We start from the raw sequence: 47,566 nt of genomic DNA, 5'->3' as shown, positions 1-47,566 counted from the left end.
TCCCGGATCCGCGCCCGCGGCGGCCGCACCCGGCACCTGGAACGCGCCCACTCGCTTCGGCACCTCCCTCCAGCCGCTGCCCGCCGCGTTCACCGACGGCCGCGGCCTCCTCCCGCTCCTCCTCGCGCTCGGCGCCGTGCTCCTCGTGACCCTCCCGGCCCTCCTCCTCCGCGGCGCGCTCGTCGCGCGCTTCGGCGGCCGGCACCGCGCGGCCGAGGACGTGACGCCGCTGCGGATCATCGCGCGCGGCGACGCCGCCGCCCTCACGACCCGGTCGGCGGCCGCCGCGTTCAGCGACTCGACCGCGACCACGGGGCAGATGCGCATCGTGCACGGCCGGCTCGACTCCGCGCCGATCCCCGTACCGGCCCGCCGCGAGCCCGAGCCGACGCTGCTCGGGGCCCGTCCCGCTCGCGAGCCGGGACGCGCCGGCCGCTGGGGTGCCGCCGCCGCAGCCCTCGCCCTGGCAGCGGCGCTGGCCGCGCTGTCGCTGCCCGTGGGATCCGACCCCAACGCCGTCCGCCTCTTCCTCGCCGCGCTGGTGGGCCTCGCCGTCGTCAACGGCGTCGGCGTGGTCGCGGTCGCCTCCGTGGCCGGTCGCGTCGGCGCCGGCCCCGCCCGCGTGCGCGCCGTCCCCGCCCTCCTCGTCCTGTCGGCGACCGCCGTCCTCGTGTCGCGCGCCGTCGGGCTCGCCCCGCCCATCGTCATCGGCCAGATCCTCGGCCTCGTGGCCGACGACCGCGACGACCGGTCCCGTGCCCGGCTCGCGCTCGTGCAGTCGGGGTCGCTCGCGGCGCTGGGCCTCGTGGCCTGGATCCTCTACGGCTTCGTCCCCGCCGACGGGACGATGTGGCCCCAGCTCGCGAACGAGCTGCTCAGCGTCGTGACCCTCGCCTCCCTCAGCTCCGCGGCGCTCGCGCTCGCGCCGGTCTCCCTCGTGCTCGGACGCTCCCTCCTGCTGCGCTCCCTGCCGCTCTGGGCTGTCGTGAGCGTCGCCGTCCTCACGCTGGCCTTCGCCGCGGTGGCGACGACCGCGAGCGGCGTGCCGACCGAGGTCTGGATCACGGCCCTCGTCGTCGCCGGCGCGTTCGCCGCGGTGAGCGTCGCCGTGTGGCTCTGGATCCGCGTCGTCGAGCCCTCGCTGCAGCGCCTGTAGCCGCGGTCCCCCGCGCCTGTCCCCCTGCCACGCCGCGTCTGGTGCGGATCGTCGGCCGAGGCCACACTGGGGGCGTCGCCGGCTCCGGCGGCCTCGACCCGGCCCGCGCGGCCCCGACGGCAGGAGTCCTGCATGAGCACATCGAGCACATCCCTCTGGGCGGCGCTCACGAGGCGGAAGCCCGTGGAGACGATCGAGGCGGAGCCCGGCGCGGCGACGGAGGAGGGCGGCCTCACCCGCTCGCTCGGCCTGTGGCAGCTCACCGCGATCGGCGTGGGCGGCATCATCGGCACCGGCATCTTCACGCTCGCGGGCACCGTCGCCAACCAGACCGCCGGACCCGCCGTCCTCATCTCGTTCCTCATCGCCGGCATCGCGAGCGCCGCGGCCGCCCTCTCCTACGCGGAGTTCGCGGGCATGATCCCCAAGGCCGGATCCGCGTACACCTACGGCTACGCGGCCCTCGGCGAGATCGTCGGCTGGTTCATCGGCTGGGACCTGCTGCTGGAGTACACCGCCATCGTCGGCGTGGTCGCCATCGGCGTCTCCGGGTACGCGGGCTTCCTCCTCGACCAGTTCGGCGTCGACCTGCCCGCGTGGATGCTCGGCGCGGCCGGCACGGGCGACGGCCACGTGGTCGACCTGTTCGCCGTGATCCTCTGCCTCGGCACCGCGTTCGTCCTCACCCGCGGCATGAAGAGCGTCGGCCGGTTCGAGCTCTACCTCGTGGGCCTCAAGGTGACGCTCGTGCTCGTGATCGTCGTCATCGGCTTCACGCAGATCACCGGCGCCAACTACCAGCCGTACTTCCCGTTCGGCGCGGCCGGGGTCTTCACGGGCGCCGCCACGGTCTTCTTCGCGGTGTTCGGCTACGACGCCATGAGCGCCGCGGCCGAGGAGTCGAAGGACGCGACCAAGCACATGCCGAAGGCGATCCTGCTGTCGCTCGCGATCGCGATGGTGCTCTACGTGCTCGCGACCATCGTGCTCACGGGCATGCAGAAGTACTCGGACATCAACCCGGAGAGCGGCTTCGCGACGGCGTTCGAGTCGGTCGGACTGCCCGCCGTGGCGAACGTCGTGGCGGTCGGCGCGATCGTCAGCGTCGTCACCGTGATGCTCACGTTCATGCTCGGGGCGTCGCGCGTGTGGTTCTCGATGAGCCGCGACGGACTGCTGCCGAAGTGGTTCGCGGTCACCGACCGGAAGCGGAACGTGCCCACGCGCGTGACGTGGATCATCGGCATCGGCTCGGCCCTGTTCGCGGGCTTCCTGCCCATCACCGTGGTGGCGGAGCTGACGAACATCGGGATCCTGCTGGCGTTCGTGGTGGTCTGCGCGGCCGTGATCGTGCTGCGCTACAAGCGGCCGGAGATCCCGCGGGCGTTCCGGCTGCCGCTCATGCCCGTCGTGCCGATCATCGGCATCGGCTTCTCGCTCTGGCTCGTCTCATCGCTGCCGTGGGAGACGTGGGTGCGGTTCGCGGTGTGGCTCGTCATCGGCCTCGTGATCTACCTCACGTACTCGCGCCGCAACTCGGTGCTCAGCCCGGACAGCCCGCGCAACCGGCGCTGACCGACCGCAGCACGACGCGGCGCCCGCATGACGACAGGGGCGCCGCCCACCTCGCGAGGTGGGCGGCGCCCCTGCTGCATGTCGCCTGCTGGCTAGTTCGCGCCGCTGGTGTTGATGCCGCCGTTGACGCCGTTGGGGTAGAACCCGCCCTTCGTCACGGCCTTGTTGTTCAGGTACACGATGTTGAGGACCTGACCCGTGGTGCGGCTGAACGCGATGCCGTTCGCGTCGGTCGGCACGAGGTTCGCGCCGCCCGAGATCGTGATGCCCTGGTCGAGGTCCGTGGACCCGTCGAGGGAGTCGCGCGCGTTGGAGATCGCGTTGGTCGGGGCCGCGAGGCCCTTCGCGAACAGCGAGGTGCGGATGATGCCCGCGTGGTACGCCTCGACCGCGAGGATGCCGGCGGCCGCCTCGAGGTACGTCTTGTTCGTGATGAGCGGGGCGGCGCCCTTGTAGGCGGTCACTCCGACGTCCTCGAACACGAACGACGCGAGCAGGAAGTTCTCGTCGCTCGCGAACGCGTCGAACTTCTCGCCCGCCTTGATGAGGCCGGCGGCCTGGGCCGCCGCGGAGAAGGCCGCGTCGAGGTCGATCGCGGGACGCGCCACCTTCGCCGAACCGAGCGCCGACCGCAGGAACTTGACGTGGGCCTTCTCGTCCTGGGCGATCTCGCGGGCGTACTCGCGGATGGCGCGGTCCTTGAACTGCACCTGCCGACCGCCCGTGACGCCGCCGGGCGTGCCGACGCCGGAGATGTCGTTCGGCACGAGGCCGTTGCCGGTCGAGGCGCGGAGGTAGAACTCGGCCTCGAGGTACTCGAGGTTGAGCGCGAAGTTGAGGACCGCGAGGTCGGTCGCCTGTCCGGCGTCGGCCTCGGCCTGGGCGTCGGCGGCCTGGGCGCCGGTCGCGGGGATGAGGGCCGCGGCGCCGACGCCGAGTCCCGCGATGCCCGCTGCGCTGAAGAAGCGGCGACGGTCGAGGGGCGACTGCGCGCTCTTGTGGATGGCCTGGGTGATGAACTTCTTGTCGAACATGGATGGAGCTCCCTTGATCGTCGCGTCCGTATCCCAGATACCGAGCGCGTGGTGGTTCGAACGCTAAACGGGTGATTGGCATCTGGATAGGGGCGCGATGCACTGTCTCGCCGGATGTCACGAACCCTTCGGAACGGGGATCGTCGCGGATTGGCCCGGGAGGGAGCGGCTCTCGGAGACGCGGATCAGGTCGGGATGACCTTGAAGAGCACCTTCCGCGTGACCATGAACCAGATCGCCGCCAGCACGAGGGTGTGGACAGCTACCCCCTGCCAGGGATTCGACCTGTCGATGAACGGCAGGCTGCCGACCAGGAGCACGAAGAACACGTGGACGATGAAGACGTAGAGGCTCGCGGATCCGAGCGGCGTGTAGAACCACCCGAACGCGCGGTCGACCGGCTTCCACACCCGCGTGAGGAACGTGTAGGCGACGACGAGCATCAGCCCGAGGTCGAGCAGACGGCCGGGCTGCAGGAAGGTGCGCTGGTACATCGACTCGTACAGCGACGAGTAGAGGCCCTCGGACACGCCCGGCAGCTGCACGCCGTACGTGTGGCCGGCCCAGAGCACGGCGAGCGATCCGACGTACGCGACGAGCAGGATCGTCACGAGCACGCGGCCGAGCCGCCCGGTCAGCGCCCGGGTGATCTGCCGGCGGTAGTAGCCGATCACCATGCCGTTGAGGAACGCGACCTGCCAGGTGAGCAGCGGGAACACGTCCTCGAACATCGACGGCAGCACGCGGATGTCGTACATCGCGTTGAGCACGTACGCGGTCCAGCTGACGATGAGGACGACCCACCACATGCGGCGGCGGAGCAGCCACACGACCGCGGGCACGAGCAGGGTCAGCACCACGAACAGGCCCATGATGTTGAACACCCACGGGCCCATGCGGAGCAGCAGCAGGTCGCGGATCGCGTACCAGGGCGGCGGGTAGTCGAGCAGGCGCGCGCCGTTCGGGTAGAGGTCGTAGACCTGGCCGGTGGTGACCTTGCCGTCGGCGCCGGTGCCGCGGTCGGTGAACGTGGTGATCACGTCCGTGTCCAGGAACGGCACGAACGAGAGCGCGAAGACGATGACGACCACGGCGATCGCCACGATGTACTGCTTGAACGCGCGCCGGAGGATGGAGACGAGGGCCTTCATCTCGCCGAACTTCTTCACGGCCATCGGGTAGACCATGCCGAGAACGAGGCCGGAGAGCAGCACGAACATCTCGGCGCCCGTGATGGCGCCGATCGCGTTGATGGTCACGTACGAGTACGGGCTCGCCACCTCGATGTGGGTGATGACCACGGCGACGATGGTCCAGCCGCGGAAGAGGTCGAGGCGGCGGTCGCGGGGCGAGTTCTCGTCCGGGTAGCGCCAGCCGGGCTTGAGGTGGCCGATGGGGCCGGAGATCACGAACAGCGCGAGGAGCACGACCGCGCAGAGCACGATCCACCCCATCTGCTCGTCCTCGGGGGATCCCGGGTCGCGGTACTGCGCGGTCGCGACGTTGGCGCGCTCCTGGTCGAAGACCTGCGTGACGGGGCCGAGCGTCGCGGTCGCGGGATCCAGGTGCGCGCGCAGGGCGGACGCGATGGCCGGCTCGCCCGTGGCGCGCCAGTCGATGACGGCGTCGTCGGCCTCCGCCTCCTTCCGCTCGAGCTCGCGCCAGACGACCATGCCGATGCCCGGGTGCGCGGCCCGGATGTCGGCGGAGAGCACCTGGTCCCACCACGCGCTCTTGATGTCGAGCTCGCTCGCGCCGTCGGTGCGCGCCGGGTCGTAGAGCGCGCCGGTCTCGATCACGGTCGGCTTGCCGGTGCCCTCGATCCACTCGGCCGCGAAGTCCCGCCCCGCGCCGCCCTGGTCGGCGTAGCCGTACTGCCCGGTGAGCTCGCGGGCGAACTTGCCGTCCTCGGGCACCACGTTCTCGCCGAACTCCTGCTGCGGGATCACCTCGCCGCCCAGGTAGTCCTCCGTGGGCTCCCCGACGGTGAAGTCCTGCTCGGTGCCGAAGTGGGACGCCGACAGGCCGATCCAGTCGACGGCGTCGTCGCCCGGGTAGTACGGCCGGTACGCGTCGTCGTCCACGTCGACGCGGCCGTTGCCGTCGGTGTCGAGCTCGGCGATGGAGCGGGTGCCGGAGGCGTCCGTGAGGCCGTCGGCGGATCCGAACGGGTAGCCGACCGCGTAGGCGGGCGACCACACGGTGACGGCGCCCGCGTCGGAGGCGTGTACGGCGTCCGCGACCTGGCGGAAGGCGGTGACGTACGCGGTCGGCTGCTGGCCCCACGGGGTCCACGAGCCGTTCATCTCGGGCGCGAACCGCACGAGCGCGCGGGAGTCGTAGCGCTCGCGGAGCGCCTCGAGCCGACCGGTGAGCGCGGTCGCGTCCGCCGCCGTCAGCTCGCCGAGCGGCTTCGTCGGCTCGAGGGTGAGGAGGAGGAGCGATCCCTGCTGCGCGGCCTGCTGCGCGAACTGGTCGAGGTAGGTGACGTCGTCGGATCCGAGCGGGTAGCGCACCGACTGGCCGAGCACCGCGGGGGTCGCCCCGAGGCGGTCGGCGTAGCTCTGCGCGTCGTCGGCGGTCCAGTCGATGATGCCGCCGAACCAGGGCACGGCGGGTGCGCGGGTGAGGTCGACCTCGTCGGCGGGTGCTGCGGGCGCTGCGGCCTGCGGCGCTGCCGCCTTCGGCGAGGAGGGCACGGCGAGCGCCGCGGTCGCCGGGACGACCGCGAGCGCGAGCGCCACCGCAGCGGCAGCCCAGCCGCCGATCCGTCTCCGCGTGCGCCCGCCCCCGCGTGCACGCATCCCCCGGCTGCGCATCAGCCGCGCAGCCTGACCAGCCGCCAGCGGTTGCTCCCGTCGGTGCGCTCGTAGGTGAGGTCGTCGAGGACCGCCTGCGCGAGCGCCAGCCCGCGCCCGCTCTCGCTGAGGTCGTCGGGCATGGAGACGCGCGTGAGGTCGACGACGGCGGGCTGGCCGTCGTCCTCGAACAGCGCCACGATGCGGTCGTGCTGGCAGATCACGGTCATGGTGAACGTCACGGGGTAGCCCGCGCGCTCCCCCACCGCGACGCCGTGCTCGACCACGTTGCCGGCGATCTCCACCACGGCCGTCTCGAACAGCATCCGCTCGTCGTCGCCCACGTCGCACGCCTGGTCCCACACGGCTGCGATCACGGCGTGCACGGCGGCGAGGCTCTCGTCCACGGCGGGGAGCGTGACGTTGGCCCGCACCGGAGGCGCGTGGTGCGTCATCCCCTCATCGGTCACGGAACACGCCCTCGGGCGACTCGTGCACCGTGAGCACGCGGTTGAGGTTCGTGAGCTCGAGCACCGCCTTCACCTGCGCGTTCGGGCGGGCGAGCCGGAGGTCGCCGCCCGCCTGACGGGCGCGCTTGAGGCCGGAGACGAGGGCGCCGAGGCCCGAGCTGTCCATGAAGTCGGTGCTGCCGAGGTCCACCACGACGAACGGCCGGCCGCCGTCGATGACCTCCGTGACGATGGTCGTGAGCTGCCGGGCGGAGACCATGTTGAGGCGGCCGGTCGGCGTGACGACGCTCACGTGCGTCCCCTGCTCGTTGACTGCGATGTCGATCATGCGTCCTCCTTGGCCGGCGTGAAGCCCCGATAGCGGGCCGCACGGATGATGATGCTGAAGATCGCCAGGTCGAAGACGACCCAGGCGAGGTTGGTGAACGTGCCGAGCGGCGTCGCCTGCCCGACCCCGAGGCGCAGCAGGCCGATCGCCGACGCGACGATGAGCGCGCCCATCACGTAGAGCTGGGGCTTCACGAGGTCCCACCGCGGCTTCCCGCTCGCGGCGCGGACCTTCGGGGTGACCGCGAAGTCGAGGGGCTTGCGGAAGAACACGTTGGCGACGGCGGTGGTGACCGACGAGATCCACACCGGGAAGAGCGCGAGGGAGTACTGCTGGCCGCGCCAGGTGCGCTTGCCCCGGCCGACGACCGCGAACAGGAGCTGGTTCACGAGGAGGAACGGGATCAGCCGGATGAAGAAGTCCGTCGAGATCGCCTGCACGGGGAGCACGCCGAACGTCAGGTAGATGATGGGCGCCGCCACGTAGACGACGGCCGTGAAGCCGGAGAAGTAGCTCCACATCGTGGCGAAGTACATGAGGCGCTGCGGGATCGAGAGCGCCTTCTGCAGCAGCGGGTTCTCGCGGAAGAACACCTGGATGGTGCCCTGCGCCCAGCGGAGGCGCTGGGTGAGCATGGTCGGCAGGTCCTCCGGCGCGAGACCGTAGGCGAGGACCTCGTCGTGGTACGCCGACTTCCAGCCGAGCCCGTGCAGGCGCATGCAGGTGGCCATGTCCTCGGTGACCGAGATGGTGGCCAGCGGCATGATCGACTGCGCGTCGTCGTCGCGGTGCACGTCGATGTCGCGGACGATCGCGCGCACGGCGTCGAGCGCCCCGAGCGGCGACCAGTTGCGCTCGGACAGGCGGGCCATGGCCGTGTCGTCGACGAGCGACACCGCGTCGCGCGCGGCGGAGTGCCGTCCGGCCAGCGCGGCGATCTCGGCGAGGTCGGCGTTCAGCGCCGCCATGTCGTCCTGCACCATGCGCGCGGCGATGGAGTCGACGCGCTTCTGGAAGCGGTAGGTCACGTCCGCCAGGCGCTGGCCGCGGCGGAGCCCGGCGCGGGCCCGGCGCACGTCGTAGGCGACGTCGTCGAGCGCCTTGCGCAGCTCCAGCTGGTCGGGCTCGAGCTCCTCGCGGGCCTTGTCGATCACGTCGCCCGCCGTGCGGAGCGCCCGGAACACGGTGATCTCGATGTCGGTCACGTAGCGCGAGACGCCGAGGAGCATGAGGGCCTCGCGACGCAGGATCGCGTTGGACCCGCAGAAGAACGCCGCATTCCAGCCGTCCTTGCCCTGCTGAATGGGGCCGTAGAACAGCGGCGCCTGGCTGCCGAGCGGATCCGAGTCCGGCACGTTCACGAACACCTGCGGCGTCTGCACGATCGCCATGCGCCGGTCGTCGAAGTAGCCGAGCGTCTTGTCGAGGATCTCGGGGACGGGCACCTGGTCGGCGTCGAGGATGAGCATGAACTCGCCCTCGGTCGTGAGCAGCGCGTTGTTGAGGTTCCCGGCCTTGGCATGGCGGGCGCGGCCCGACCAGTCGGCCGAGCGGGTGATCCAGCCGATGCGCTCGGCCTCGGCCAGGTCGCGGAGCTCGGTGCGGTTGCCGTCGTCGAGCACCCACGTCTTGTGCGGGTAGGTGATGCGCTGGGCGGCCCGCGCCGTCTCCATCACGAGGTCGAGCGGCTCGTTGTACGTCGCGATGAAGACGTCGACCGTGAGGCCCGGCTGCGGCGCGGGCGGCTTCGGCCGGTCGCGGGCCCGCCACATCGTGAGCCCGAACAGGAGCGAGTCGATGAGGCTGTACGTCTCCGCGAGCACGAGCGGGATCGCGATCCAGAGCGCCTCGGTGTTCACCGAGAACAGCAGCCGCCAGATGATGTAGTTGAGGCCCAGGATCGCCGTCACCACGGCCAGGAGCCGGATGAACGCGAACCGCAGCGGCGACCTCCCCGTGGTCGGTGCGCGGTGCGCGTTGCGGCTCATCCGCGCCTCACGGCGAGGACGGTCACGTCGTCGAGCGGCGTGCCTGCGGAGGCGAGGATGCGGACCCGCTCGACGAGCGCGTGCACGCCCCCGGCATCGGACACCAGGCGGCCGATCGACGCGAACGCGGGCGCGCTGCCGCCGAACATGTCGAACAGGCCGTCGCTGAAGGTCACGAAGGTGTCGCCGTGCGCGAGCACCACGTGGCGCTCCTCCCAGCGGTGGTCGACGTCGATGCCGACGGGCAGGTCGCTCGTGTCGAGGTGGGTGACGCGGCCGTCGTCGTGGACGACGATCGTCAGCCCGTGCCCCGCGTCGGCGTAGCGGAGGAGGCCGGACGCCTGGTCGAGGTGCCCGTGCTGCAGCGTGACGAAGGACCCGGTGCGGTCGAGGTCGGCGTCGAGGGTGCGCGCGGCGTCGGTGACCATGAGGCCCGTGTCCTCGAGGACGCCCGCACCGTAGCGGTCGGCGGTGCTCGCGATGCCACGGAGGACGGCGCGGACGGTGGCGGTGAGGATCGCGGCGCCCGTGCCCTTGCCCATCACGTCGGCGAGGGAGAAGCGGAGGCCGGACGCGGTGCGCTCGTAGTCGTAGAAGTCGCCGCCCACGACCTGCGCGGGCACGCACACGGCGGCGATGTCGTAGCCGGGGATCTCGACCTCGGCGGCCGGGAGCAGGGCGGCCTGCACCGCCTGGGCGCGCTCCATCTCCGCGTTCGCGACGAGCTCGCGCTGCGCCCACTGCGCGAGCTCGGCGAAGAGCGCGAGCTGGCCGCCGTCGAGGGAGCGCGGCTCGACGTCGTACAGGCAGAACGTGCCGATGACGAGGCCCTCGGGATCCCGCAGCGGGTGCCCGGCGTAGAAGCGGATGTGCGGCTCCTCCGCCACCGAGGGCAGGTGCCGGTAGAACGGATGCGCCTGCGCGTCCTCGACGACGAGCACGCGCTCCTCGCGGACGGTGGTGTCGCAGAAGACGCTGCTGATCGGCGTCTCGGACAGCTCGGCGCCGGCGCAGGACGCGAACCACATGCGGTCGTGGTCCGCGAGGCCGATGGTCGACAGCGGCACGGAGAACGCCGTGCGGGCGAGGCTCGTGACCCGGTCGAAGCGCTCCTGGGGCGGTCCGTCGAGCAGCCCCAGGGCCTCGACGGCACGCTGCATCGCGCTCGATCGCGCGTCCTCGATCAGACTCATCCCCGCCCCCTCGCCGACATGGACCCCCGTCCACGGCACCCGAATCGACGGGCGCGCTCAGCTTACGTGCCCGGATACATAGGGGACGTACTAAGTAGCGTTACGCGGATGACCTCGGTGGTCGTCCCAGTGTTCGCGGACGGGCTGCTAGCGTCGGGAGCGGATCGGGGGGTCTCATGGCATCAGCACGGAGACCGGAGCTCCCCTACCTCGACGGCATGCGCGGCGCGGCCGCCCTCGCCGTCGTGGCGTTCCACGCGTTCCTCTACACCGGGCTCAGCGGGCAGGCGTGGCAGGATCTGCCGCTCCTCGGCTGGATCACCGGCTACGGCTACCTCGGCGTGCCCGTCTTCATCGTCCTGTCCGGCTACGTGCTGATGCTGCCCGTCGCCGGCCGCCCGGGGCTCGACCTCCGGCACGGCACCGCGACCTTCCTCCGGCGGCGGGCCCGCCGGATCCTCCCGCCCTACTTCGCGGCCATCGCGCTCAGCCTGCTGATGGCGCTCGCGATCCCCGTGATGCGCGACGGCGCCGGCACCGCGTGGCAGAGCGCGGCGCCCGCCACCCCCGCGGGCATCGCATCCCACGTCCTCCTGCTCCAGGACCTCTCCCCCTCCTGGGTCAGCCAGGTGAACGCACCGCTCTGGAGCGTCGCCGTGGAGTGGCAGATCTACTTCCTCATGCCGCTGGTGCTGCTGCCGCTCTGGCGGCGGTGGGGTGGGCTGCCCGTCGTCGCCGTGACCACGGTCGTCATGACCGGCGCGTCGCTCGCCGGCTTCGCCCCGTGGGCCTGCCCGTGGCTGCTGGGCCTCTTCGCCGCCGGGATGCTCGCCGCCGAGATCACCGTCGGCGCGCGCCCGCGCTGGGCATCCGACCGGCTGCTGCTCGGGGTGGCCGTGGGCGCCGCGGCCGTGCTGCTCGTCGGGATCACGGTGCTGCAGGGCAGCGTGTGGGCCGCGGAGCTCGTGGCCGGCGCGGGCTTCGCGTCGCTCCTCGCGTGGGCGGGCGCGCGCACCATGGCCGGGTCCCGCCCCCGTGCGCTCGGCGCCTTCGTCACCCGTCCGGCGCAGCGGCTCGGCCTCGTCTCCTACAGCGTGTACCTCGTGCACAGCCCGTTCCTCGCGCTCGGCAACCTCCTGCTGCTGCCGCTCGGCCTGCCGACGGGCGCGCACGCCGCGCTGATGCTCCTGGTCGTCGCGCCGCTCGCGGTGGCGGCCGGCTTCGGCTTCTTCCACCTCGTCGAGCGGCACTTCCTCAACACGCGCCAGGTGCACGTGACGGCGTCGGCGGATCCCGGTGCGGCGTCCGTCGCGCCCAAGCCCGCGGCCTGAGCGGCTCGCCTCGGCGGTGCCCCCCCAGGACTCGAACTTCACTTCACCCCGAGAGGTACGCACGTCCACCTATGCGACAGCGCTACTAGGGCAAAGCACGGTCATACGTTGCAGCCAGCATCGGCAACTGTGTGCGGCGAGTGTGGGTAAACCGAGGGCAGAAATGAGCGCATTGATCCAGAACTCTCACGGGGGTGTCAGACGCCGACGGCACCTATCGGCTGCTCTGGATCCCGTGAATATTGGGTCGATTTCTGACGACCGGATAGAGTCAGTGAGAGTCTGCTGACGAACGCCACAGCCGGGTGTTGGCCCGTCACGTGCCGCCGATCACGTGCAGCGGCGGGGCTCTCGAAGCTAGACGGAGAGGGGCCCAACGCCTTCTGGCGCCGGGGCCTGTGTGTTGGTGAGGGTTCTAACCGACGAAAAAGTCGGGCTCCTCATCGTCCGGGATTCCATTCCTGATGTCGACCCACTCGAGATCGTCCGCGAGCTGCCTCACCCGCTCGTTGATCATCGTGACGACATCGACGACGAGGAAGTCGAAACCGACTGACCAGCTCACTGCCTCGACCTCGCCTTCGGGCTCCGCTGTGCTCGACATGTCAAAGCGCACGCGGTCCCCCACCTTCGGAGGAGTGTCCTTTGGTCCGACGTTGTAGAGGTACTCGGCCTTAGTGCGGTCGATGTTGCCCGGGTAGACCCGAATCTGGATGCGCATGCTCATGAGTCCGAGCGTATGGGAGGGCTCTCCACGGCGTCTGCCTCCCGTTCGGGGCCGCCCACGTAGGAGCGCCCCGGCGCCGGGAGGCGGGCGCGCTCGCCGGCGAATCAGATGAACTGCACCTGGTCGCCGGTGTAGCGAGCGACGTTCTGCGCGGCCTCCTAGCAGGTCTTCGTAGGTGGGAACCTGTGGTCCCGCGGAATGCCAGCGTTCGCCTCGATGACGGTGTTCCAGAGGCCGGACGTGTCCTTCTTGAAGCCTGCGGCCGACCTCCGGAACCTGCGGAAGACGAGGCTGACCGTCGCGTCCTCGCCGAGCCTGGCGGTGTACATGGTGCGCGTGGTGTTCATGGTTCTCCTTCTGGGCAACGAAGATGCCCTCACGAGTACCATCGGCCGAACCACGAACCAGTTCGGCGGGGTCCATCTCGGAGTATCACTCCGCGTTCAGCTACCGTGGTTGTAGAGATCCCCGTACTGACGCTCAATCGCCAAAATGTGGAACGTCGCACCAGCGCGTACGCCGGCCATCGGCAGCTTGCCGGAGTACCGGAAGACGAACACTTCGGAGGACTCGGAGAACGCGTCAGGCATAGTCATGCGCAGCTTCGTAGTGGGCAACTTTTCAAAGCCGAGACCGTGCTTTGGGGCTCTGCGGAGGTCCTTCCACGTAAGGCCCGACAGCGACTGCAGGCTTTCAGCGAACGCCGCCTTCGCCTCCTTCGTCATCGCGGACTCCTTGAGGTCGAAGTCACGGTGAAGATGCTTGAGGCAGAACACCGGGTGGCTACCGTCCGTGTTCTTCGGTTCGTCGTATGGAAGCTCCGTGGCGGAAGCCTGCGGTCGTGAACGATTCCGCCTGCGGTCGTTCACTCCGCCAACGCGGAGAGCCCGCGGAAGTAGCGGTAGATCACCGATCGCGGGATGGTGATGAAGTGCTCTCCGTCGCGGTAGCTGCTCGTCCACGGCGCCTCGGAGTGCGTCATCTCGCGCAACTTCCAAGCGCTCTTGGAGCCGAACGTCTCCCAGACGGAGGCCAGAAGGTCGGTCGTCTCCGTGTCGACCTGGAAGAAGTCGAAGTCTTCCGTGAAGGGGATCGCGTTCGAACCGTGGTCCTTGTACTGGCGGTAGACAACAGGGACGACCGGACCGTGAGTCCACGCCTGGATCTCATCTGCGAAGAGCGGAGCACCGAAGCGCGCAAGGTGATGCCCCTGCGCGTAGTACAGGAGCTTCTGCAACTTCAGATTCGACAGAGCGCCCTCTTCCTCGCTGTCGGCCCACGCAAGGAACCAACGTGCGATCGTGGAGGCGTCGTAGGCGGCGATGGGCTCGGGCGCAGAGGGAAAAGTCATGTCATTCACCGGGACTGGATGCGGACGTACATTGACGCGTTGGTTTTGCACGCAACTCCTACAGTATGCGCGCGGACCGTGCACGCGGGGAGGTCCCCCGTTCAGGTCTCGCCACGTCTACCTCGGTCACGGCCGAGTCGAGTGGCTGGACCTGCAGTCAGGGGAGCACGCCACCCTCATGTGCACGCACGCTTGCACGAGGCTGCAGTGGGGCGAATCGATCGGGCTTCGCGTGAAGTCCTTCGACTTCCTGCGCCGGCGCGCCCTCGTGGAGGAGAACGCCGGGCCTGTCGGAGGCGGGTGCTCCGAGCGGCTTCATGGGCCCCCTACTCCCCCTCAATATCGGGATCGCAGGCGCCCAGCCAGCGGTGCCCCCGCAGGGACTCGAACCCTGACCTGTAGCGATTTTAAGTCGCCCGTCTCTGCCAATTGGACTACGGGGGCGTGGCGCCTCGGCGCTCCCGACAGCCTACGGTCGGCCGGCGGATCCGGTGCGCCCGGGCATGACGACGGCCCGCAGGCTCGAGCCTGCGGGCCGTCGTCGGTGGTGCGGGTGGATCAGGCCGAGGGCTTCTCGTCCGCGTTCTCCACGCTGGGCGACGAGCTGTAGCTGCCCGCGAGCGCCGGGGACTTCTCGCCCTCGGTGGGCGCGTCGGCCGTGTCGTCGGCGGCCTTCTTGGCGGGTGCCGCCTCCTTCTTCGCGGGAGCGGCCGGCGCGGCGTCCGCGGCGGGACGCGGGCGCGACGCGAACGTCTCGAACGCGGTGCGCGGGGTCTCGCGCGCCTCGAGCGAGACGATGTCGCGACCCCAGACCAGGTTGTTCACCCAGCCGGTGACGACGCGCGCCTTGCGCTCGAAGGACGGGATCGCGAGGCCGTGGTAGCCGCGGTGCATGACCCAGGCGGGGAAGCCCGTGATGCCGATCTTGCCGGACTGGAACGCGCCCTGGTACAGGCCGAGGCCCGCGACGGCGCCGAGGTTCTTGTGGAAGTAGTCGGTGACGCCCTCGCCGCGGAGGCTCGCGGTGAGGTTCTTCGCCATGAGCTTGCCCTGGCGCACGGCGTGCTGCGCGTTGGGCACGCAGAAGCCGCCGACGCCGCCGCCCGTGAGGTCGGGGGTGGCCGCCACGTCGCCGGCGCCCCAGGCGTCCGCCACGATGCCGTCGTCGCCCTCGACGCGACCGTCGGCGCGCACGCGCAGGCGCCCGCGCTCCTCGATCGGCAGGTCGGTGTTCTTGAGCATGGGGCTGGCCATGACGCCCGCGGTCCAGACGATGACGTCGGACTCGAACGACTCGCCGGTCGACAGCTCGACGACGCCGCCGACGGCGGACTTGAGCTGCGTGTCGAGGTGCACGTTCGCGCCGCGCTCGGCGAGGTTCTTCAGCACCCAGTGGCTGGTCTCGAGCGACACCTCGGGCATGATGCGGCCCATCGCCTCGATGAGGTGGAAGTGCGTGTCCTCGAAGTCGATCTCGGGGTACTTCTTCACGAGGTCGGTCGCGATGCTGCGCATCTCGGCGAAGACCTCGATGCCGGCGAAGCCGCCGCCGACCACCACGAAGGTGAGGAGGCGCTCGCGCTCGGGGCCGGCCGGCAGCGTGGCCGCACGGTCGAAGTTGGCGAAGATGCGGTCGCGGATGGCGACGGCCTCCTCGATCGTCTTCAGGCCGATGGCCTCGTCCGCGACGCCCGGGATCGGGAACGTGCGCGAGACGCTGCCCGCGGTGACGACGATGATGTCGTACGTGAACTCGTACGGCTCACCGACGGGCGGCGTGATGGTCGCGGTCTTCGACGCGTGGTCGATGCCGGTGACCTTCGCCGTCACGACGTTGGTGGTGCGGAGGTGGCGGCGCTGCGAGACGACCGCGTGGCGGGGCTCGATGGATCCGGAGACCACCTCGGGCAGGAACGGCTGGTACGTCATGTACGGCAGCGGGTCGACCATGGTGACCTCGGCCTCGCCGGATCGGAGGTGCGACTCGAGCTTCCATGCCGTGTAGAAACCGGCGTAGCCGCCGCCGACGATCAGGATTTTGGGCACGATGGATGACTCCCTGCAGGTTGTGGTCGAAATCAGGCTACCCCTTCCGGAGCAGCCGCCTGAAATGCCGCGTCGCCACGACGGCCATGGCTGCCGCGAGCGCCGCGAAGACGGAGAGGACGAGGGCGGGGATCCCCACCTGCCGGAGCTCGCCCGCGGTCGGCAGCGCGTCGGCCGCGGGGTCGGCGGTGGGCGCGTCGGCGGGCGTCGCGGGCGCGGCGTCCGGGGTGGCGGAGGCGGCCGGATCCGGCGTGGCGGCGGGAGCGCGGCGGTACAGGCGCACCCACTCCTCCAGGTCGCCGAGCGGCTTCCCGCTCGCGGGCGCGACGTCGGCCGTCACGGCGGCGGCCGCGTCCACGAGGCCGCGCCCGTAGATCTCCGGCTGGCCCTTCTGCTCGGCCGTCGCGAGCACGCGCTCCACGACGTCGTCGGCCTTCAGCTCCGGATGCGCGGCCCGCACGAGCGCGACCACGCCGGAGACGAGGGGCGCCGCGCCGCTCGTGCCGCTCCACTGCACGTACCGGCCGCCGGGCTCGACGCCGACGAGCTGCTCGCTGGGCGCGGCCACCGCGATGGTGATGCCCTGCGACGACGCGTCGAAGCTCGCGGCCCCCGCGCGGTCGACGCCCGCGACGGCCAGCACGCCGGGGATCGTGGCCGGCGCGCCGACCTCCGTGGTGCCGCTCCCCCGGTTGCCCGCCGCCGCGACGACCACGACGTCGTGCTGGTAGGCGTAGAGGAAGGCGCGATCCCAGCTCTCCGGCCAGTCGAGCGAGTTGCGGGTGAGGCTCATGTTGATGACCTGCGCGCCGTTGTCGACGGCCCAGCGGACGGCGTCGGCGATCTGCGCGTCCTCGTCCCGCGCGCCCGGGGTCGGGCCGCCGAGCGCGACCGAGACGCTGAGGACGCTCGCGGCCGGGGCCACGCCGATGACGCCAGATCCCGTGCCGGTGCCGCGGCCGGCGAGGAGCGACGCCACCATGGTGCCGTGCTCGCTCGAGGCGCCGACGGGCTTCGTTCCGTCCGTGGATCCGACGCCCGACACGTCGGTGCCGCCCACGACCGCGCCGCGCAGGTCGGCGACGGACGCGTCGACGCCCGTGTCGATGACGGCGACCTTCACGCCCTCACCTCGGGTGGTCTGCCACGCCTGCTCGATGCCGTAGTCGGCGAGCCAGTACTCGCGCTCGCGCACGGGATCCGCGTGGGCGGGCGTCGCGGTCGGCAGCACGGCGACGAGGGCGAGGATCCCGACGGCGGCCGCCCGCGCCACGCGGCGCGCGGGCCGCGTCGCCGGGCGCGGGCTGGAGGCGGGGATGCCGGACGCGCGGGTGCCCGACGCGCGGATCATGCCGCGTCGGGGTCGGCGCACTCGCAGACGTCCGGCGACCAGGACGCCCGGGCCAGCGCGATGTCGCCGATGGGGTTCACGCCCGGACCCGCGGCGAGCGCGTGGCCCGCGAGGGCGTGCAGGCACTTGACGCGCACGGGCATGCCGCCCGCGGAGACGCCCGCGAGCTCGGGCACCACGAGGATCGACTCGCGGTCGGCGAGGTAGGACGCGTGGGCGGCGGCGTACGCGTCGCGCAGCGCCTCGTCCTCCGCGAGGTCGTCCTGCAGCTCGGCCATGACGTGCTCCGCCTCGAGGTGCGAGATGGCGGTGGTGGCCGCGGGGTGGCACAGGTAGTAGAGCGTGGGGAACGGCGTGCCGTCGGTGAGGCGCGGGGCGGTGCTCACGACGGTGGGGTTGCCGCAGACGCAGCGGGCGGCGATCCCGACGACGTCGCGCGCGGGTCGACCGAGCTGGGCGGTGACGACGCGCACGTCGCGCTCGGACGGCGGGTCGAAGGGGGGTCGGGTCACTGGTCGCCTCCCTGGACGGATCCCTGGAGCTGGTCGGGCGGGGTGTCGCTGAGGGCGCTGGTGAGCGCGGATCCGAGCAGGGCCTGCACCCAGTCCTGCTTCGTCTCCTGCAGGTCGGCGCTGATGGGCGCGCCGTCGGGCGTGGTGGTCGCCTCCCCGGACGCGGCGGGCAGCCCGCGGACGAGGTAGCTCGTCTCGCCGGGCATGACGTAGAAGAGGCGATCCCGCACCTGGGCCTTGAGGAAGGCGGGGTCGTCGTAGCGGGCGCGCTGGTCCTGGAGCTGGGCGATGGTGCCCTTCTGGGCGTCCACCGCGCTCTGCAGGCTGCTGAGCTGCTGCCGCTGCTCGAGGTAGATGCGCAGGCCCGGGGCGAGCACCACGACCGTGAGGACGAGGAGCACGAGCACCATGACCGAGAAGCCGGAGAAGCGCATGCTGCGGAGCCAGTTGCCCGCGGGCGCGTCGCCGTCGGGCAGCGCCACGGGGACCCGCTCGGTGCGCGGGCGCGGCGCCCGGCGGGCGCGGAGGGTGTCGAGGCCGGGGAAGCGGGCCATCGGTCCTCCTTCGTGTGCGGGTCGGGTCGTGCGGGGGGCGGGAACGGCGATCCGCCCGCGCCGGGAGGGGCGCGGGCGGATCGGCCGGATCAGGCCTGGAAGCGCGGGAAGGCGCTGCGGCCGGCGTAGACCGCGGCGGCGCCGAGGTCCTGCTCGATGCGGAGGAGCTGGTTGTACTTCGCGACGCGCTCGCTGCGGGCGGGGGCGCCGGTCTTGATCTGGCCCGCCTCCACCGCGACCGCGAGGTCGGCGATGGTCGTGTCCTCGGTCTCGCCGGAGCGGTGCGAGAGCACGGTGGTGTAGCCGCTGCGCTGCGCGAGGCTGACCGCGTCGAGCGTCTCGGTGAGCGTGCCGATCTGGTTCACCTTGACGAGGATCGAGTTGGCGACGCCGCGCGTGATGCCGTCGGCGAGGCGCTTGGGGTTGGTGACGAAGAGGTCGTCACCGACGATCTGCACCTTGGAGCCGAGCTCGGCGGTGAAGTGGTCGTACCCGGCCCAGTCGTCCTCGTCCAGCGGGTCCTCGATGGTGATGAGGGGGTAGGACGCGACGAGATCGGCGAAGTACGCGGTGAGGTGCGCCGCATCCACCTTCTGGCCCTCGAACGTGTACGCGCCGTCCGAGTAGAACTCGCTGGACGCGACATCGAGGCCGAGCGCGATCTGCTTGCCCGCGGTGAAGCCCGCGGCGTCGATGGCCTCCATCAGCAGGTCGAGCGCGGCGCGGTTGCTGTCGAGGTTCGGCGCGAAGCCGCCCTCGTCGCCGAGGCCGGTGGACAGGCCCTTCTTCTTCAGCAGGCTCTTGAGCGCGTGGTACGTCTCCACGCCCCAGCGCAGGCCCTCGGAGAAGGTGGACGCGCCGACGGGCAGGAGCATGAACTCCTGGATGTCGACGTTGGTGTCCGCGTGCGAGCCGCCGTTGATGACGTTGAGCATGGGGACGGGCAGCGTGTGCGCGTTCGGGCCGCCGAGGTAGCGGTAGAGGGGCAGCTCGGCCGAGTCGGCCGCGGCCTTCGCGACGGCGAGGGAGACGCCGAGCAGCGCGTTCGCGCCGAGGCGGGACTTGTTCTCGGTGCCGTCGAGCTCGATCATCGTGGCGTCGATGATGCGCTGGTCGGCGGCGTCGAGGTCCTGGATGGCCGGGCCGATCTCGTCGACGACGGCGGCGACGGCCTTCTGGACGCCCTTGCCCAGGTAGCGGCCCGCGTCGCCGTCGCGCAGCTCGTACGCCTCGAACGCGCCGGTGGATGCGCCGGACGGGACGGCGGCGCGCGTGAACGTGCCGTCCTCCAGGAGCACCTCGACCTCGACGGTCGGGTTGCCCCGGGAGTCGAGGATCTCGCGTGCGTTGACTGCTTCGATGGCTGCCACGGAATGGTCTCCTTGCGTTGCGGTGAGGGGGTGGGAAGTCGGGTCCATCCTAGCCGCGGGGCCGTTCCGGGCCGCGGGCGGCGGGGCCCGCGCGCAGGTGTCGCGCAGGTGACGGATCAGCCGCGCGGGCCGCCGTCGAGCGGTCGCTCCTGCAGGCTGGCGGCGTCGCCCGTGTCGCCGTCGACGGCCGCGAACGTGCGGAATCCCTGCTGCTTGAGCGCCTCGAGGAGCGGCGCGACGTTCTTCGGCCGCGGCTCCAGGCGCACGCGCCGGCCCGACGCGACGAGCTCCGCCTTGAGGCGCGCGAGCACCCGCACCGGGGTGCGCCGGTCGTGCACGAGCGCGATGGCGTCGTCGTCCGCCGCCACGGGCAGGACGGCCAGGTCGACGATCCGCTCGAAGCCGATGGAGAAGCCGGCGGCCGGCACGTCCTGGCCGAGGAAGCGGCCGATCATGCCGTCGTACCGGCCGCCGCCGCCCACCGAGCTGCCGGAGGCGGGGTGCGCGATCTCGAAGATGGTGCCCGTGTAGTAGCCCATGCCGCGCACGAGGGTCGGGTCGAAGCGAAGCGTGACGCCGTCGGGCAGGCCGACGAGCGCGTCCGCGAGGGTCTCGAGGTCGGCGACCGCGTCGGGGTCGACGCCCGCGGGGAGGATCGCGGTGATCGCCTCGGTCGTGAGCGGCACGCCGCCGTCGGCGAGCGCGGGCTCGATGCGCTCGAGGATCCCGCCGAGCACCGCCGCCGCGTCCGCCCCGCCCTCGGCGAGCTCCGCGACGACGCCCGTCGCGCCGATCTTGTCGAGCTTGTCGATGCTGATGAGGGCCTGCGCCTGCCGCTCCGCCGCGAAACCGCAGGAGTCGAGGATCCCGGCGAGGATTCGGCGGTCGTTCACGCGGATGGTGCAGCCCGTGAGGCCGAGCGCCGCGAGCGTGGCCGCGGTGGCGGAGATCAGCTCGACCTCGGCCAGCTGCCCGGCCTCGCCGATGATGTCGATGTCGCACTGCATGAACTGGCGGTAGCGGCCCTTCTGCGGGCGCTCGGCGCGCCAGACGGGGGCGGCCTGGATCGAGCGGAACACGCCCGGCAGCTCCGCGCGGTGCGAGGCGTAGAAGCGCGCGAGCGGCACCGTGAGGTCGAAGCGGAGGCCCAGGTCGGAGAGCGCCAGCACGTCGCCCGCGTCGGCGGCCGCGTGCAGGTCGTCGCCCGAGAGGCCGCGCTTCAGCACCGAGTAGGCGAGCTTCTCGTTGTCGCCGCCGAGGCCCGCGTGCAGGCGTCCGGACTCCTCGACCACGGGCGTCTCGATCTCGTCGAAGCCGTGCGCACGGTAGGTGCGGCGGATGATGGCGAGCGCCTGCTCGCGTCGGGCCTTCTCGGCGGGCAGGAAGTCGCGCATGCCGCGGGGCGGCGTGATCTGCTGGGGCATCCCCCGATTCTGTCAGGCGGCGGGCGGCCGCTCCGGCGCCCCGGGCGACCCCTGCTCCTCGGCCAGGTCGAGCCACGGCTGGATGCGCGGGGTGAACGCGTCGATGAGGGCCTCGAAGCCGCGCATGGCCCGGTCGCGGTCGCCGGAGATCACGAAGTCGAACTGGAGGCCGTAGGACCCGGCCTGGAGGAGGTCGGCCGTGTCGAGGGCGACGTCGTCGGGGACGCCGTGGGCCAGCATCCACTCGAGCGCGAACCGGCGCCACGCGGAGACGCTCGCGATGGCATCCGGCCGGACGACGCCGTCGCGCGTGCGGAGGAGCGCGGCCTCGAACTCGAGGCGCTGGAAGTCGCGGTTGACGTCGGTGAGGCGCCAGCCCCAGGCCCGGGTGATCCACTCGCGGAGCTCGCCGGGGCCGATCTCCCGCGGGTCGCCCTCGACCATCTCGGCCTGGCGCTGGTCGACGGCGTCCATCGCGGCCTCGAGCAGCCGCTCCTTGGATCCGAAGTGGTAGACGAGCACGAACGTGCTCTCGCCGAGGGCGTCGGCCAGCCCGCGGAAGGTCACCGACTGGAGCGGGTGCGCGCGGAGGTGGTCGAGGATGTGGGCCAGCAGGTCCTGGCGGCGGTGCGGATCCGGAGCTGCCACGCCTCACCATAACGCCCGTGATGGACATGGGGCGAAGACCCGTACGGTGTGAGCGCCCAGATCTGTCCGTCGTCTCCTTCGGGTGGATGCGACGGACACGGCGGCCCGGGATCGGGTAAATCCCGGGCGACGCCCCCGCGGGCCGGACCTCGCCTCAGGCGCTCCGGCCCGCGCCGGGGGCCGTGTCGTCATCGGCCGCGGCGCCCGCAGAGCCCTCGCCCGCGGCGCCCCCGCCCGCTCCGGCTGCCGGCTCGGCCGCGCGGATCTCCGCGGTCAGCGACCGCAGCGTCGTCCGCAGCGCGCGCTCCGCGTCGAGCCCCCGCGACCTCGCTGAGACCACGACCGCGAGCAGCAGCCGGCCGAGGTCGTCCTCGTCGTCGACCGGGATCGCGGCCGGTGCGTCCGCCTCGAGCAGCCCGACGCGCTCCGCCCGGCCGAGCAGCTTGTCGGCGAGGGCGAGGGACGGCATGCCCATCGGGATCCCGTCGACGACGCTCGTGCGCGCCGACTTCTCGCGGTCCTTAGCGGCGCCCCAGACGCGCAGGACCTCCTCGACGATGTCGGCGCGCTCGTCGCCGAAGACGTGCGGGTGACGGCGCACCATCTTCTCCGTCGCGGTGCGGGCGACGTCGGCGAGGTCGAAGCCCCCACCCTCGGTGCGCGCGATGTCGGCGTGGAACACGACCTGGAGGAGCACGTCGGCCAGCTCCTCGCGCATGCCGGGCACGTCGTCGGTCTCGATGGCCTCGACGAGCTCGTGGCTCTCCTCGAGGAGGTACGGGACGAGGGTCCGGTGCGTCATCCCGCGGTTCCAGACGCAGCCGTCGGGGGCGCGCAGGGCGGCCATGGCGGCGGCCAGGTCCGCGACAGCGTCGGCTCCCGAGGCGGCGGCGGATGCGGACGACGCGGCGGATGCGGACGGGGACGCGGGCTCGCTCATCCCGCCATCCTCGCACCGGCCCGCCGGTAGGCTGGTGGTCGGTGTGCCGGGAAGTCTGGTCGGCGGCGGGTGACCGTCTCCCCCTCCCCCGACCCCGGAAGGCCTCCATGACCTCCCTCATCCGCTCCGAGCGCGTCGCCGCCGGACTCCTCCTCCTGGCCGCCGTCGTCGGCCTCGTCGTCGCGAACACCCCGGCAGGGCCCGGCCTCATCGCGTGGGCCGACGGGCACCTCGCCGTCCCCGCGATCGGCGTCGACCTGTCGCTCCGCCACTGGGTGAGCGACGGCCTGCTCGTGGTCTTCTTCTTCATCGTCGCCGTCGAGCTCAAGCACGAGTTCCTGGCCGGCGGGCTGGACAGCGTCTCCGCGGCGCTCGTGCCCGCCATCGCGGCGGTAGGCGGCGTGGCGGTGCCGGCGGGCGTGTACCTCGCGATCACCGCGGGCAGCGGCCTCGAGCGCGGGTGGCCGGTGCCCACCGCGACCGACATCGCCTTCGCGCTGGGCGTCCTCGCGGTCTTCGGACGCGGCCTGCCCGCCGCCGTCCGCGTCTTCCTCCTCGCGCTCGCGGTGCTCGACGACCTCATCGCCATCGTGATCATCGCGGTCTTCTTCACGACCGACCTCGACGTGGGCGCGCTCGGCCTCGCGGTCGCGGGCGTCGTCCTGTTCGCGGTCGTGGGTCGCCTCGGCGTCGGGCGGACGGGAGCCGCACGGATCGCCGTGGTCGCGCTGCTGGTGCTCATCGCCCTGGTGACCTGGTGGGCGACGCTCTCCTCCGGGATCCACGCGACCATCGCGGGCGTCGCGCTCGGCTTCGCGCTCCCCCGCCTCTCGGGCCTCCGCGCGGCGCACGCGCTGGAGCCGGCCTCGAACGGCATCGTCCTGCCGCTGTTCGCGTTCTCCGCTGCGCTCGTGGCGATCCCCGCCGTCGGGCTGGCCGAGCTGGCCCCGGCGTTCTGGGGCATCGCGCTGGCGCTCCCGCTCGGGAAGCTCGTCGGCATCACGGCGGGCGGGCTGCTCGGGGCATGGGTCGCGCGCCGCCGGGGCGCTCCCAGCGGGCTCGCGGGGCGGGATCTCGTGACCGTCTCGCTCCTCGGCGGCATCGGCTTCACCGTCTCGCTGCTGATGAGCGAGCTCGCGTTCGCCGGCCTCGACGAGGTGCGCGACGAGGGCACGCTCGCGGTGCTGCTCGGCTCGGGCGTCTCGATCGTCGCGGCGGCCGTTACGCTGTCGATCCGGAGCCACCAGGCCCGCCGTGGAAGTGCGGCCGCGGAGGAGGACGACGCGACGCGCGACGACTTCCCGGCGCACGTGGACGGCGGGCCGGCCCCAAGCTGATCCTGGAGCGGCGTCCACTCGTAGACCGCCCGTGGAGGGGCGAACGCCGCCTCAGTGCTTAAGCGCGGACGGCTAACCCGCAACACGAGCTCGTGTCAATAGGCCCGAACGACCAAGACGACAGCCCATACCCTGACCTCTCAACCGTCGTGATGAGGAGAGCCCATGGAGCCAGCGAGACCAGCATCCCTACCCCAATCCCGTCGATTCATACATACGTTCGCGTTGGCCTCGATTGCGCCGTGCTTTTGGATAGCCGGGCTCGTGGTGAACATCGCATCTCCGAGTAGCGCTAGCGCGCTTCCTCAATTCGCATGGGTGTCGGTCTGGGGCGTGACCCTCGGGGACGTGACGACGAACTCGCTATTGTCCTACCTCGCAGTGACAATAGTCTTGTTTGGAATCTCGCTCGGAGGGCAATCGACCTTCGAGGACCAGAAGCACCAAGAACGCGTGAGACGCAGCGTTGGCGCCGTCGGCGTGTTGATGGCAGTCGCGGCTCTCGTCCTCACGACCTTCGCCGTCGGGGCGACATTCAGTGATGTGCGGAGAATCCCCGCGCTTGTCGTGATACTCCCTGCAGCCGCCACTTGCTGGCTGCTCGGCATGGAGGTCGGCCGCTTCGTCGTACCCGATCACGAGACCCAGCTGACCGGGACGGCTGCCAGCTTGTCCAAGGCAGAGGATCGTCTTCGTCGAGTCGAAAGCTCGATCCCCGAGGCAGCCAGCGTGAAGCCGCCGCTATGGATAATACTCGGCCACGCATTCGCCTTTTCGGTCATTGCAGAATTAGCCATCGAACAAAAATCCGAGAATACGTGGGTCATCGCATGCGTAACTTTCGTCGGCATGGCGATGGGTCTCATTGTCTTCACACAACTCGGCGCAGGTTCCCTCGGGGTCGAGAGCCAGTTGGCCGCCTTCGGCATGTGCGCAATGGCTTTTATCCTCTACGCTGTGCTTCTTTCCATGTTCAACATCATCGCCCTCTTCACCAGCGAAGCTCCAGTCGAATGCATAGCCGTTCTGTACGGCGCGGAATTGCTGGTTCCAATACTCTGCTCACACTTGTGGCGAATGCTCCCTGAGGCTCTGTTCACGGCCTCCCTCTCCGGCGCGATGGCCTGGGTATTTCGGAACGACTCGCTCAGGACGGTCCGAAATCTGACGAGGAGACTCAATGACCTCGAGCGTCTTCGCGCAACCGCAGCACCGAAAGGCCTCCGTGAACGGCTACGCGCGGCCGGACGGACCTTCGTGAGTTGAGACTTGACAGATGATGAGGACTATGACGACAAAAGGAGGGATCACGCCTTGGGGGCGGACTCCTTCGCGGCCGGCGCCGGCTCGACGGTGAAGACCGCGTCGAGCAGCTGGCGCACCCAGTCCACGAGCTCGGCGTCGGGCAGCGGCTCGCCGTCGCGCTTGGGCAGCGGCACCGTGACGGCGTTGGTCTGCGCGAACAGCCGGCTGCCCGGGTACATGCGCTGCAGCCGCACCTGCTTGCTGTCGGCGAGGTCGGCCGGAGCGATGCGCAGGTTCCGGCCCATCGCGACGACCTCGCTGAGGCCCGCCCGCTGCGCCACGCGGCGCAGACGCGAGACCCGCACGAGGTTGTCGACCTCAACGGGCGGCTCGCCGTAGCGGTCCGACAGCTCCTCGATGACCCGGTCGATCTGGTCGTCGGTGGCCGTGGGCGAGGCCGCGGTGGAGAGCTTCTGGTACGCCTCGAGGCGCAGCCGCTCGCTGTCCACGTACTCCTCGGGGATGTGCGCGTCGACCGGCAGCTCGAGCCGCAGCTCGGTCTGGCCCTCCGCGACGTCGCCGCGGAAGGTCGAGACGGCCTCGCCGATCATGCGCAGGTACAGGTCGAAGCCGACGCCCTGGATGTGGCCGGACTGCTCGCCGCCCAGCAGGTTGCCGGCGCCGCGGATCTCGAGGTCCTTGAGCGCGACCTGCATGCCGGATCCCAGCTCGTTGTTCGCCGCGATGGTGGACAGCCGGTCGTGCGCCGTCTCGGACAGCGGCTTGTCGGCGTCGTAGAGGAAGTACGCGTACGCGCGCTCCCGCCCGCGGCCGACGCGCCCGCGCAGCTGGTGCAGCTGGCTGAGGCCATACTTGTCAGCCCGGTCGATGATGAGCGTGTTCGCGTTCGCGATGTCGAGGCCGGTCTCGATGATGGTGGTCGAGACGAGCACGTCGAACTTGCGCTCCCAGAAGTCGACGATGACCTGCTCCAGCATCGCCTCGCTCATCTTGCCGTGGGCGACGGCGACGCGCGCCTCGGGCACGAGCTCGGCGAGCTCCGACGCGACCCGGTTGATGCTCGAGACACGGTTGTGCACGAAGAACACCTGGCCCTCGCGCAGCAGCTCGCGGCGGATGGCGGCGGCGATCTGCTTCTCGCTGTTCGGCCCCACGAACGTGAGGATGGGGTGCCGGTCCTCCGGCGGCGTCGCGAGCGTCGACATCTCGCGGATGCCCGTGACCGCCATCTCGAGCGTGCGCGGGATGGGCGTGGCCGACATCGCGAGGATGTCGACGTTGGCCTTCAGCTTCTTCAGCGCGTCCTTATGCTCCACGCCGAACCGCTGCTCCTCGTCGATGATGACGAGCCCCACGTCCTTGAACGCGATGCTGCCCGTGAGCAGGCGGTGGGTGCCGATGACGACGTCGACCGAGCCGTCCTCCAGCCCCTTCACGGTCTCGCGCGACTCCTTCTCCGACTGGAAGCGGCTGAGCTGACGGAGGTGCACGGGGAACCCGGCGAAGCGCTCGGAGAAGGTCTCGAAGTGCTGCTTCACGAGCAGGGTCGTGGGCACGAGCATCACGACCTGCTTGCCGTCCTGCACGGCCTTGAACGCGGCGCGCACGGCGATCTCGGTCTTGCCGAAGCCGACGTCGCCCGAGACCAGGCGGTCCATGGGGATGGGGCTCTCCATGTCGCGCTTGACCTCGTCGATGACGGTGAGCTGATCCGGCGTCTCCATGAAGGGGAACGCCTCCTCGAGCTCGCGCTGCCACGGGGTGTCCGGCGGGAAGGAGTGGCCGCGCGACGCCATGCGCGCCGAGTAGAGCTTGACGAGCTCGACCGCGATGTCGCGGACGGCGCGGCGCGCCTTGCCCTTGGCCGCGGCCCAGTCGCTGCCGCCCATCTTGCTGAGGCTCGGCTCCTCGCCGCCGACGTAGCGGCTGAGCAGGTCGAGCTGGTCGGTGGGCACGAAGAGCTTGTCGCCCGGGTAGCCGCGCTTGGAGGGCGCGTACTCGATGACGAGGTACTCGCGCCGCGTCTTCACGGTGTCGCGGCCGCCCGAGGAGACCTCGCGCTGGGTGAGCTCCACGAACTTCCCGATGCCGTGCGTGGTGTGCACGACGTGGTCGCCGGGCTTGAGCTGCAGCGGATCCACCACGTTCTTGCGCCGCGTGGCGAGCTTCTTGACCTGGCGGCTGTCGTAGCCGGCGGCGCGCCCGTAGAACTCGCTCTCGGTGAGGAGCGCGAGCTTGACCTCGGGCATCTCGAAGCCCGCGTCGATGGCGGAGCGGAGCAGGTAGGCGATGCCGGGCTCGGGCTCGGCCGGGAACTCCTCGACCACGCGCGCCGGGACGCCCGCGTCGCGGAGCACGGTGTCGGCGCGCTCGACGAGGCCGGATCCCTGGGCCACGACGCCCACGGCCCACCCGGCCGCGAGGCGCTCGCGCACGTGCTCGATGGCGCCGTCGGCGTTGCCCGCGAAGCTCGGCACGGGATCCGCCTGGATGCGCACGGTCATGACCTCGTCGATCCCGAGGTCCTCCGGCAGCACGTCGGTGGCCTGGAAGCCGGAGAGGGTCCACCAGCGACGCGGGCCGCGGGCGTCGCGGAGCCTCCCCAGCGAGAGGAAGTCGCCGGACGCGAGGTCGATGGGCGCCTGCGCGCCTGCGGTCGCGGCGTTCCAGGCGGCGTCGAGGAACTCGCGGTTGGTGTCGGCGAGGCTCTGCGCGCGCGTGGACACGCGCTCGGGCGAGACGACGGCGATGGCCGCGTCCACCGGCAGGTAGTGCGTGACCGGCACGAGCCTGTCGACGAGCGCGGGCGCGAGCGACTCCATGCCCTCCACCGGGATGCCCTCCGCGATCTTCGCCAGCATCTGCTGGAGGTTCGGGAACTCGTGCTGCATCTCGCGGGCGCGCTGGCGCACGGGCGCGCTCAGCAGCAGCTCGCGGCTCGGCGGCAGCTCGACCGAGGTGATCTCCTCCTCGAGGGACCGCTGGTCGGCGACCGCGAACGGCCGCATCTGGTCGACCTCGTCGCCGAAGAACTCGACGCGCACGGGGTGGTCGGAGACGGGCGGGAACACGTCGAGGATGCCGCCGCGCACCGCGAACTCGCCGCGGCGCGTGACCATGTCGACGCGCGAGTACGCGAGGTCGACGAGCCGGACGGCCAGCTCGGAGAGGTCGTGGCCGCGGCTGCCGGTGGCGAGCTGCACGGGCGCCAGCTCCGTGAGGTTGTCGGCGACGGGCTGGAGGGCCGCGCGCACCGAGGCGACGATGACGAGCGGGCGCACCTGGTCGGCCGGCACCTCGCGCGCGCCCTGGCCGAGCGCGGCATGCCACTGCTCCATGCGGCGCAGCGCGTGGATGCGCTTGCCCACGATCTCGGCGCTCGGGCTCAGCCGCTCGTGCGGCAGCGTCTCCCACGCGGGGAACTCGAGGATCTCCGCGTCCGGCAGCACCGCGTCGAGGCTGCGGCGCATGCCCTCGGACTCGCGGCCGGTGGCGGTGACGACGAGCAGGCACCCCGGGATGCCGCGCTGGATGCGCTGGCGGAGGAGCCCCGCGAGCAGCGGCCCCTGGAGCCCCTCGGTGAGGGAGAAGTCGGCGTCGCGGGAGGCCGATGCGAGGGCGTCGTCGAACGTGGAGGCGCGCGAGAGCGCCGGGATCAAGCCCTGGAGGATCACCAGATGATCGTACGCGCCGCCACCGACAGGGCCGCCTCCGTCCGCCGTGGGCGGACGCGGGACGCGCGGACCGGGCCGGGCGCGGATCAGGACGCGGCGGTGTGGAAGCGCAGCTGCGCCGCGATGAGGCCCTCGGAGGCGATCATCTCGACGGCGTCGGCCGCGTCCTCCAGCACGTTCGGCAGCACCTGCCGCTCGGTGGAGGAGAAGGGCTTCAGCACGAAGTCGGCGGCGTCCTGGCGGCCGGGCGGGCGCCCGATGCCGATGCGCACGCGCGTGAAGTCGCCCGTGCCGGCGGAGGAGATGATGTCGCGGATCCCGTTGTGGCCGCCGTGACCGCCGCCCTGCTTGAGCTTCATGGAGTCGAACGGGATGTCGAGCTCGTCGTGCGCGACCACGAGCTGCGCGGGCTCGAGCGAGAAGTACGAGAGGAGGTTCGCGACCGGCCCGCCGGACAGGTTCATGAACGAGTTCGGCTTCGCGAGGATGAGCTTCGGACCGCCCGGGACGGCGCGCCCCTCCGCGACCTGCGCGTTGGCGCGATGCGAGCGGAACGTGGCGCGCATCCGGTCCGCGAGCACGTCGAGCGCCATCTGGCCGACGTTGTGCCGCGTGCCCGCGTACTGCGGGCCGGGGTTGCCGAGGCCGACCACGAGCAGGGTCCGGTCGTCCACGTGCGCTCTCCTCGGTAGGTCGATCGCATCCGGCGCGGATGCGCGGAGCCCGCCGGCCGCTGCCGGTGATCCCGGACGGCGGCCGACGGGCTCCGTGGTGCTGGTCGTGCTGTCGTGCTGGTCGTGCGTGCGGCCGGAGCCGCGGGCGATCGCTACTTGTCGTCGCCCGACTGGTCGCCCGTGGCGCCGTCGTCGGTGACCGCGACGTCCGCGTCGCCCTCGGCCACGACGTCCTCGTCGACCGCGTCGGTCGTGAGGTCGAGCTGCGGCACGGAGATGGCGAGCACGAGCGTCTCGGGGTCGGTCACCAGGTTGGCGCCGGCGGGCAGGTCGACCTGGCCGACCGTGATCTGCGTGCCCTCCTCGAAGCCCTCGATGGAGACGGTGAAGCGCTCCGGGATGTGGGTGGCCTCGACGTCGACCGTGATGGATGTGTTCTCGAGGTTGTGGATCGTGCCGGGGTAGGACTCGCCCTCGACGTGGATCGGGACCTCGACCTCGACGCGCTCGCCACGGCGGACGACGATGAGGTCGACGTGCTCGATGATCTGGCGCACGGGGTCCTTCTGGACGTCCTTCACGAGGACCAGCTGCGGAGTGCCCGCGATGTCGAGCGTGATGATCTGGTTCGCCTTGCGGATGATGAGCATGAGCTCGTGGCCCGGCAGCGTGACGTGCTGCGGGTCGGTGCCGTGGCCGTAGATGACCGCGGGGATCTTGCCGACCGCGCGGATCTTGCGGGCCGCGCCCTTGCCGAACTGCGTGCGCAGCTCCGCGGAGAGGTTGTTGTCAACCATGGTGTCGCTCCAATTGCGGCCCGTGAGGGCTCGCGTCGTGTGTCTGTCGTCTGCTCGAACGCTTGCGCGTGAGGAATGAGGTGCGAGCCCCGTCCACCGCGTCGATAACGGACCGCCGCCGCGCTCGCGCGCGGCTCTTGCGATCCCTCGCCGAAGTTCAACCCCCGATGCTACCGGACGGACGGGTCCCCGGTCGACGCGTCCGCCGAGGCCGCGGCCGAGGCCGGGGCCGAGGCCGGCGCGGGCGATCCCGGCGCGGGCGGCATGGACTGCCCGACCCGGAGCCGCAGCCCGTCGTGCACGCCGTCGACGACGTCCTCGAACGCGACCGGCGTGCCGAGCGTCGCCGAGACGTAGACGCTCACCACGGTGGCGAGCGAAACGAAGGCGTCGTCGACCGTGACGCCGGCCGGGCGGCCGACGCGCAGGGCGTCGGCGATGTCGTCGTACTGGCGGTAGTGGCCCTCGAGGTAGGTGTTGTCCAGGCGCGGCGAGCGCGGCAGGTCGGCGTCGTGGATCTCGAGCTCGGCGTCGTTGCGCACGTCGGCCTGGGCGGGCACGCCCGACGCGGGCGCCGCGTGGAAGTAGGTGAGGGATCCGGCCTCGATGACGGCGGATCCGCGCGTGCCCTGCACCTGCACGCGGGTGTCGAGGCCCGGGTACCCGGCGGTGGTCGCCTGCAGCGTCGCGAGGGCGCCGGACGCGAAGCGGATCACGGCGACTGCGACGTCCTCGACCTCGATGCCGTCGTGGGCGAGCAGCGCGGTCTGCGCGTACACCTCGACCGGGCGGCCGAGGTAGGAGACGAGCAGGTCGAGCGTGTGCACGCCCTGGTTCATGAGGGCGCCGCCGCCGTCGAGGTCCCACGTGCCGCGCCAGTGGCCGGAGTCGTAGAAGCCCTGGCTGCGCCACCACGGAGCGCTGGCGACGGCCGAGGTGAGCCGGCCGAGCCGGCCGGAGCGCACGGCCCGGTCGACGACGACGCTCGACGGGTTGAAGCGGTGCTGGCTGATGACGGTCGAGAGGATCCCCCGCCCGGCGGCCTCGCGCGCGAGCTCCGCGATGCGGCGGCCGCGCGCGAGGTCGACGTCGAGCGGCTTCTCGATGACGACGTGGAGGCCGGCGGCCAGCGCCTCCTCGGCGAGGCCGATGTGCAGGCCGCTGGGCGTGCAGATGACGACGAGCTCGGCGGCGTCCGCGCGGATCAGGTCGCCGAGGTGCGCGAAGACGCGCGGGCGCTCGGCGCGCAGCTCGTCGACGAGCGCGGCGACGCGGAACTCCGGGTGCTCAGCGAGGACGCGCGCATGGTGCGTGCCGATGACGCCGCAGCCGACGATCGCGACGCGGATGGGCTCGTGGACGACGGCGGCGGGCGCTCCCTCGACGGCGGCGGGCGCGGCGTCGGCCTCGCGGACCGCGGCGGACGGGACGGCGGCGGCGTGGTGCCCGGGCTCGGACGGCGCTGCCGCGTCCGCGGCGGCGCCCGTGTGGGGCACGTCGGACCCCGACCGCGCCTCCCGGACGAGCGCGGGGACGTCCGCCTCGGGCACCGCGGCGGCGGGCTCGGTCGAGGTGGCCGGCGCGTCGTCGACCCGGCCGGGTGACGCCGTGCGGCCGCCGGGCAGCAGCTCGCGGACGGCCGCGTCCGCGAGCGCGACGGGATCGTCGGTGATGTCGAGCGTGATCCCCTGCTCGTCGTCGCCGAGCGGCTCGAGCGTGCGCAGCTGCGACGACAGGAGGCTCGACGGCATGAAGTGGCCCTCGCGTCCGCCGAGGCGCTCGGCCAGCAGATCGTGGTCGCCGACCAGGTGCACGAAGACGGCGTCGGGCGCGGCGGCGCGGAGGATGTCGCGGTAGGAGCGCTTGAGCGCGCTGCACGCGACGACGGGTCCGCCCTCGGGACGACCGGCGAGCGCGCGGCCCACCTCCTCGAGCCAGGGGCGGCGGTCGTCGTCGTCGAGCGCGTGGCCCTCGGCCATCTTGCGGCGGTTGGCCTCGGGGTGGAGGTCGTCGCCGTCGATGAACGGGACGCCGGCGTCCTGCGCGAGGAGCTCGCCGACCGTCGACTTCCCGGATCCGGAGACCCCCATCACGATCACGGGCGGGAACGGGCGGACGGCGTCGATGCGGATCACTCCCTGCGGTTCGGTGAGGAACTCGTGCGGCGCGACCGTCTGGGTGCGCTCATCCATCCTACGAGACGCTCCCCGACGCCCCGCTGACGGTCGGGGGCCCGGGCGTAGCCTGAGGACGACTGTCGACAAGGAGGCATCAGATGTCAGATGACCAGCAGGCCACGGCGAACATCGGGGTGGTGGGGCTCGCGGTGATGGGGTCGAACCTCGCCCGCAACCTCGCCAGCCGCGAGGGCAACACGGTCGCGGTGTACAACCGCACCACCCAGAAGACCACCGACCTCGTCGAGGAGCACCCCGAGGCGGGCTTCGTCGCCGCCACCACCATCGAGGAGTTCGCCGCCTCGCTGCAGCGCCCCCGCACCGCCATCATCATGGTCAAGGCCGGACGCGGCACGGACGCGGTCATCGAGCAGCTGACCGAGGCGTTCGAGGAGGGCGACATCATCGTCGACGGCGGCAACGCGCTGTTCACCGACACCATCCGCCGCGAGAAGGAGGTCCGCGCGAAGGGCCTCCACTTCGTCGGCGCCGGCATCTCCGGCGGCGAGGAGGGCGCGCTCAAGGGCCCGAGCATCATGCCCGGCGGCACGGCCGAGGCGTACGAGACCCTCGGCCCCATCCTCGAGTCGATCGCCGCGGTCGCGGAGGGCAAGCCCTGCGTCACCCACATCGGCACCGACGGCGCCGGTCACTTCGTGAAGATGATCCACAACGGCATCGAGTACGCCGACATGCAGCTCATCGCCGAGTCGTTCGACCTGCTGCGGCGCGTCGGCGGCCACGAGCCCGACGCGATCGCCGACGTGTTCGAGGAGTGGAACGGGGGCGACCTCGAGTCGTACCTCATCGAGATCACCGCCGAGGTGCTCCGGCAGAAGGACGCCGCGACCGGGAAGCCTCTCGTCGACGTCATCGTCGACCAGGCCGGGTCCAAGGGCACGGGCGTCTGGACCGTCCAGAACGCGGTGGGCCTCGGCGTGCCGGTGGGCGGGATCGCGGAGGCCGTGTTCGCGCGCGCCGTGTCCTCCAAGCCCGAGCAGCGGAAGGCCGTGCAGGCGACGATCACGAGCCGTCCGGAGATTCAGTCCGGCGGCGACACCTTCGAGGACGACGTGCGCGCCGCGCTCTACGCGAGCAAGGTCGTCGCGTACGCGCAGGGCTTCGATGCGATCGAAGCGGGCGCGAAGGAGTACGGCTGGGACATCGACAAGGGCAAGGTCGCGGAGATCTGGCGCGGCGGATGCATCATCCGCGCGCAGTTCCTCAACCGCATCGTCGAGGCGTACGAGAAGGACTCCGGCCTCGCGACGCTGCTCGAGGACCCGTACTTCGCCAAGGCCGTCGCCGACGGCGAGCAGGCCTGGCGCCGGGTCGTCTCGGTCGCCGCGCTGTCGGGGATCCCGGTGCCCGGCTTCGCGTCGGCGCTGAGCTACTACGACTCGCTCGCCTCCGAGCGCCTGCCCGCCGCCCTCGTGCAGGGCCAGCGCGACTTCTTCGGCGCGCACACGTACCACCGCACCGACAAGGAGGGCACCTTCCACACGCTGTGGTCCGGCGACCGCTCCGAGGTCGAGGCCGAGGACACCCACTAGCGGCCAGCCGACCGTCGCCGACGCCCCGCCGCCCGTCCCGGGCGGCGGGGCGTCTGTCACACTGGGGCGGATGGACGAGGACGAGCACCCGGAGCTCGCGGGCTACGAGCCGCACCGCCCGCGGAGCCTGCGCAGCAGGCGCACGCTGCTCGTGATGCGGGTCGTCGTCGTGGTCGGCATCGTCAGCCTGCTGCTGCCCGGCGTCGTGACGATGGTGCGCGTGGGCGCGAACACAGCCGACATGGCCTGCGCCGACTTCGTGGCGTACGAGCGTCCCGACTCCCCCTCGTACGAGGTGCGCTTCCAGCTCTTCGGACCCGGCGTCGTCGGGTACGAGTGCTATACGCGGTACGCCTTCGGCGGCGACGAGCACATCGTGTCGCTCGGGCTCATCCCGTCGGGGCGCGTGGCGCGCGAGGTCGTCGAGCGGAACTCCCGGGACTGATCCCGAGGCCGCCCGCGTGGGCGGCCGCACCGCGGTGGTGGGGCCTAGGCCGCCCCGTCGACCATGCTCGTGACGGATCCGTCGTCGAACACCTCGTGGATCGCGGCGAAGCCATCCCGGTCTTCTTCAGCGTATTCGCGGCGAGGACGGTAGTGGGGCCGGTGTCGATGAGGTCGCCGACGGGGAGGTAGACGCGACCCCCGGCGTCCCTGGCGAGGACATGGGCCCGAATGCTTGCGACCGGATGCCGCGGCACCGCCCCACCTCAGCGGGCAGTACAGCCGTCCTGCAAATCTCCTGTGCAGTTCTCACACGCGCAGGTCGAGGGCAACCTATGTTCTGAGCACCAGCCGGATCCCCTAGTGAGTGGATCTGCCGACGACGCGAAGGAGATCCTTACCATGCATAGTCCCCAGGCGCGAAACGCGGATACCTGATGCCGTTCTACGACGCCTTCTGGTCTGTCGCCATCGGCACCACCGCCCTTCTGGCCGTGATCGCGCTCATTCAAGTCGTGCGACGCCGAAGCACCATCACCACGAATTCGGCCGCGATCTGGATCATCGTCATTCTCATCGCGCCGATAGTGGGGGCCTTGATGTGGTTCCTCGTGGGCAACAGGACTACACCGAGCCACAGCCAGGCAGTTCGTCATACTCATCTCGGCCACACGGACAGGAGCGCATGATGCGGAGTCCCAGGAGATGGAGCTCCCTGACTGCCGGAGCAGTCCTCGCCCTGCTCGCCTTGGCTCAGCCCGCGAACGCGGCTCCCCATTCTCACCGCGCCTTCGATGACACCGCGCTTCGTCAGCACATGTCGTCGCTTGGGATACACGCAGAGGTGCAGGGCCGACTCATCGTCAAGTTGAAAGCCGGCCAGCGTGTCGATTCTATGACAGACACCGCATCCGTCTCCACGCAGGTGAGAATCAAAGACGGCTACAGCGTGAGTATCGATACTTACGCAGACGGCTCTGTTGGCGAGACGGGCAACGAGATCGGCCGGCCGGCCACTCCTGACGAGGTGATGGTGATGCAGGCTCGGGCGAAACCATTCGCCTCCCCTTACTACCACGGTGATTCTGTAGACCATGAGGGCCTCATCCAGCCGGACGCGACGGTCGGAATCACGAGTTGCGTGCGCGGCCGTAACGCGGGAGTCGTGTATGCACAGAATTGCCATGTGTATTACAACGGTGTAACCGCCAGCAACAGCTTCAACGCGAACTACCAGCAGTATCCGGGAGGCGGCAAGGCTCAGTACATCGACGGTACGGCTAAGTTCGTGAGTTTCGTGCAGTCCGTGAACAATGAGCACGTGGATGTTTACGACAACGGGTCTCGAATCCGATACTCGTTCAGCACGAGCTTGAATGGCTTCGGCAACATCCCGGGCTTTCTTCAGTTGAAGGTCACTGGGACAGGAGTCTACGTCTCACGAGGTTGACGGAGCGTCAACTCGAATCAACAGCATCCGATGCAGATGGGTCGGCACTCTCGTGCCGACCCATCTGCATGCAACAACGTCCTGGGACAGTCAGACTACGCGGCCCCGTCGAACATGCTCGTGACGGATCCGTCGTCGAAGACCTCGTGGATCGCGCGGGCGAGCAGCGGCGCGATGGGCAGCACGGTGAGCTTGTCCCAGCGCTTGTCCTCCGGGATCGGCAGCGTGTCGGTGACGACGACGGAGTCGATGTGCTCGCTGTCGAGGATCTGCGTCGCCGGGTCGGAGAAGACCGCGTGCGTCGCCGCGACCACGACGCCCGTCGCGCCGTTCTTCTTGAGCGCCTCGGCGGCGGAGACGATGGTGCGGCCCGTGTCGATGAGGTCGTCCACCAGGAGGCACACGCGTCCGGCGACGTCGCCGACGATCTCGTGGACGGTGACCTGGTTGTGCACCTTGGGGTCGCGGCGCTTGTGGATGATGGCGAGCGGGGCGCCGAGCTTGTCGCTCCAGATGTCGGCGACGCGCACGCGGCCCATGTCGGGCGAGACGACGGTGAGGGTCTTCGAGTCGAGCACCGAGCGCATGTGCTCGAGGAGGACGGGCATCGCGAAGAGGTGGTCGACGGGGCCGTCGAAGAAGCCCTGGATCTGCGCGGCGTGGAGGTCGACCGACATGATGCGGTCGGCGCCGGCGGCCTTGAACAGGTCGGCCACGAGGCGGGCGGAGATCGGCTCGCGGCCGCGGCCCTTCTTGTCCTGCCGGGCGTAGGGGTAGAACGGGGCGACCACGGTGATCCGCTTGGCCGAGGCCCGCTTCATCGCGTCGACCATGATGAGTTGCTCCATGAGCCACTCGTTGATGGGCGCGGTGTGCGACTGGATGACGAACGCGTCGCTGCCGCGGACGCTCTCGTCGTACCGGATGTAGAGCTCGCCGTTGGCGAAGGTCCGCGCGTCGGTGTGCACGAGGGTCGTCTCGAGCTCCTCCGCGATCTGCTCGGCGAGCTCGGGGTGCGCGCGACCCGTGACGATCACGAGCCGCTTCTCTCCGGCGGTCTTGATTGCGGACACGGGACTCCGTCTCGTCAGTGCTGCTCGGTGTGCTCAGGCGTCGGACGCGTCGTCCGCAGGCCCGTCGGCGGCCTCGACGGCGGCCCGGGCCTCGGGGGTGCCCGGTCGCTTCGCCTCGGTCCAGCCGACCATGTTGCGTTGCGGCGCCACCGAGATGCCGAGTGCGCCGGGCGGGACGTCCTTGCGGATGACGGCACCGGCACCCGTGTAGGAGCCGGTACCGATCCTAACCGGTGCGACGAGGACGTTCCGCGAGCCGAGGTGCACGTGGTCGCCCACCTCGGTGCGGTGCTTGGACACGCCGTCGTAGTTCGCGAACACGGCGCCCGCGCCGACGTTGCTGTGCTCGCCGATGGTCGCGTCGCCGACGTAGCTGAGGTGCGGGACCTTGCTGCCCGCGCCGATCTCGACGTTCTTCGTCTCGACGTAGGCGCCGATCTTGCCCTCGTCGCCGAGGCGCGTGCCCGGGCGCAGGAAGGAGAACGGGCCGACGGTCGCGCGCGCGCCGATGACGGCGAGCTCCGCGTCGGTGCGGCGCACGGTCGCGTCCTCGCCGACCTCGGTGTCGCGGAGGGTCGTGTCGGGGCCGACCGTCGCGCCGGCCGCGACCGTGGAGGCGCCGAGGATCTGCGTGCCCGGGAGGACCGTGACGTCGGCGGCGAGCGTGGCCTTGACGTCGATCCACGTGGTGCGCGGGTCATGGATCGTCACGCCCGCCAGCTGCCAGCGGCGGATGATTCGCGCGTTCAGCTCGGTGGCCGCGGCCGTGAGCTGCACGCGGTCGTTGATGCCGGCGACGAGCCAGCTGTCGCGCACGGGCAGGGCCTCGATGGATCCGCCCGCGCGGCGGATCACGTCGGCCGCGTCGGTGAGGTACTTCTCGCGCTGGGCGTTGTCGGTGCCGATGGCGCCGAGCGTCTGCCGGAGCGCCTCGGCGTCGAAGACGTAGACGCCGGCGTTGACCTCGTCGATGCGGAGCTGCTCGCCCGTCGCGTCCTTCTGCTCGACGATGGCCTCGAACGCGCCGTCCTGGCCGCGGATGATGCGGCCGTTGCCGGTCGGGTCGTCGAGGCGGGCGGTGAGGAGCGTGAGGTCGTTGCGCGCCTGGCGGTGCGCGGAGACGAGCGAGCGGAGGGTCGCCGCGTCGAGCAGGGGCACGTCGCCCGAGAGCACGACGACCTGGCCCGTGAAGCCGTCGGGCAGGGCCGTGATGCCGACCTCGACTGCGCGGCCGGTGCCGGGGATCTCGTCCTGGTCGACGATGAGCGCGTCGGGCGCGAGCCGGCTGACGACGTCGACGACCTGGTCGCGGTCGTGGCGCACGACGGTGACGACGTGGCGCGCGCCCAGCTCCTCCGCGGTCGCGAGCACGTGGCCGACGAGCGGGAGACCCGCGAGGGGGTGGAGGACCTTGGGGAGGCGCGAGCGCATGCGGGTGCCCTGGCCGGCCGCGAGGATCACGACCGCGATGGACGGACTGCGCGGCTCGCCGTCGACGTCGAGCTCGCCCGTCACGATGGGGATCTCACGCGTCGTCGGCGTGCTGTCTGAGTCGGTCATGGCGGTCTCCCTGGTCCTCGTGCGTCTGTCCGGCGCGGCCGTCGGGCGTGGCTCCGCCCCCAGGATTCGAACCTGGACCTCACAGCTCCAAAGGCTGAAGTGCTGCCGTTACACCAAGGCGGACCGCTCACGGTCCGGCCGTGCGCACGATGAGTCTGCCAGACCGGCGACTGCCGGATCAGCGCGCGACGGGTATGGCGGCCTTACCCGGCGCCGGTGCCACCGGCATCACGCTTCCGGACTCCGTAATTGGCGCGCACGCTTCTTGCACGAAACGCTCGAAGTCAGTGACCATCGATTCCTCAACTAGCAGACCGACACCGAGCTCATTCAGCACAGCAGACCACTCTTCGCCGGGGAAAATCTCTACGGCTATCACTGGCCTCACAGGCAGGGAGTTTCGGACCGAATGACAGTACTTGAGCACCTGCCCGAGTGCCATGCGCATCTGATGTTCGATATTGCTCTCGCTTGCCGATTTAACTTCAACAATGAACGCTTGCGAACCCCCGAGCAAGGCGAGATCGAACCGCGGCCCTTGAATCGACGAGCTAAGACACTGGAACCCCATTGCTTCGGCAACGACAGCTACGGCGTTCTGAATGCGTGCGTGACTGCGCACCGCTCGCTCGTTGCCTGCGTAATTCTCCGCAAAGTAGTGCGGTAATTCGACATCGGCACCCTCATTTGCGCTTACGTACGGCACAAATCCACCCGATCCTTCGACGACCTCTCGTGCCCGAAGAATCGGTTCCGGCACTGAAGTCTCGGAATCATGCTGGTCTAATTCGATTCCATGGACCATCTGCCAGGCCCGCAAGAGGAGCGCGTTCCAAGAGCCGCATAAGTTGCGCACGGTACTTCCGCTGGGAAATATCTCCTGGGATCGTTGCCACTCGTCGTATGACGCCGCGGTAGGCGGACGACCAGTCTCACGCCAGCATGAGATGACCGCGGCAACCGCAGTAGCTTCGTCGAAGCGTTTATCTTGGCCAGAGTGGGGGTTAGCCGGTAAACCCGCGGCCTCCAGCGCGGATCGCCAGCTGCCGAATCGAATGGCCATGACCTGCATCCCGGGCGCGGGACGACCATCTTCGAGCCTAGGATTTTGAATCGCATGCCTCTGGTAGGCCTGAGCCGACAGAGTGCGACCTTCTGCGACAGCCGCGGCCTGCAAGCATCCTATCAACTCCTCATTAGAATACCGCTTCGCCCCTAGGCGCGGCACTCGCGTCAGGACTGCGTAATCCGGCACCGTTTCGGAGATAAAACGCGCGACCCATGACCTTTGAAGCCCCACATCGGCTGCCACCTCGTCAAGATCACGAAGACGAAGGAAGCTTTCTGTCATCGCCGTCGCCTTTTCGGAGACTGCCCTCAAGCGCCTTAGGTCGAGAGTCTCACCCAACGAACGCGGCGAGATGCCAAGCGCGCGCAGCCGCCGACGAATAGCCTCCCGAGTCACCCCCTCCACCAGACCCACTTCGTCCAACGTCAAAAGATCTTCCCTATAGAGTCGCAGCCATTCAGGGGCTTCGGGAGTCTGCCTTACCGGGAGCACCAACACCATGACAGAGTCCTTTTACTTGGGAGACCGAGTGGATTGCAAATTGCTCTACGGCCATATGCGCGCGGCAGGGAGCGATGAACGAAAAGCGTCGTCTCTCGATGTTCGCATCAGCCGCCTCACGCCTCTACCCCTCTTACGCGGGTCTCTTCCACGCGCGGGGACCGGCATGATGGGGGGATGCCCAGCCGCGACGAGGTCGACCGCATCGTCGACGCGTGGCGACGAGAGCGGCCCGACCTCGACTTCTCCCCGCTCGAGGTGCTGTCGCGCGTCGGACGGCTGTCGCGGCTGCTCGAGCGGGCCAGGCGGTCGGCGTTCCAGGAGTCCGAGCTCGAGTCGTGGGAGTTCGACGTGCTGTCGGCGCTGCGGCGGGCGGGCGATCCCTACCAGCTGAGCCCCAAGGCGCTCCTGCAGCAGACGCTCGTCTCCTCCGGCACGATGACGAACCGCATCGACCGGCTCGTGGCGCGCGGCCTCGTGGAGCGGCGGACGGATCCGCACGACGGCCGCGGGATCCTCGTGGTCATGTCGGACGCGGGGCGCACGCGCGTCGACACCGCGATCACGCGGCTCGTGGCGGAGGAGGCGGAGTTGCTCGAGACCCTGCCCGCGGCCGACCGCGACGTGCTGGCGGGGCTTCTGCGGCAGCTGATCCTCGACCTGGACGACGACGGGGCCTGACGCCGGACGCCCGACGAGCGGCGGACGCCCGCCAGCGGGCGGGTGCGCTCAGGCGTGCGCGACGCAGCGGCGCGCGGCCGGACGGATCTCGAGCCGCCCCGCCGCAATCGCCTCGCCGCACACCTCGCAGCGCCCGTAGGCGCCCGCGTCGAGGCGCGCGACCGCGGCGTCGACGTCGGCGAGGCGGACGCGGGCCTCGCGGATCATCGCGTCGGACTGCGAGCGCTCGAACGCGAGGGTCGCGCCCTCGGGGTCGTGCTCGTCGTCGGAGTTGGCGTCCTGGCGGGCCTCGACGATCGCGGCGACATCGCGGTCGAGGCCGCGGATGAGCGCGAGCGTGTCGGCGCGCAGCGCGGCGAGCGCTGCGCGTGGGTCCGCGGGAGCGGGCGCGGCGTCGTCGGCCACCGCTCGGCTACGCGGCGACGGCGACGAGCGCGTGCGCGTCCGCCATCAGATCGACCGAGCGGAGGCGCTCGGGCGTGCGCTGCGAGGCATGCCCGACGATGACCTCGTCGACCCCCGCCTGCTCCGCGAACCGGTTCGCGTAGTCGGAGACCTCGGCGCCCGTGCCGATGGCCGTGTAGGTCATCATGCTGGCGACGTGCGCGCCGACCGGGGCCTCGAGGAGCCGGTCGAGCTCGTCGTCCGTGAAGGTCTGCGTGGCCGGGATCTGGCCGCTCTGGCGGAGCAGCATCATGAGGCGCGCGCGGCGGACCTGGGCGAACTGGCGCTCGGCGTCGGCGCGGTCGTCGGCCGCGATGGCGTTGATGCCGGCGATCGCGTAGGGCGCGTCGAGCTGCTCCGACGGGCGGAAGTCGCGGCGGTAGATCGCGATGGCGTCGAGCAGCATGTCGGGCGCGAAGTGCGACGCGAAGGCGAACGGCAGGCCGAGGGCCGCGGCGAGCTGGGCGCCGAAGGTCGAGGATCCCAGGATGTAGAGGGGCACGCGCGTACCGGCACCCGGAGTCGCGGCGACGCCCGGGACCTGGCTCTCGCCGGAGAGGAAGCCCTGCAGCTCGACGACGTCCTCCGGGAAGCGGTCCGAGGATCCCGGGTCGCGGCGGAGCGCCCGGAACGTGGCCTGGTCGCTGCCGGGGGCGCGGCCGAGGCCGAGGTCGATGCGCCCCGGGTGCAGCGTCTCGAGCGTGCCGAACTGCTCCGCGATGGTGAGGGGCGAGTGGTTCGGGAGCATGACGCCGCCGGAGCCGAGCCGGATGGTCGACGTCTGGCTGGCGACATGGGCGATGAGCACGCTCGTGGCGCTGGAGGCGATCGACGCCATGTTGTGGTGCTCGGCGTACCAGACGCGGCGGTAGCCGCTCCGCTCGGCCTGCTGGGCGAGGGCGACGGAGGCCTGGAAGCTGTCGCGGGCGGTCTCCCCGGGGGCGATGGGGGCGAGGTCGAGGATGGAGAGCGGGACGGTCATGCTCATGCCAACAGCGCGGACGCCTCGACTGTTCCTTGCCCGTCCGAGGCGGGGGCGGCGGGCGCGTCGGCCGTCGTCCGGTCGCGGCGGACCGCATCCGCCCGACGCCGGCGCACGACCGACCACGCCGCCACCCCGCCCGCCAGGAGCACGCAGATCGCGGTGGCGACGAGGATCCGCGCACCCTCCCCCGGCCCCGCCGGCACGAGCGGCAGCAGGATCTGCACGGCGAGCACGAGCATCACCGCCGCGATCACGGTGTCGAGCACGCGCCAGGCGGCGGGCCGCGCGAGCAGGGGCGCGAAGACCCGGGCCGCCGTCGCGAGGAGCGTGAACCAGACGCAGCTGGCGGCCATCGCGCCGATGCCGAACGCCCAGCGGCCGTCGCCGTGGCCGGCCGCGACGGATCCGACGAGGAGCACGGTGTCGAGGTAGACGTGCGGGTTCAGCCAGGTGAGCGCGAGGCACGCGGCGATCACGGCGCCGAGCGCGCGCGGTGCCGACGCGGCGACGGCGAGGCCCTCGGGCGCGACGGCCCGGAGCAGCGAGAGCGCCGCGTAGCCGGCGAGGAAGCACGCGCCGAGGATCCGTATGACGACGATCGCGACGGGCGCCGCCTCGATGACCGCGCCGATCCCGGCGACGCCCAGGCCGATGAGGATCACGTCGGAGACGGCGCAGATGAGCACGACCGGCAGCACGTGCTCGCGCCGGGTGCCCTGCCGCAGGACGAAGGCGTTCTGCGCGCCGATCGCGGCGATGAGCGAGAAGCCGAGGCCGAAGCCGGAGAGCGCGTGCGCGAGCGGGTGCATGGCCTGCACGCTAGGCATCGGGCGGGCATCAGGCCAGCTCATGTTCCTGCTGCACCATTAGCATCGCTGATGATGGACATCCGCACCGAGCACCTCCGCACCCTGGCCGCCGTCATCGACACGGGCACCCTCGACGCGGCCGCCCGCGCGCTGCGTCTCACGCCCTCCGCGGTGAGCCAGCGGATCACCGCGCTCGAGCGCAGCGCCGGCCGCGTGCTCCTCCGCCGCACCCGCCCCGCGACCACCACCGAGGCGGGCGACGCCGTGCTGCGCCACGCGCGCCAGGTGCTGCTGCTCGAGCGCGACCTCGACGGTCTGCTCGGCGTGGGCGACGGCGACGCGCCGCGGGCGGGGACGGCGGCGGTGCCCGTGGTCGTGAACGGCGACTCGCTCGCGTCGTGGCTGCTGCCCGCGTTCGCCGCGCTGGCGACCGAGACCGGGCAGGCGGTGGAGGTGCTGCGCGAGGACGAGCACCACTCCCTCGACCTGCTGCGCGACGGATCCGCGATGGCCGCCGTCACGAGCGTGAAGGACCCGGTGCAGGGCTGCACCTCGGAGCGGCTCGGCCGGATGCGGTACCGCGCGCTCGCGACGCCCGCCTACGTCGCCGCCCACGTGCCCGACGGGCCGACGCCGAGCGCGCTGGCGGTCGCGCCGCTCGTGATGTACGATCGCAAGGACGCCATGCAGGACCGCTGGCCCGCGGCCGGCGCTCGCCCGCGGGCCAGCCGCGCCACTACGTGCCGTCGTCGGCGGAGTTCGTCACGGCGGTCACGCTCGGCATGGGCTGGGGCATGCTGCCGGACCTGCAGAGCGAGGAGCTCATCGCGTCGGGTGCGCTCGTGCCGCTCGACGCGGGATCCCACGTGGACGTCGCGCTGCACTGGCAGCGCTGGAGCGTCGACTCCCCCGTGCTCGCCGACCTCACGCGGCACGTGCGCGCGGCGGCCGCCTCGCTGCGATAGCGGGGCGGCCGCGGCGGGCGGCGAGCGGGACGGATCAGCGCCGCAGCGCCGCCCGGGCCATCCGGTTGCCGGCGAACTGCACCACCTGCACGAGCACGATGATGATGAGCACCGCCGCCCAGGTGACGACCGGCTCGAACTGCCGGTAGCCGTAGACGATCGCGAAGTTGCCCAGGCCGCCGGCGCCGATGGCGCCCGCGACGGCCGTCATGTCGACGATGCCGACGAAGACGAACGTGTAGCCGAGGATCAGCGGGCCGAGGGCCTCCGGGATCAGCAGCGTGAAGATGATCCGCACCGGGCTCGCGCCCACGGACCTCGCCGCCTCGATCACGCCCGGCTGCACCGTGAGCAGGTTCTGCTCGACGATGCGGCTGATCGCGAACGACGCCCCGAGCGACAGCGTGAAGATGATCGCCGGCTGCCCGATGCCGTTGCCCGTGACGAGGCGGGCGAGGGGCTGGGCGGCGACCAGGAAGATGACGAACGGGATCGGCCGGAAGGTGTTGACGACCAGGTTCAGCACCGCGAACACGGAGCGGTTCGGGAGCAGGCTGCCGGCCCGCGTGAGGTAGAGGCCGAGGCCCATCGCGAGGCCGCCGAGCCCGCCGAACAGCAGCGTGAGCAGCACCATCACGAGCGTCTCGACCGTCGACCGGCCGAGCAGCGGCAGGAGCGGGGTCAGCGCGTCCATCTCAGACCACCTCCGTCACGGTGACGCCGGCGCGGTCGGCCGCGAGCACCTCGTCGATGCGCGCGGGGTCGCCCCCGAGTGCGAGGGTCAGGTTGCCGAACGTGCGGCCCTGGATTTCGGTGATGCCGCCGTGCACGACCTCGAACGCGATGCCCGCGGCGGCGAGCGCCCGGAACACCTCGGTCTGGGTGGCGCCGCCGTCCGCGAACGACAGCGTCACGAGCCGGCCGGGGTGGCGGCGACGGAGGCGCTGCACCTCGTCGGTCTCGGGGATCCCCGCGACGACCGTCGAGACGAAGCGGCGGGCCGCGTCGCTCGTGGGCCGGGAGAACACGTCGAACACGTCGCCCTGCTCGATGACGCGGCCGGAGTCCATGACGGCCACGCGGTCGGCGATGGACTTGATGACCTCCATCTCGTGCGTGATGACGACGATGGTGACGCCGAGCTCCTCGTTCACCCGGCGCAGCAGCGCGAGGACCTCGCTCGTGGTCTCGGGATCCAGGGCGCTCGTGGCCTCGTCGGCCAGGAGGATCGCGGGGCTCGTCGCGAGAGCGCGGGCGATGCCGACGCGCTGCTTCTGCCCGCCGGACAGCTCGTCGGGGCGGGCGTGCGCCTTGTCGGCGAGGCCCACGAAGTGGAGGAGGTCGCTGATCCGGCGCTGCTGCTGGTCCTTCGGCATGCCCGCGACCGTGAGCGGGTACGCGACGTTGCCCCACACGGTCTTCGACGTGAAGAGGTTGAACTGCTGGAACACCATCCCGATGCCGAGGCGGAGCTTCCGCAGCTCCCGCTCGGGGAGGCCCTGGATCTCGCGCCCGTCGACCGACACGGTGCCCGAGGTCGGCCGCTCGAGCGCGTTGACGAGCCGCACCAGCGTGCTCTTGCCCGCGCCCGAGTAGCCGATGATGCCGAACACCTCGCCGCGGCGGATGTCGAGGTCGACGTCGGCGAGCGCGTCGAGGCCCTGCTCGCCCTTCGCGCGCGGCGGGTACTGCTTGCCGACGCCCCGCAGGGAGACGTGCGGGGCGTCCGTCATCGGGCCGCCTTTTTCTCGGCGACGGCCTTCTGGGTCGTGGCGAGCAGGCTCTCGAGTTCGTCCTGGGGCGTCTTCAGCGGGACGGCGGTGCCGCCCGAGTTCTCGACGACGGCGTCGACCACGGCGGGGGTGTCCTCGAAGATCCGCGCGAGCTTCAGGTACGTCTCGTTCTCGGCGTCGTCGGCGCGGCTGGCGAAGACGTTGACGTAGGCGAGCGCCTTCGGGTCGCTGGGGTCGTCCTGCGCGAGGGCCTCGTCGGAGGTGAGGCCCGCGTCGGTCACGAAGTCGTTGTTGATGATGACGGCGTCCGCGTCCGGCAGCGAGGTGGCGGTGAGCGCGGCGTCGACCGTGGTGACGGTGACCTTCGAGGCGGCCTGGTCGACGTCGTCGAGCGTGGACACGCTGGATCCGCCGCCCTTCAGCGTCAGGAGGCCCTCGCGCTGGAGCAGGAGCAGGCCGCGGGCGAGGTTCGACTCGTCGTTGGGGAGGATCACGGTGCCGCCCTGCGGGATCTCGGCGACCGACGCGTGCTTCTGCGAGTACAGCCCGAGCGGGTAGATCGCGGTGGCGCCGATGGGCGTGAGGTCGTCGCCCGCGCCCTCGTTGTACTGCGCGAGGTAGACGAGGTGCTGGAACTGGTTGAGGTCGATCTCGCCCTCGCTGAGCGCCGGGTTCAGCTGCGGGTACTCGGTGAAGTCCACGATCTCCACGTCGATGCCCTGCTCCTTCGCTGCCTCGACGAAGAGGGGCCACTGCGGGTTGCTCGCGCCGACGACGCCGATCTTGACGGCCTTGCCGCCGCCGTTGAACGCGCCGGTGGCGAAGAGGACGGCGGCGACGATCGCGAGGACGACGACGACCGCGCCGATGATGAGGCCGAGGCGGTTCCTCCGCTTCGGGGCGTCGATCAGGGGTGCCTGGGTGGTCATGGTGGTCCTCTCGGTGGTGCGGGATCCGGTGCTGTCCGGCGGTGGTGCGGGTGCGGTGCGGCTGACGTGGTGCGGCTGGCGTGGTGCGGGTGCAACGACGAGCGACGCGCGGGTGCGCGCCGGTGCGGTCGAGCGGACGCGCCTCGGCGCCCGGTCGGGATGCCTCGCGAGGAGGCGTGCGCGGGACGAGGGGCCCGCTCGCGGTGCGGGACGCCGACGACGGCCGCGTCCCTGCAGCACCTCGACGGTAGGCGGCCGGACGGGCGCGTGTCGAACCGGGCCGTAACACGGGGACACCCCGCACCCGCCGGGAGGATGTGGCAGGGTCGGCCACGGAGGTGCCCATGCACGAGGACGACGACGCCGTCGCCGCGCTCCCCGTCGAGGAGCTGCGACGCCGCGTGTACGCGCAGGGGGTCGACGAGAGCGACGAGCGGTGGATCCGCGCGGCCGGCGAGCTCGCCCGTCGCGAGCGCGCGGCCCGGGCCGCGGCGGCCGCTCCGGCGTCCGCTCCCGCTGCTCCCCTGGACGACGGTGCCGCTGCTCCCCTGGACGACGGTCCCGCTGGTGCCTCCGACGTCGTCGACGACGCCGCGGCGGCAGACCCCACGACGGAGGACGGCCCGGCCCGCGACGACGCCCCGCCCCG

The 47,566-nt window shown here is 71.1% G+C and carries 41 protein-coding genes, 2 tRNA genes and 3 pseudogenes; 13 read left to right on the top strand and 33 right to left on the bottom strand.

The window, feature by feature from the left end:
• Together HDR73_RS09700 and HDR73_RS09695 are read left to right on the top strand one after the other, a co-directional pair.
• Positions 1-1,156 (top strand): annotated as a pseudogene (locus HDR73_RS09700) (hypothetical protein); the annotation flags it as partial.
• Between the two features lie 132 nt (positions 1,157-1,288).
• The gene (locus HDR73_RS09695; RefSeq protein WP_012299709.1) at positions 1,289-2,731 is read left to right on the top strand and encodes an amino acid permease; all 1,443 of its coding nucleotides are present in this window, start codon (positions 1,289-1,291) and stop codon (positions 2,729-2,731) included.
• 92 nt (positions 2,732-2,823) lie between these two features.
• Here HDR73_RS09695 and HDR73_RS09690 read toward each other — a convergent pair whose 3' ends face one another.
• The 6 genes from HDR73_RS09690 to HDR73_RS09665 form a co-directional block, all read right to left on the bottom strand.
• Positions 2,824-3,765 (bottom strand): ferritin-like domain-containing protein, encoded by a 942-nt coding sequence (locus HDR73_RS09690; RefSeq protein ID WP_012299710.1) that lies wholly within the window; start codon positions 3,763-3,765, stop codon positions 2,824-2,826.
• Between the two features lie 185 nt (positions 3,766-3,950).
• Complete coding sequence (opgC, locus tag HDR73_RS09685) at positions 3,951-6,569, bottom strand: OpgC domain-containing protein (RefSeq protein ID WP_049791936.1); 2,619 nt, start codon at positions 6,567-6,569, stop codon at positions 3,951-3,953.
• 14 nt (positions 6,570-6,583) lie between these two features.
• Positions 6,584-7,033 (bottom strand): ATP-binding protein, encoded by a 450-nt coding sequence (locus tag HDR73_RS09680; protein WP_223842651.1) that lies wholly within the window; start codon positions 7,031-7,033, stop codon positions 6,584-6,586.
• Positions 7,023-7,361 carry an STAS domain-containing protein gene (locus HDR73_RS09675; protein ID WP_012299713.1) on the bottom strand — a complete coding sequence of 113 codons (339 nt, stop codon included), beginning with the start codon at positions 7,359-7,361 and terminating at the stop codon, positions 7,023-7,025. The genes HDR73_RS09680 and HDR73_RS09675 overlap by 11 nt, the downstream gene beginning before the upstream one ends.
• Positions 7,358-9,349, bottom strand: coding sequence for a glycosyltransferase family 2 protein (locus HDR73_RS09670; protein ID WP_012299714.1), 1,992 nt, complete (start codon positions 9,347-9,349; stop codon positions 7,358-7,360). Before HDR73_RS09670 ends, HDR73_RS09675 begins: the two co-directional genes overlap by 4 nt.
• Positions 9,346-10,542, bottom strand: a complete 1,197-nt coding sequence (locus tag HDR73_RS09665) for a PP2C family protein-serine/threonine phosphatase (protein ID WP_049791937.1) — start codon at positions 10,540-10,542, stop codon at positions 9,346-9,348. The genes HDR73_RS09670 and HDR73_RS09665 overlap by 4 nt, the downstream gene beginning before the upstream one ends.
• Before the next feature lie 176 nt (positions 10,543-10,718).
• Here HDR73_RS09665 and HDR73_RS09660 point away from each other — a divergent pair, with 176 nt between their 5' ends.
• Complete coding sequence (locus tag HDR73_RS09660) at positions 10,719-11,873, top strand: acyltransferase family protein (RefSeq protein WP_041464668.1); 1,155 nt, start codon at positions 10,719-10,721, stop codon at positions 11,871-11,873.
• Between the two features lie 415 nt (positions 11,874-12,288).
• Here the strand turns inward: HDR73_RS09660 and HDR73_RS09655 are convergent, their stop codons facing one another.
• The 13 genes from HDR73_RS09655 to HDR73_RS09595 all read right to left on the bottom strand — a co-directional run bounded on the left by HDR73_RS09655 (position 12,289) and on the right by HDR73_RS09595 (position 22,796).
• Entirely contained in the window at positions 12,289-12,600 is a 312-nt protein-coding gene (locus tag HDR73_RS09655; RefSeq protein ID WP_012299717.1) for a hypothetical protein, read from the bottom strand.
• Between the two features lie 158 nt (positions 12,601-12,758).
• On the bottom strand, positions 12,759-12,947 hold the full coding sequence (locus HDR73_RS09650) for a hypothetical protein (protein ID WP_041464669.1): 189 nt from the start codon (positions 12,945-12,947) through the stop codon (positions 12,759-12,761).
• Between the two features lie 96 nt (positions 12,948-13,043).
• Positions 13,044-13,325, bottom strand: coding sequence for a hypothetical protein (locus HDR73_RS09645; protein ID WP_133064108.1), 282 nt, complete (start codon positions 13,323-13,325; stop codon positions 13,044-13,046).
• A gap of 140 nt (positions 13,326-13,465) precedes the next feature.
• Positions 13,466-14,002, bottom strand: a complete 537-nt coding sequence (locus HDR73_RS09640; RefSeq protein ID WP_256890518.1) for a Panacea domain-containing protein — start codon at positions 14,000-14,002, stop codon at positions 13,466-13,468.
• A 318-nt stretch (positions 14,003-14,320) separates the two neighbouring features.
• Positions 14,321-14,395: transfer RNA gene (locus HDR73_RS09635), tRNA-Leu, on the bottom strand.
• A 114-nt stretch (positions 14,396-14,509) separates the two neighbouring features.
• The gene (locus HDR73_RS09630; RefSeq protein ID WP_012299721.1) at positions 14,510-15,997 is read right to left on the bottom strand and encodes an NAD(P)/FAD-dependent oxidoreductase; all 1,488 of its coding nucleotides are present in this window, start codon (positions 15,995-15,997) and stop codon (positions 14,510-14,512) included.
• A 37-nt stretch (positions 15,998-16,034) separates the two neighbouring features.
• Positions 16,035-17,348: a S8 family peptidase gene (locus tag HDR73_RS09625; RefSeq protein ID WP_086935915.1), complete on the bottom strand. Its 1,314-nt coding sequence runs from the start codon at positions 17,346-17,348 to the stop codon at positions 16,035-16,037.
• Positions 17,345-17,860, bottom strand: coding sequence for a DUF501 domain-containing protein (locus tag HDR73_RS09620; protein WP_012299723.1), 516 nt, complete (start codon positions 17,858-17,860; stop codon positions 17,345-17,347). The genes HDR73_RS09625 and HDR73_RS09620 overlap by 4 nt, the downstream gene beginning before the upstream one ends.
• Positions 17,857-18,414 carry an FtsB family cell division protein gene (locus HDR73_RS09615; protein ID WP_012299724.1) on the bottom strand — a complete coding sequence of 186 codons (558 nt, stop codon included), beginning with the start codon at positions 18,412-18,414 and terminating at the stop codon, positions 17,857-17,859. The genes HDR73_RS09620 and HDR73_RS09615 overlap by 4 nt, the downstream gene beginning before the upstream one ends.
• Positions 18,415-18,503: 89 nt before the next feature.
• Positions 18,504-19,784 (bottom strand): phosphopyruvate hydratase, encoded by a 1,281-nt coding sequence (eno, locus tag HDR73_RS09610; RefSeq protein ID WP_012299725.1) that lies wholly within the window; start codon positions 19,782-19,784, stop codon positions 18,504-18,506.
• Positions 19,785-19,900: 116 nt separating this feature from the next.
• Positions 19,901-21,208: a histidine--tRNA ligase gene (gene hisS, locus HDR73_RS09605; protein WP_012299726.1), complete on the bottom strand. Its 1,308-nt coding sequence runs from the start codon at positions 21,206-21,208 to the stop codon at positions 19,901-19,903.
• 12 nt (positions 21,209-21,220) lie between these two features.
• Positions 21,221-21,856 (bottom strand): TetR/AcrR family transcriptional regulator, encoded by a 636-nt coding sequence (locus HDR73_RS09600; protein ID WP_012299727.1) that lies wholly within the window; start codon positions 21,854-21,856, stop codon positions 21,221-21,223.
• A 154-nt stretch (positions 21,857-22,010) separates the two neighbouring features.
• Positions 22,011-22,796, bottom strand: a complete 786-nt coding sequence (locus HDR73_RS09595) for a nucleoside triphosphate pyrophosphohydrolase (RefSeq protein WP_287136419.1) — start codon at positions 22,794-22,796, stop codon at positions 22,011-22,013.
• 107 nt (positions 22,797-22,903) lie between these two features.
• On the opposite strand from HDR73_RS09595, the gene HDR73_RS09590 reads away from it, so the two are divergent.
• Both HDR73_RS09590 and HDR73_RS09585 read left to right on the top strand, forming a co-directional pair.
• Positions 22,904-24,133, top strand: coding sequence for a Na+/H+ antiporter NhaA (locus tag HDR73_RS09590; RefSeq protein ID WP_041464672.1), 1,230 nt, complete (start codon positions 22,904-22,906; stop codon positions 24,131-24,133).
• 348 nt (positions 24,134-24,481) lie between these two features.
• Entirely contained in the window at positions 24,482-25,399 is a 918-nt protein-coding gene (locus HDR73_RS09585; protein ID WP_133064107.1) for a hypothetical protein, read from the top strand.
• Positions 25,400-25,440: 41 nt separating this feature from the next.
• Here the strand turns inward: HDR73_RS09585 and mfd are convergent, their stop codons facing one another.
• The 4 genes from mfd to HDR73_RS09565 all read right to left on the bottom strand — a co-directional run bounded on the left by mfd (position 25,441) and on the right by HDR73_RS09565 (position 32,736).
• The gene (gene mfd / locus HDR73_RS09580) at positions 25,441-29,073 is read right to left on the bottom strand and encodes a transcription-repair coupling factor (protein ID WP_012299731.1); all 3,633 of its coding nucleotides are present in this window, start codon (positions 29,071-29,073) and stop codon (positions 25,441-25,443) included.
• Positions 29,074-29,159: 86 nt separating this feature from the next.
• Positions 29,160-29,747: an aminoacyl-tRNA hydrolase gene (pth, locus tag HDR73_RS09575; protein WP_012299732.1), complete on the bottom strand. Its 588-nt coding sequence runs from the start codon at positions 29,745-29,747 to the stop codon at positions 29,160-29,162.
• A 152-nt stretch (positions 29,748-29,899) separates the two neighbouring features.
• Positions 29,900-30,544: a 50S ribosomal protein L25/general stress protein Ctc gene (locus HDR73_RS09570; RefSeq protein ID WP_012299733.1), complete on the bottom strand. Its 645-nt coding sequence runs from the start codon at positions 30,542-30,544 to the stop codon at positions 29,900-29,902.
• Positions 30,545-30,714: 170 nt separating this feature from the next.
• Positions 30,715-32,736 carry a gluconokinase, GntK/IdnK-type gene (locus HDR73_RS09565; protein WP_012299734.1) on the bottom strand — a complete coding sequence of 674 codons (2,022 nt, stop codon included), beginning with the start codon at positions 32,734-32,736 and terminating at the stop codon, positions 30,715-30,717.
• 83 nt (positions 32,737-32,819) lie between these two features.
• Between HDR73_RS09565 and gnd the strand changes: the two genes are divergently transcribed.
• The 4 genes from gnd (at position 32,820) to HDR73_RS09545 (ending at position 36,168) form a co-directional block, all read left to right on the top strand.
• Positions 32,820-34,274: an NADP-dependent phosphogluconate dehydrogenase gene (gnd, locus tag HDR73_RS09560; protein WP_012299735.1), complete on the top strand. Its 1,455-nt coding sequence runs from the start codon at positions 32,820-32,822 to the stop codon at positions 34,272-34,274.
• Between the two features lie 70 nt (positions 34,275-34,344).
• Positions 34,345-34,719, top strand: coding sequence for a hypothetical protein (locus tag HDR73_RS09555; protein WP_012299736.1), 375 nt, complete (start codon positions 34,345-34,347; stop codon positions 34,717-34,719).
• A gap of 436 nt (positions 34,720-35,155) precedes the next feature.
• Entirely contained in the window at positions 35,156-35,407 is a 252-nt protein-coding gene (locus HDR73_RS09550; protein WP_049791938.1) for a PLD nuclease N-terminal domain-containing protein, read from the top strand.
• 206 nt (positions 35,408-35,613) lie between these two features.
• Positions 35,614-36,168, top strand: a complete 555-nt coding sequence (locus tag HDR73_RS09545) for a hypothetical protein (RefSeq protein WP_133064106.1) — start codon at positions 35,614-35,616, stop codon at positions 36,166-36,168.
• A 95-nt stretch (positions 36,169-36,263) separates the two neighbouring features.
• On the opposite strand, the gene HDR73_RS09540 is transcribed toward HDR73_RS09545, so the two are convergent.
• From HDR73_RS09540 to HDR73_RS09525, 4 genes are all read right to left on the bottom strand, one after another.
• Entirely contained in the window at positions 36,264-37,241 is a 978-nt protein-coding gene (locus HDR73_RS09540) for a ribose-phosphate diphosphokinase (protein WP_012299738.1), read from the bottom strand.
• Between the two features lie 33 nt (positions 37,242-37,274).
• On the bottom strand, positions 37,275-38,801 hold the full coding sequence (glmU, locus tag HDR73_RS09535) for a bifunctional UDP-N-acetylglucosamine diphosphorylase/glucosamine-1-phosphate N-acetyltransferase GlmU (RefSeq protein ID WP_086935916.1): 1,527 nt from the start codon (positions 38,799-38,801) through the stop codon (positions 37,275-37,277).
• Between the two features lie 48 nt (positions 38,802-38,849).
• Positions 38,850-38,924 (bottom strand) — tRNA-Gln (locus HDR73_RS09530).
• A 55-nt stretch (positions 38,925-38,979) separates the two neighbouring features.
• The gene (locus tag HDR73_RS09525; protein WP_012299740.1) at positions 38,980-40,371 is read right to left on the bottom strand and encodes a homing endonuclease associated repeat-containing protein; all 1,392 of its coding nucleotides are present in this window, start codon (positions 40,369-40,371) and stop codon (positions 38,980-38,982) included.
• A gap of 177 nt (positions 40,372-40,548) precedes the next feature.
• On the opposite strand from HDR73_RS09525, the gene HDR73_RS09520 reads away from it, so the two are divergent.
• Positions 40,549-41,052 (top strand): MarR family winged helix-turn-helix transcriptional regulator, encoded by a 504-nt coding sequence (locus tag HDR73_RS09520; protein ID WP_012038966.1) that lies wholly within the window; start codon positions 40,549-40,551, stop codon positions 41,050-41,052.
• A 48-nt stretch (positions 41,053-41,100) separates the two neighbouring features.
• Here HDR73_RS09520 and HDR73_RS09515 read toward each other — a convergent pair whose 3' ends face one another.
• From HDR73_RS09515 to HDR73_RS09505, 3 genes are read right to left on the bottom strand one after another with little or no spacing between them, the layout of a single operon-like run.
• A complete protein-coding gene (locus tag HDR73_RS09515) occupies positions 41,101-41,457 on the bottom strand; it encodes a TraR/DksA family transcriptional regulator (protein ID WP_012299741.1) in 357 nt (118 codons plus the stop codon).
• A 7-nt stretch (positions 41,458-41,464) separates the two neighbouring features.
• Positions 41,465-42,478, bottom strand: coding sequence for an LLM class flavin-dependent oxidoreductase (locus HDR73_RS09510; protein WP_041464675.1), 1,014 nt, complete (start codon positions 42,476-42,478; stop codon positions 41,465-41,467).
• 2 nt (positions 42,479-42,480) lie between these two features.
• Complete coding sequence (locus HDR73_RS09505; protein ID WP_322090914.1) at positions 42,481-43,308, bottom strand: LysE/ArgO family amino acid transporter; 828 nt, start codon at positions 43,306-43,308, stop codon at positions 42,481-42,483.
• Positions 43,309-43,359: 51 nt separating this feature from the next.
• Between HDR73_RS09505 and HDR73_RS09500 the strand changes: the two are divergent.
• A pseudogene (locus tag HDR73_RS09500) lies at positions 43,360-43,959 on the top strand (ArgP/LysG family DNA-binding transcriptional regulator); the annotation flags it as partial.
• 71 nt (positions 43,960-44,030) lie between these two features.
• Complete coding sequence (locus HDR73_RS09495) at positions 44,031-44,255, top strand: ArgP/LysG family DNA-binding transcriptional regulator (protein WP_223842652.1); 225 nt, start codon at positions 44,031-44,033, stop codon at positions 44,253-44,255.
• 34 nt (positions 44,256-44,289) lie between these two features.
• On the opposite strand, the gene HDR73_RS09490 is transcribed toward HDR73_RS09495, so the two are convergent.
• From HDR73_RS09490 to HDR73_RS09480, 3 genes are read right to left on the bottom strand one after another with little or no spacing between them, the layout of a single operon-like run.
• A complete protein-coding gene (locus tag HDR73_RS09490; RefSeq protein WP_012299744.1) occupies positions 44,290-44,949 on the bottom strand; it encodes a methionine ABC transporter permease in 660 nt (219 codons plus the stop codon).
• 1 nt (position 44,950) lies between these two features.
• Positions 44,951-45,988, bottom strand: a complete 1,038-nt coding sequence (locus HDR73_RS09485; protein ID WP_012299745.1) for a methionine ABC transporter ATP-binding protein — start codon at positions 45,986-45,988, stop codon at positions 44,951-44,953.
• Entirely contained in the window at positions 45,985-46,917 is a 933-nt protein-coding gene (locus HDR73_RS09480) for a MetQ/NlpA family ABC transporter substrate-binding protein (protein ID WP_012299746.1), read from the bottom strand. Before HDR73_RS09480 ends, HDR73_RS09485 begins: the two co-directional genes overlap by 4 nt.
• Positions 46,918-47,261: 344 nt before the next feature.
• Here HDR73_RS09480 and HDR73_RS09475 point away from each other — a divergent pair.
• Positions 47,262-47,566: pseudogene (locus HDR73_RS09475) on the top strand (hypothetical protein); the annotation flags it as partial.

Source organism: Clavibacter sp. (genome assembly GCF_014802555.1).
Lineage (GTDB): Bacteria > Actinomycetota > Actinomycetes > Actinomycetales > Microbacteriaceae > Clavibacter > Clavibacter sepedonicus.
The sequence above is the reverse complement of the archived record's forward strand: the minus strand, read 5'-3'. Positions and strand labels throughout refer to the sequence as shown.

Bases quoted from the DNA above. Each gene is read 5' to 3' on its own strand.
- HDR73_RS09695 (WP_012299709.1), top strand. From the start codon at position 1,289: ATGAGCACATCGAGCACATCCCTCTGGGCGGCGCTCACGAGGCGGAAG.
- HDR73_RS09690 (WP_012299710.1), bottom strand. From the start codon at position 3,765: ATGTTCGACAAGAAGTTCATCACCCAGGCCATCCACAAGAGCGCGCAG.
- opgC (WP_049791936.1), bottom strand. From the start codon at position 6,569: ATGCGTGCACGCGGGGGCGGGCGCACGCGGAGACGGATCGGCGGCTGG.
- HDR73_RS09675 (WP_012299713.1), bottom strand. From the start codon at position 7,361: ATGATCGACATCGCAGTCAACGAGCAGGGGACGCACGTGAGCGTCGTC.
- HDR73_RS09670 (WP_012299714.1), bottom strand. From the start codon at position 9,349: ATGAGCCGCAACGCGCACCGCGCACCGACCACGGGGAGGTCGCCGCTG.
- HDR73_RS09665 (WP_049791937.1), bottom strand. From the start codon at position 10,542: ATGAGTCTGATCGAGGACGCGCGATCGAGCGCGATGCAGCGTGCCGTC.
- HDR73_RS09660 (WP_041464668.1), top strand. From the start codon at position 10,719: ATGGCATCAGCACGGAGACCGGAGCTCCCCTACCTCGACGGCATGCGC.
- HDR73_RS09655 (WP_012299717.1), bottom strand. From the start codon at position 12,600: ATGAGCATGCGCATCCAGATTCGGGTCTACCCGGGCAACATCGACCGC.
- HDR73_RS09650 (WP_041464669.1), bottom strand. From the start codon at position 12,947: ATGAACACCACGCGCACCATGTACACCGCCAGGCTCGGCGAGGACGCG.
- HDR73_RS09645 (WP_133064108.1), bottom strand. From the start codon at position 13,325: ATGACGAAGGAGGCGAAGGCGGCGTTCGCTGAAAGCCTGCAGTCGCTG.
- HDR73_RS09625 (WP_086935915.1), bottom strand. From the start codon at position 17,348: ATGATCCGCGCGTCGGGCACCCGCGCGTCCGGCATCCCCGCCTCCAGC.
- HDR73_RS09615 (WP_012299724.1), bottom strand. From the start codon at position 18,414: ATGGCCCGCTTCCCCGGCCTCGACACCCTCCGCGCCCGCCGGGCGCCG.
- hisS (WP_012299726.1), bottom strand. From the start codon at position 21,208: ATGCCCCAGCAGATCACGCCGCCCCGCGGCATGCGCGACTTCCTGCCC.
- HDR73_RS09595 (WP_287136419.1), bottom strand. From the start codon at position 22,796: ATGAGCGAGCCCGCGTCCCCGTCCGCATCCGCCGCGTCGTCCGCATCC.
- HDR73_RS09590 (WP_041464672.1), top strand. From the start codon at position 22,904: ATGACCTCCCTCATCCGCTCCGAGCGCGTCGCCGCCGGACTCCTCCTC.
- HDR73_RS09570 (WP_012299733.1), bottom strand. From the start codon at position 30,544: ATGGTTGACAACAACCTCTCCGCGGAGCTGCGCACGCAGTTCGGCAAG.
- HDR73_RS09565 (WP_012299734.1), bottom strand. From the start codon at position 32,736: ATGGATGAGCGCACCCAGACGGTCGCGCCGCACGAGTTCCTCACCGAA.
- gnd (WP_012299735.1), top strand. From the start codon at position 32,820: ATGTCAGATGACCAGCAGGCCACGGCGAACATCGGGGTGGTGGGGCTC.
- HDR73_RS09555 (WP_012299736.1), top strand. From the start codon at position 34,345: ATGGACGAGGACGAGCACCCGGAGCTCGCGGGCTACGAGCCGCACCGC.
- HDR73_RS09550 (WP_049791938.1), top strand. From the start codon at position 35,156: ATGCCGTTCTACGACGCCTTCTGGTCTGTCGCCATCGGCACCACCGCC.
- HDR73_RS09545 (WP_133064106.1), top strand. From the start codon at position 35,614: ATGACAGACACCGCATCCGTCTCCACGCAGGTGAGAATCAAAGACGGC.
- glmU (WP_086935916.1), bottom strand. From the start codon at position 38,801: ATGACCGACTCAGACAGCACGCCGACGACGCGTGAGATCCCCATCGTG.
- HDR73_RS09525 (WP_012299740.1), bottom strand. From the start codon at position 40,371: ATGGTGTTGGTGCTCCCGGTAAGGCAGACTCCCGAAGCCCCTGAATGG.
- HDR73_RS09520 (WP_012038966.1), top strand. From the start codon at position 40,549: ATGCCCAGCCGCGACGAGGTCGACCGCATCGTCGACGCGTGGCGACGA.
- HDR73_RS09510 (WP_041464675.1), bottom strand. From the start codon at position 42,478: ATGACCGTCCCGCTCTCCATCCTCGACCTCGCCCCCATCGCCCCCGGG.
- HDR73_RS09505 (WP_322090914.1), bottom strand. From the start codon at position 43,308: ATGCCTAGCGTGCAGGCCATGCACCCGCTCGCGCACGCGCTCTCCGGC.
- HDR73_RS09490 (WP_012299744.1), bottom strand. From the start codon at position 44,949: ATGGACGCGCTGACCCCGCTCCTGCCGCTGCTCGGCCGGTCGACGGTC.
- HDR73_RS09485 (WP_012299745.1), bottom strand. From the start codon at position 45,988: ATGACGGACGCCCCGCACGTCTCCCTGCGGGGCGTCGGCAAGCAGTAC.
- HDR73_RS09480 (WP_012299746.1), bottom strand. From the start codon at position 46,917: ATGACCACCCAGGCACCCCTGATCGACGCCCCGAAGCGGAGGAACCGC.